This window comes from Phytohabitans flavus, from assembly GCF_011764545.1.
GTDB classification, from domain to species: domain Bacteria; phylum Actinomycetota; class Actinomycetes; order Mycobacteriales; family Micromonosporaceae; genus Phytohabitans; species Phytohabitans flavus.
In genome coordinates, this window is sequence record NZ_AP022870.1 from 627,219 (window position 1) to 684,889 (window position 57,671).

A 57,671-nucleotide genomic window follows, 5' to 3' on the forward strand; every position below is an offset into this window, starting at 1 on the left:
TTCTTCCAGGACGGGCGGCCGGCGCCGGCGTGGCTGGACCGCGTGGCCGAGGTGCGGGACGCGCTGACCTCGGACGGCCGAACCCTGGCCCAGGGCGCCCTGGGCTGGCTCTGGGCCCGCAGCCCCCGCACCATCCCAATCCCCGGCTGCCGCACGGTAGCCCAAGTCGAGGAAAACGCCGCAGCCCTAGCCAAGGGCCCCCTAGCCGCTGACGCGGCCGCGGCGGTGACCGCCCTCTTCTCGCGTGGTTGATCAGGGAGTTGGAGGAGTGGCGCGCCGGCGACACGCCCGACGAACTCCCTGATCAACCGCAAGCCTCGACCGCGAGGGTTGGGGGTCAGGCTGAGGCGTGTTCTTTTTTGGCTTGGTCGGTTAGGTGGGGTGGCATTGGTTCGTGCCTGGCGAAGGTTCTGGTGAAGGTGCCGGCGCCGCTGGTCATCGAGCGGAGTTCTACCGCGTAGCGGACTAGCTCGGTGGCCGGGACTTCGGCGCGGACCAGGGTGCGTTCGGAGCCGTTCTGGTCGGGTTCGGTGCCGAGTACCCGGCCGCGCCTGCCCGACATGTCCGACATGACCGCGCCGACGAACGAGTCGGGTATCCGGATCACGATCTCGTCCACCGGCTCCAGTAGCGTCAGCTGGCCCTTTTCTGCGGCGTCCCGCAGCGCCAGCGCGCCCGCCGTCTGGAATGCCGCGTCCGACGAGTCGACGCTGTGCGCCTTGCCGTCGAAGAGCGTGACCCGCAGGTCGACCACGGGGTAGCCGGCGACGATGCCGCGCTCCATCTGGGCCCGTACGCCCTTTTCCACGGACGGGATGTAGTTGTGCGGGACCACGCCGCCCACGATCTTGTCGACGAACTCGAAGCCGCTGCCGCGGGGCAGCGGCTCGACCTTGATGTCGCAGACCGCGTACTGGCCGTGGCCGCCGGACTGCTTGACGTGCCGGCCGTGCCCGGACGACTCGTTTCCGAACGTCTCGCGCAGCGCCACCCGTACCGGCTCGGTCTCCAGATCGACCCCGCCGGCGCGCAGGCGGTCGAGCACGACGTCGGCGTGCGCCTCGCCCATGCACCAGAGCACGAGCTGGTGGGTCTCCGGATTGCGCTCCAGGCGCATCGTGGGGTCGCCGGCGACGAGCCGGCCGAGGTTCTTCGCGAGGGCGTCCTCGTCGGCGCGGCTCTTGGCCACGATCGCCACCGGCAGCAGCGGCTCGGGCATCTCCCACGGCTCGACGAGCAGCGGCTGCTCCTTGGCCGAGATCGTGTCGCCGGTCTCCGCACTGCCCGACTTGGTGATCGCGCAGATGTCGCCGGCGATCGCCGCGGGAACCTCGCGCAACGTCACGCCCAGCGGCGCGTAGATGTGCGCGATCCGCTCGTCCGCGTCGTGGTCGGGGTGGCCTCGGTCCTCCATGCCGTGCCCGGACACGTGGACGGTCGCCTCCGGGCGCAGGGTGCCGGAGAAGACCCGTACCAGGGAAACACGGCCGACGTGCCGGTCGATGGTGGTCTTGACCACCTCGGCGACCAGCGGGCCGTTGGGGTCGCAGGTCAGCGGCGGCTGCGGTGTCCCGTCGACGCCGGTGACCGTCGGCAGGTCGTGCTCCTCGGGCGTCGGGAAGGCGGCGGTGAGCAGCTCCAGCAGCGCGTCCAGGCCGACCTGGGTCTCCGCGCAGACCGGCACGACCGGGTAGAAGTGGCCGCGCGCGACCGCCTTCTCCAGGTCCGTGATCAGCACCTCGACCTCGATGTCCTCGCCGCCGAGGTACCGGTCCATCAGCGTCTCGTCCTCGGACTCCGCGATGATGCCCTCGATCAGCTCGTTGCGCGCCTCCTCGATGGCCGGCAGGTGCTCCGGGTCCGGCTCGCGGACCTGCGGCGGGTACCCGTCGGTGTAGTCGAAGACCCGCTTGGTGATCAGCCCCATCAGGCCCACCGTCGACTCGCCGTCGTCGCCGAGCATGGGTAGATAAAGCGGCAGCACGTTGTCGCCGAAGACCCGCTGGCACAGCGCGACCGTCTCGTCGAAGTCGGCGCGCTGGTGGTCGAGCCGGGTCACTGCGACCGCGCGGGGCATGCCGACCGAGGCGCACTCCTCCCAGAGCGCTGCCGTGGCGGCGTCCATCCCGTCGACCGCGGAGACCACGAAGAGGGCGGCGTCGGCGGCGCGCAGACCGGCGCGCAGCTCACCGACGAAGTCCGCGTACCCGGGGGAGTCGAGCAGGTTGACCTTGGTGCCGTTGTGCACGAGCGGCGCGCAGGCCAGGGTCACCGACCGCTGCTGCTTGACCGCGGCCGGATCGTGGTCGCAGACCGTGGTGCCCTCGGTGACCGAGCCTGCCCGGGAGATCGTGCCGGTCGCGGCGAGCAGCGCCTCGACCAGAGTCGTCTTCCCGGCGCCCGAGTGCCCGACGAGCACCACGTTGCGTACCCTGCCGGGTGCGTCCACCACCGGCGCGGGGCCGGTGACTCCCTTCTCCTGACTCTTCTGCGCCATCGCCAGAACCTCCCTCAGCGGAGTGCGATCGTATGCGTCCAACGCGAGTGATCTACCTCACGTTCGCCCTTCGATCCCACACCTGCAACACGCTGTACACAACCCCGATGCGCGAAGTAAACCGTTACGGGGCGAGGCCAGGTCAGGGTCGAAAGACCGTTATCGTGAGACCGCCATGGCGAAGATCTTCCGTGTAGACGCTCGGACGGCACTCGGTTCCGCCGTCGAGCCCATTGCCCGTGCCCTGCTCCGGCTGGGCATCACGCCAAACACCGTGACGGTGGCCGGCACGATCGGCGTGCTCATCGGCTCCATCGGGTTCGCCGCGCGCGGACAGTTCCTGATCGCCCTCGTGGTCATCGTGGTGTTCGCATTGACGGACTTCCTCGACGGCACGATGGCGCGGATGAAGGGCGGGTCCACCCGCTTCGGCGCGTTCCTCGACTCGTCGATGGACCGGGTCGCCGACGCCGGCATCTTCGCGTCGGTCGCCTACTACCTGGCCACCCAGGACGATCGCTGGGGCATGGTCGCCGCCCTGCTTTGCCTGACCGTCGGGCAGCTCGTGTCGTACGTCAAGGCGCGCGCCGAGGGCCTCGGCATGACCTGCAACGTCGGCATCGCCGAGCGGCCCGAGCGGCTGATCACGGTCGGCGTGGGCGGGCTGCTCCACATCATCGGGCTGGAGTGGGCGCTGGTGGCGGCGCTGTGGGTCCTCGCGGTGCTCTCCGTGATCACGGTGGGGCAGCGCATCGCACACGTGTACAAGCAAGCGCAAACCAAGGCATGAACGGCGCCGAGCTCGGCTACGCCGCCGGCTGGCGGGTGGTCCGGGCCGTGCCCCGGCCGGTCGCGGCGGCGGTCTTCCGGGCGGGTGCCGACTGGGCGGCACGCAAGCGCGGGAAGGGCACCACCCGCCTCGCCGACAACCTGCGCCGCGTGGTGGGGCCGGACGTCCCGGAGGGCGAGCTCGACGATCTGGTACGGCGAGGGCTGCGCTCGTACGCCCGGTACTGGATGGAGGCGTTCCAGCTGCCGTCCCGTTCGAAGGCGCAGGTCCTCGACGACTTCGCGCTCGACGGCGACGACTGGCTCGGCGCCGACGTCGAGTCCGGGCGGGGTGCGGTGATCGCGCTCCCGCACGCGGGCAACTGGGACGCGGCCGGCGCCTGGGTCGCGGCCAAGGGCTGGCCGATCGCCACGGTCGCCGAGCGGCTCAAGCCGGAAGCGCTCTACCAGCGGTTTCTCGCGTACCGTCGGGGTCTGGGCATGGAGATCATCCCCACCGACGGGGGTGAGCGGCCACCGTTCGACGAGCTTGTCGAGCGCCTCGGCAAGGGGTACGTCGTGCCGCTGCTGGCCGACCGCGACCTCTCCGCCCGCGGGGTGGAGGTGACGTTCTTCGGCGGCCGGGCGCGGATGCCCGCCGGACCCGCGCTGCTCGCGCTCCGCACCGGCGCACCGCTCTATACCGTCACCATGTGGTACGAGGCGGAGCGTGCCCGAGGCGCACTGGCCCGGATCGAGCCGCCTACCGACGACGGCCCGCTCGACAAGCGGGTGCGCGCGCTCACCCAGAAGGTGGCAGACGGGTTGGCCGCGGGTATAGCCAAACATCCGGAAGACTGGCACATGCTGCAACGACTGTGGCTGGACAGCCCGGCGACAGCGCGACTGGCGTGACGGGAGGGGGCACATGCGCGTCGGCATCGTGTGCCCGTACTCCTTGGACGTCCCCGGCGGCGTGCAGAACCACGTCATGGACCTCGCCGAGGCGCTGATCACGCTCGGGCACGAGGTGAGCGTGCTCGCGCCGGCCGACGAGGACGCGCCGCTCCCGCCGTACGTGGTGGCGGCCGGCCGCTCGGTGCCGCTGCCCTACAACGGGTCGGTGGCCCGGATCAGCTTCGGCCCGGTGTCGACCGCGCGGGTGCGGCGGTGGCTGGCCCGCGGCGACTTCGACGTGGTGCACGTCCACGAGCCGTTCACGCTGAGCCTGTCGATGCTCGCGGTGCTGTCCGCGGAGCGCCCGGTCGTGGCCACCTTTCACACGGCGATGACCCGGTCGCGGGCGATGGTCGCCGCCCAGGGCCTGCTCCAGCTCGTCCTGGAGCGCATCACCGCGCGCATCGCGGTCAGCGCGCTCGCCCGCAAGGTACAGGTCGAGCACGTGGGCGGCGGCGCCGTGGAGATCCCGAACGGGGTGGCGGTCGCCAAGTTCGCCGCTGCCGCGCCGCTGCCCGGATGGCCGGGAGAGGGCGGGGCGGTCGGGTTCCTCGGGCGGTTCACCGAGCCGCGGAAGGGTTTCGTGCTGCTCCGGGCCGCGTTCGCGGAGCTAGCCGCCGCCCGCCCCGGGCTGCGGCTGCTGGTGGCCGGGCCGGGGGAGCGGGACGAGCTGCTCGACGGGCTGCCGGCGGGACTGCACGACCGGGTGACGTACCTGGGGAAGGTGTCCGAGGAGGACAAGGCCCGGATGCTGCACAGCGTGGACGTGTACGTGGCGCCGAACACCGGCGGCGAGTCGTTCGGCATGATCCTGACCGAGGCGATGGCGGCCGGTACCGCGATCGTGGCCAGCGACCTCGACGCGTTCCGGCGGGTGCTGGACGGCGGGCGGGCCGGTGCGCTCTTCCCGGTCGGCGACGTAGCCGCGCTCCAGACCCGGGTCGGTGAGCTGCTGGACGACCCCGAGCGGCGGTCCGGGCTGGCCGAGGCGGCCCGCCAGGTGGTCACCGAGTTCGACTGGCCGATGGTCGCGGAGCGGGTGCTGGAGGTCTACGAGACAGCGATCGAGGCCACGGTCGGAAGGGTGATCGACGAGGAGCCGGTCTGACCCCTCTACCATGCGGTCATGTGGTGGGTCGTCGGCGTCGTCACCGTGGTGGTGCTGGCGTCGACGTACCTGACCTGGACCGCCAGCCGCGTCGACCGGCTGCACGCCCGGGCGGCGGCCGCGGCGAGGGCGCTCGACGCGCACCTGCTGCGGCGGGCGGCCGCGGCGGCCGTACTGGCGGAGGAGCGCGCGGCGATCGAGCTGTACGCGGCGGCCCGGATCGCCCTGGACGCCCCGGATCTGGCCACGGGGGCGCCGGACGGCGCCGGACGTGAGGCCGCGGAGAACGACCTCACCCGCCAGCTGCGGGCCATCTCGCTCGGCCCGGACGCCGAGGCGCTGGTGGCGGCCAGCCGGCGGCTCGCGGTGGCCCGGCAGGTCTACACCGACCTGGTACGGGACGCGCTGTCGGTGCGCCGGCGACCCACGGTGCGGCTGTTGCGGATGACGCGGCGGCACCCCGAGCCGGAGTACTTCGATATCGACGACCCTATATTGGCGCCGGTATCTGTGACGCCGGTCTCGCCCCTGTCCTGAGCAGGCCACCTTGGGGGCGATTGGCTGTGGGAGCCGGCCTGAATCGGCACTAAACTGCAGGTCATGGCCGAGATCACTGCCCCGCCAAGCGCGCCCGCCACCGGTACCGCCCGCGTCAAGCGCGGCATGGCCGAGATGCTCAAGGGCGGCGTCATCATGGACGTGGTCACCCCCGAGCAAGCCAAGATAGCTGAGGACGCCGGCGCGGTCGCGGTCATGGCGCTGGAGCGGGTGCCAGCCGACATCCGGGCCCAGGGTGGCGTCTCCCGGATGAGCGACCCCGACATGATCGACGGCATCATCAGCGCCGTCTCGATCCCGGTGATGGCCAAGGCCCGCATCGGGCACTTCGTCGAGGCCCAGGTGCTCCAGGCGCTCGGCGTCGACTACGTCGACGAGTCCGAGGTGCTCACGCCCGCCGACTTCGCCAACCACATCGACAAGTGGGCGTTCACGGTCCCGTTCGTGTGCGGCGCCACCAACCTCGGCGAGGCGCTGCGCCGCATCACCGAGGGCGCCGCGATGATCCGCTCGAAGGGCGAGGCGGGCACCGGTGACGTCTCCAACGCGACCACCCACATGCGCAAGATCCGGGGCGAGATCAAGCGGCTCACGTCGCTGCCCGAGGACGAGCTGTACGTGGCGGCCAAGGAGCTCCAGGCGCCGTACGAGCTGGTCCGCGAGGTGGCGCAGGCGGGCAAGCTGCCGGTCGTGCTCTTCACCGCGGGCGGCATCGCCACCCCCGCCGACGCCGCGATGATGATGCAGCTCGGCGCCGAGGGCGTCTTCGTCGGCTCGGGCATCTTCAAGTCCGGCAACCCGGCCCAGCGCGCCGCCGCGATCGTCAAGGCCACCACCTTCCACGACGACCCCGACGTGATCGCCAAGGTCTCGCGCGGTCTCGGCGAGGCGATGGTCGGCATCAACGTCGACGAGATCCCGCAGCCGCACCGTCTGGCGGAGCGCGGTTGGTGAGTGCGAGGAGTGAGGGAGCGCTAGCGACCGAGCCCCGCAGTCGCGAAGGAAAGGTGGCAGGGTGAAGATCGGCGTCTTCGCGCTACAGGGCGACGTACGTGAGCATGTGCGGGCGTTGTCGTCCTGTGGGGCTGACGCGTCGCCGGTGCGGCGCCCCGAGGAGCTGGAGGCCGTCGACGCGCTGGTCATCCCCGGCGGCGAGTCCACCACGATGAGCAAGCTGGCCGTCGAGTTCGGCCTGCTGGAGCCGATCCGCAAGCGCATCGCCGGCGGCATGCCCGCGTACGGCTCCTGCGCCGGCATGATCATGTTGGCCGAGCACGTGCTCGACGGCCGCCCCGACCAGCAGTCCTTCGGCGGCATCGACATGACTGTGCGGCGCAATGCGTTCGGGCGGCAGGTCGACTCGTTCGAGGGCCCGGTCACGCTCAGCGCGTTCGACGATCCGTTCCACGCGGTCTTCATCCGGGCACCGTGGGTCGAGAGCGTCGGCGAGGGGGTAGAGGTACTTGGGCGCGCCGCCGGTAGGATTGTCGCGGTTCGGCAGGGCACTCTGCTCGCCACCGCCTTCCACCCGGAGCTGACCGGCGACCTCAGGGTCCACCGCGACTTCGTGGAAATGGTGCGCGCGGGGCTTAACGTGACGGAGGGGTAATGTCCGGCCACTCAAAGTGGGCGACAACCAAGCACAAGAAGGCGGTCATCGACGCCAAGCGCGGCAAGCTCTTCGCCCGCCTCATCAAGAACGTCGAGGTGGCAGCGCGCACGGGCGGCGGCGATCCGGCCGGCAACCCCACGCTCTTCGACGCCATCCAGAAGGCGAAGAAGAATTCGGTACCCAACGACAACATCGACCGCGCCGTCAAGCGCGGCTCCGGCCTGGAGGCCGGCGGCGCCGACTGGCAGACGGTGATGTACGAGGGGTACGGGCCGAACGGGGTCGCCATCCTCATCGAGTGCCTGACCGACAACCGCAACCGCGCGGCGACCGAGGTGCGCACCGCCCTGACCCGCAACGGCGGCTCGCTCGCCGACGCCGGCTCGGTGTCGTACATGTTCAGTCGCAAGGGCGTGGTCATCGTGCCGAAGACCCCGGGCGACCTGAGCGAGGACGACGTGCTCGGTGCCGTGCTGGACGCCGGCGCCGAGGAGGTCAACGACCTGGGCGAGGCGTTCGAGGTGGTCAGCGAGCCGAGCGACCTCGTCGGGGTCCGCACGGCCCTCCAGGACGGCGGCATCGAGTACGAGTCGGCCGAGTCCTCCTTCGTCCCGTCGGTAAACGTGCAGCTGGACGAGGAAGGCGCCCGCAAGATCTTCAAGCTGATCGACGTGCTCGAAGACTGCGACGACGTGCAGAACGTGTACGCGAACTTCGACGTATCCGACGAGGTAATGGCCGCCGTCGGCTGAGCCGATTTTTGGGGTCTACCGCCCAACTCGTCCGGCCCTATTTTGGCGAGAGGAGGTGACCATGACCGATACGTCACTCAAGAAGGACACAGAGCCGGAGCTCGACGAGGAGCTTCTCGAAGAGGCGATGCGCCAGGTCGGCGCGACGTCCCGCAACGAAGCTCTGAACATCGCGCTGCGCGACTTGGTGATGGCCAAGCGAGCCATCCGCCGGCAGGCGCTGGAAGAACTTCGCCAGATGTCCAGGGAAGGCGCGTTCAACTACGAGCTCCTTGAGGAGCTCGATCGATGAGGTATCTGGCTGACACGAGCGCTTTGGTCCGCATCGATCGCGAACAGGTCGATCCGGAGTGGGCCGATGTAGTGGGACAGGCTCGGATCGCTGTATGCGAGCCCGTGCTCGCGGAGACGCTGACGTTGGCGGATGCGAAGCAGTATGCCGGCGCGGAGGAGAAGCTCAGTCCACCTATCCCTGGGTTCCGGTGGCCGACAACGTATGGGAACTCGTCGCGGTGATCCGGCGTGATCTTGCTACGCGAAGCGCACACCAGGGTGTATCGGTGGCCGACTATGTGGTGGCTGCCACGGCGATTCGGTTGAAGCTTGTACTTCTGCACGAAGACGGCGACTTCGAGACGATCGCTCGATTCGTTCCCGAGCTCAAGCAGCAGCGGATCAGCACCCTGCCCTGACCCGGCGTCTTTGGCGAACGAGGGCGGGCAAAAGGGGCAAACCAGCTAGGGTCGGGGTCGTGTCGACGATCAGGCCGGTGTTGGCCGGATGCCTCGTGCTTGCCCTCGTCGCCGCCGCCTGCGACGACAGCGGTGAGGCCGCTCCCTCGGGCAGCCCGACCGCCGCCGCACCCTCGGCCCACGGCGGCGTGCCCACCGCCGTCAACGTCTACGCCGCCGCCGGGCCCGGCATGCTCAGCGACGCCGTGCGCGGGCACCGCGAGCTTGTCTACGTCCCCAACACCAACAGCAACGACGTCTACGTGATCGACCCGAAGACGTACAAGGTGGTGAACAAGTTCTACGGCGGGCCGGAGCCGCAGCACGTCGTACCCAGTCACGACCTCCGTACCCTCTACGTCGCCTCCGACGAGGTACCGACGGGCGGGCTGGTGCCGATCGACCCGCGGACCGGGAAGTCCGGCAAGCTGATCAATGTGCAGGACGTGTACAACCTGTACTTCACGCCGGACGGCAAGCAGGCGATCGTGGTCGCCGAGGCGTACAAGCGGCTGGATTTCTACGACCCCACCACGTGGCGGCGTACCAAGTCGCTGAACTTTCCCGAGTGCGCAGGCATCAACCACATGGACTTCTCGGCCGATCTCAAGACGATGCTGGTGAGCTGCGAGTTCGCCAACCGCATGATCGTGCTGGACGGGGCGTCGCACAAGAAGGTGCGGCAGTTCGACCTCGACGTGTCGTCGCACGGCATGCCGCAGGACGTACGGCTCACGCCGAACGGGCAGCACTTCCTGGTCGCCGACATGCACGCGAACGGGGTCTACGTCTTCGACGCCGCCGCCACCAAACGCACCGGCTTCATCCCGACCGGCAACGGGACGCACGGCATCTACTTCAGCCGGGACGGTGCCCGCGCGTTCATCTCCAACCGCGGCGAGGGTTCCATCACCGTGCTCGACACCAACACGCTCAAGCCAATCACCAAGTGGCAGCTTCCGGGCGGAGGTAGTCCGGATATGGGTGGCGTCTCGGCGGATGGCGCGGTGTTGTGGCTTTCCGGGCGGTACGACAACGAGGTCTACGCGATAAGCACAAAGGACGGTCGGCTCCTCGCCCGCATCCCGGTGGGCGACGGGCCGCACGGCCTCACGGTCTGGCCCCAGCCCGGCCGGTACTCGCTCGGCCACACCGGCAACATCCGCTGAGGCTCAGGCGATCACGTACTCCACTTCGGGGCGGCCCGGTCCGCCGTACCGCGAGGCCCGCGCCACCCGGCCGGTCTCCGCGAGATGCTCCAGGTAGCGGCGGGCGGTGACCCGCAGCGCCTCGGTCAGCCCGCGTATCGAGTCCAGTTCGCCGGGGGTTGGGCTTGGACCGCGGGCCCGGCAGCGCGGGTCGGGGATCTCGGCGAGCGCCAGCGAGCCGCCGACCCGCGCGGTGCCCGCGGGAGCAAACGGTCTGTGACTGACGCGGACCGGGGAAAATAGCCACCTCGACCAAATCGGATCTGAACCCGAGCCCGAAGGCTCTCTAGCCTGGACGGTATGGATCTTGTGGAGGCGCAGGGGTTGTGGGATGCCGAGCCGGGCTGGCTCAACACCGCGAGCTACGGGCTCCCGCCCCGCCCGTCGTGGGAGGCGTTGCAGCAGGCGCTGGGCGACTGGCGCGCCGGCCGTACCTCCTGGGAAGGGTGGGGTAACGCGACCGGCCTGGCCCGCGAAGCCATCGCCCGGATCATGGCCGTGCCCGCCACCGACGTGGCCGCGGGCGCGACGGTGTCCCAGGTGCTCGCGCCCGTCGCCGCCGCCCTGCCGGACGGGGCGCGGGTGCTGGTGCCGGAGATCGAGTTCACCTCGAACCTCTTCCCGTGGCTGGCCCAGGAGGCGCGGGGTGTGCGGGTCCGCACCGTGCCCGCCGACAAGCTGGCCGGCGCGGTCGACGCGGACACCGACCTTGTCGCGTTCAGCCTGGTGCAGTCGTCGGACGGCACGGTCGCCGCGTACGACGAGATCGTGGCCGCCGCCCGCGCACACGGTGCCCTCGTCGTGGTGGACGCGACGCAGGGCTGCGGGTGGGTGCCGTTCGACGCCGGGCAGGCGGACGCGGTGGCCGCATCCACGTACAAGTGGCTGATGGGGCCGCGCGGCCTCACCTTCGCCTATCTCGCCCCAGAGCTGCGCAAACGGCTCACGCCTTCGCAGGCCGGGTGGTTCGCGGGGGAGGACGTGCACGCCTCGTACTACGGGCCGCCGCTGCGGCTGGCGTCGGACGCGCGGCGGTTCGACATCTCGCCGGCGTGGTTCAGCTGTGTGGGTGCGGTGCCGTCGCTGGAGCTGATCGAGCGGATCGGCGTGGCCGAGATCGGCGCGCACAACATCGCTCTGGCCAACCGCTTCCTCGCCGGGCTCGGCCGCCCGCCGGGCGCCAGCGCGATCGTGACCGTCGACGTGCCGGGCGCCGAGGAACGCCTGCGTAAGGCAGGTGTCCGCGCGGCGGTTAGGGCTGGCCGGGTGCGGGCATCCTTCCACGTGTATTCCACGGAGGCGGACGTCGACATGGCCCTCGACGCGCTCGTGTGACGGCCCCCACTTTTAGATACGAGACGGTTCCGTATCGCTTTGACGCGGCGTAACGTCTGCTGAGTAGAAATACGAGACCGTTCCGTATCGGGGGGAGCACGTCAAGGTGCAACCGCAAGTCAACACCGGACACCCCAGGCGCTGGGCCATCCTGGGTGTCCTCGTCGTCAGCCTCCTCGTGGTGGTCCTCGACAACACCGTGCTCAATGTCGCGTTGCGTACGCTCGCCGACCCAGTGCACGGTCTCGGGGCCAGCCAGGGAGAGCTGGAGTGGTCGATCAACTCGTACACGCTGGTCTTCGCCGGCCTCCTCTTCACCGCCGGCGTGCTCGGCGACCGGTTCGGTCGCAAGCGCATGCTGAGCATCGGACTCGCGATCTTCGGGGTGGCATCGCTGCTGTCCGCGTACGCGCAGTCCGCCGACCAGCTGATCTGGGCCCGCGCGCTGATGGGGCTCGGCGGCGCGGCGATCATGCCGGTAACACTGTCGATCATCTCGAACGTCTTCGACCCGCGTGAGCGCGCCCGCGCCATCGCGATCTGGTCCGGCTCGGTCGGCCTCGCGATCGCGATCGGCCCGATCCTGGGCGGCGCTCTGCTGGAGAACTTCTGGTGGGGCTCGGTCTTCCTGATCAACGTGCCCGTCGTCGTGGCCGGCCTCATCGCGGTCGCCGTGATGGTGCCCGAGTCGCGCGACCCGCGCCCAGGAAAGATCGACATCGTCGGCGTACTGCTGTCCGTCGTGGGCCTCGTCGCCCTGTCGTACGGCATCATCGACGGTGGCGAGCACGGCTTCGGCCGGCCGATCGTCTGGGCGGGCATCCTGGGTGGCCTCGCGGTCCTCGCGGCCTTCGTGGCGTACGAGCGCCGCATCGAGTTCCCGTCCCTGGACGTTCGCCTCTTCAAGGTGCCGCAGTTCGCGGCTCCGGTGGCGCTGATCGGCCTGGTGTTCTTCGCCGCCATGGGCGTGTTCTTCTTCAGCGCCTTCTACATCCAGCTGGTACGCGGCTTCAGCCCGCTGGAGACCGGCCTGATGATGCTGCCGTTCGCGGTGGCGCAGATGGCCTTCGCACCGCGCAGCGCGACGATGGTCAAGCGGTACGGCGCCAAGACCGTCTCCGCGGTCGGCCTGGCCCTCACCGCGATCGGGATGGGCGGTTTCGCCTTCCTGGGTGTGGACACGCCGATCTGGGTGGTGTTGGGGCTCTTCTTCATCCAGGGCATCGGTATGGCCAACATCATGCCGCCGGCGATGGAGTCGATCATGTCGTCGCTGCCCCGGGAGAAGGCCGGCGTCGGCTCGGCGGTCTCCAACACCGTCCGCCAGGTGGCCGGCGCGCTCGGCGTCGCCATCCTCGGCTCGGTGCTGGCCGGCGTCTACCGCGACCAGGTGGGCAGCGCCGCCGAGGCGCTTCCCGGCCCGGCCGGAGACGCGGTGCGGGAGTCGATCTCCGGGGCGTACGGCGCGGCCGAGCGGCTCGGCCCGGCCGGTGGCGCGGTGATCAACGCGGCCAACGAGGCCTTCGTGACCGCCATGCACTGGACCGCCGGGATCGGTGCGATCGTCGCCGCGCTCGGTGTGCTCATGGTGGTGCGGTGGATGCCGGGCAAGGCGGCGGAGGAGCCGCGGGCGGCCGAGGCACACGCCACCGAGCCGGAATTGGCACCTGCGTCCTAGGATCGGCGAGGATGCATGCTATGAGCACGGAAAGTACTGCCGTCGAGAGTGCTCCGCGGTCGCCTGGGCGGCCGCGGAGCACCCGCGCGGACGAGGCGATCATGGAGGCGGTGCTCGATCTGCTCGCCGAGGGCAGCACGATCGAGTCGCTGTCCATCGAGGCGATCGCGGCCAAGGCGGGCGTGGGCAAGGCCACCATCTACCGGCGGTGGTCGGGCAAGCAGGCGCTGCTGGTCGACGCGATCCGCAGGCTCAAGGGGCAGCCGTCGACGCCCAAGGGGGAGTCGGTCCGCGAGGACCTGCTGATCCTGGCGCGCGGTGTGGGGCGCAACCCCGACCCTCGCGCGTCCAAGATCATGCCGTGCCTGGTGCCGGAGGTGCACCGCAGCCCCGAGCAGTACGCGGTCTACCAGGAGATCGTGCAGCCCCGGCGGGAGCTGACCCGCGAGGTGCTGCGCCGCGGCGTGCAGACCGGCGAGCTCCGGGCCGACCTCGACGTCGAGCTGGCTACGCTGCTGCTCACCGGGCCAGTGCTCCTGCAGAAGATCTTCAAGTGGAACCCCGACATCGACGAGACGGACCTGCCCGAGCGGGTCGTCGACACGGTGCTGGCCGGCCTGGCCCCGCGGCCCTGAGCCTAGGTCGGGCGCAAGGTCGCATACCGGTGTTGTATGCGGCCTTACGCCCGGCGCCGCCGGCGCGGCCCGTGTGTCTTCGCCGGGCCGCGCCGCGCACCCGCTAGTGTGTCGAACACACGTACGTGGTCGGTAGCGGGAGGGGGTCGCGCGTGCGCGTGCTCGGCGTCGACCCGGGGCTGACCCGGTGCGGGGTCGGCGTCGTGGAGGGCGTGCCCGGCCGGCCGTGCACCCTGGTGGCGTACTACGTGATCTACACCGACCCCGGTGACGACCTCGCCCTGCGCCTGCTCCACCTCGACCGCTCGCTGGCCGAGCTCGTCGCCGAGCACCAGCCGCGCAGCGTGGCGGTGGAGCGGGTGTTCAGCCAGCACAACGTACGCACCGTGATGGGCACCGCGCAGGCCAGCGCGGTCGCGGTCCTCGCCGGTGCGCGGGCCGGGCTGCCGGTCAGCACATACACGCCGAGCGAGGTCAAGGCGGCCATCACCGGGTCGGGCCAGGCGGACAAGGCACAGGTCACGTCGATGGTGACCCGCCTGCTCAAGCTGGACGCGCCACCCCGCCCGGCGGACGCCGCCGACGCCCTCGCGCTGGCCATCTGTCACATCTGGCGCGGCGGTACGCGTTCAAAGCTGGCGGCCGCCGCGTCCCGCCACCGGGGAGGAAATAGATGATCGCCAGCGTGCGGGGGAGGGTCGCCGCGGTCTCGCCCGACGGCGCCGTGATCGAGGTGGGCGGGGTCGGCCTCGCCGTGCAGTGTGCGCCCGGCACGCTCGCCGGGCTGCGGCTGGGCGCCGAGGCCCGGCTCGCCACAAGCCTCGTCGTGCGGGAGGACTCGCTCACCCTGTACGGCTTCGCCGACGACGAGGAGAAGCTGCTCTTCGAGCTGCTACAGACCGCCAGCGGCGTCGGGCCCAGGCTGGCGCAGGCGGTGCTGGCCGTGCACTCCCCGGAGACGGTCCGGCGGGCGATCGCCACCGCCGACACCGCGACGCTGACCCGCGTGCCGGGCATCGGCAAGAAGGGCGCCGAGCGGCTGGTCCTGGAGCTGCGCGACCGCATCGGCCCGGTCGCGGTGGGCACCGACGAGACCGCCGGCGTGCTCGTCGGCGCCTGGCAGGAGCAGGTACGGCAGGGCCTTGTCGGGCTCGGCTGGACCGCGTCACAGGCCGACCAGGCGGTGGCCGCGGTGGCGGAGACCGTCGACGGCACCACGCCGCCGGTGCCCGTACTGCTCAAGCAGGCCATCCGCCTGCTCGGTAAGACCCGATGACCTCGTGCGGCCGCGCCGCCGGCCGGGAAGGCTGAGCGCATGGAAGCCGAAGGGATCGTCTCGGCCTACGCCAGCGACGCCGAACACGACGCCGAGGTCAGCGTCCGCCCGAAGCGCCTGGCCGACTTCATCGCCCAGCATCGCGTACGCGACCAGCTCGACCTGCTGCTGCGCGGCGCGATGGGCCGCGGCACCCCGCCCGACCACATCCTGCTGTCCGGGCCGCCCGGCTTGGGTAAGACGACCCTGGCCAACATCGTGGCGGCCGAGCTGGGCGTGGGGATCCGGGTGACGAGCGGGCCGGCGATCGAGCGTTCCGGTGACCTGGCCGCGATCGTGACCAGCCTCGTCGAGGGGGACGTGCTCTTCATCGACGAGATCCACCGGATCGCGAAGCCGGCCGAGGAGCTGCTCTACAGCGCCATGGAGGACTTCCGGGTCGACGTGGTGGTCGGCAAGGGCCCGGGGGCCACCGCAATCCCGCTCGACGTCGAGCCGTTCACGCTGGTCGGCGCCACCACGCGGTCGGGGTTGCTGACCGGGCCGATGCGCGACAGGTTCGGCTTCGTCGCGCACCTCGACTTCTACTCCGCGGACGACCTGCGCACGCTGCTGCACAGGTCGGCGCGCATCCTCGGGGTGCCGATCACCGAGGAGGGTGCCGTCGAGATCGCCGGGCGGTCGCGGGGCACGCCGCGGATCGCCAACCGGCTGCTGCGCCGGGTGCGGGACTTCGCCGAGGTCCGGGCCGACGGCGTGGTCAACCTGGAGACGGCCCGGGCGGCCCTCCAGGTGTACGACGTGGACGGCCTCGGCCTCGACCGGCTCGACCGGGCGGTGCTGACCGCGCTGGTGGAGTCGTTCCGGGGCGGGCCGGTGGGGCTCTCCACGCTCGCGGTCGCGGTCGGGGAGCAGCCCGACACCGTGGAGGAGGTGTGCGAGCCGTTCCTGGTGCGTGCAGGACTGCTAGCGCGTACGCCCCGTGGTCGCGTCGCTACCGAAGCCGCTTGGCGTCACCTAGGAATAAGTCCGCCAAATGGTACGTTCGGCTCAGGTGTCAATCCGACACCCGACCTGTTTTCGGCCGAGCCATAGTCAACCCTGGATATCCCGTGATCTGAACGTGATCTGTGCCAAGTTCGGTGTTCACAGGGACAGGGATTAGACTTCGCCGCGGTCCGTACAGGACGTGAGTTCATGCCTGCGCTCCGGTGCCCCCGCGCCGGGAGTGGGTCCACTTGGAAGGTCATCTATCGTGTATCTGGCGGCAAACTCCGGCGGCGGCGCCGGCAGCTTCATGCCGATCCTCATGATCGTCCTGCTGTTCGGCGTCATGTACTTCATGATGATCCGCCCGCAGCAGAAGCGCCGTCGCGAGGCGGAGCACATGCAGTCGAGCCTGGGCCCCGGTGCCGAGGTGGTGACGATCGGCGGCCTCTACGGCCACGTGGTGAACGTCGACGACGAGACGGTCACGCTCGAGGTCGCGCCCGGCGTGCACAACCGCTACGCCCGCCCCGCCATCGCCCGTGTCGTGAGCGGCGGCGAGCCGCAGGACGTCCCGGCGGCCGAGAAGGTCGTCGACGAGGCCGACGCCAAGGACTGATCCCCCGCTGAGCGGGCGGCGCCCCCACATCGCCCGTTCGACCCTGCCCACAAGCCGCCGGCGCGCCCGGTCGGTACACATCGACACCGCACAGGAGACCCGAAGCCGTGGCACCACCTCAGGGACAGATGCGCCCAGGGCGGCAGCTGGCAGTACTCGGCCTGCTCTTCGTCGTCCTCTACCTCCTGGTCTTCCTCGGCGGTAGCGGCAGTATCAGGGATCGGCTGGAGCCCAAGCTCGGCCTCGACCTCATCGGCGGCAGCCGGGTGACCTACACGGCCACCACGGCGGACGGCCAGGCACCCCAGGCCGACCAGCTCGAAGAGGCCCGCCAGATCATCGAGAGCCGGGCGAACGCCTACGGCGTCTCCGAGGCCGAGGTGGTGACCGAGGGCGACAAGAACATCGTGGTCTCGCTGGCCGGCGAGAGCGATGACGCTCTGGCCAACCTCGGGCAGGCGGCCGAGCTGCGGTTCCGCAAGGTCATCAAGGCCACAGCCGACATGGGGGCGATCCCGCCGGCCCCCACCGCGAGCGCGGCGCCGTCCGGCACCCCGGGGCCACGCCGTCCGCCACGGGCGCGGCGGCCACGCCGACCCCGGGTGCTTCGGCGACCGGCGGCGGTCAGGGTGGCGGCGCGCCGGCTCCCTCGGCGTCCGCCACGGCGACGCCGGCGCCCACGCCGAGTGCCACCGGCACCCCCGCACCGAGCGAGACCGGCAACGCCGCGCCGAGCGGGGACACGACCCGTACCCCGGAGCAGCTCCTGGCCGACGCCAAGGCGAAGGTCGGCGACGCGGCCTGGGCCGCGGCGAGCGCGCTGGAGGCTCCGCCGGACCTGAGCACCAACCCGGCGGCCGCGCAGCAGTTCGAGGGGTTCAGCAAGCTCGACGCGCGCGAGGTGGCGGTCCTCGACCCCAAGATGCAGTACAACGTGCCGTCGATCAGCTGCGCCCAGCTCGACAGCCGCCCGGCGGGCTCGATCCAGGCGGCGGACAAGCAGGCGGTCTCCTGTGAGGTCTCGCAGAAGCTCTTCCTCGACGTGGCGAAGGTGCTCGGTACCGACGTCTCGGACGCCAGCGGCGTGCTCGACCAGCAGGGCGGCGACTGGGTCGTCTCGCTCGACTTCACCGGCGACGGCCAGAAGAAGTGGACCGCGCTGACCCGCGAGGCGTACGAGAACACGGGCGGTGCCTGCGACGCCTCCGCGCTCGGCGACCAGGGCAAGTGCCGCGTCGCCGTGGTGCTCGACAACGAGGTGATCTCCTCGCCGGAGATCCAGGGCGTGCTGACCGGCGACTCGCAGATCACCGGCAGCTTCAACTCCAAGACGGCCAACGAGCTCGCCGGCAAGCTCCGCTACGGCGCGCTGCCGCTGACCTTCACCCAGAACGAGGTGCAGAACGTCTCCGCGACGCTCGGCACCGAGCACCTGAAGGCCGGCCTCCTCGCCGCGGGCATCGGCATGCTGCTGGTCATCATCTACTCGTTCTTCTACTACCGCCTGCTCGGCACGGTGATCTTCCTGAGCCTGGTCCTGTCCGGCCTGCTGGTGTTCGGCGCGCTGATCGTGCTGGGCCGGAACATCGGGTACACGCTCAACCTCGCCGGAATCGCGGGCTTCATCGTGTCGCTCGGTGTGGCGGCGGACTCGTTCGTCATCTACTTCGAGCGCCTCAAGGACGAGATACGCGAGGGTCGAAGTCCGCGCAGCGCGGTGCCGCGCGCGTGGGCCCGTGCCCGCCGCACGATCATCTCGGCCAACGCGATCACGCTCATGGCGGCCGTGGTCCTCTACATCGTGTCGGTCGGCACGGTGAAGGGCTTCGCGTTCGCCCTCGGCCTCGCGACCGTGCTCGACCTCGTGGTCGTGTTCCTCTTCCGGCATCCGATCATGGCGATGTTCGCGTCGACCCGCGCGTTCCTCTCGCCGCGGGTCAGCGGTCTTGGACGGGTTCTGGAGAAGGACCCCACCGACCAGCCGGCCAAGCCCCGCAACCCGCGCGTGAAGGAGGCGTGACGCCATGAGCGGTATCGCTACCCGGCTTTACAAGGGCGAAGCCGACCTCAACATCGTCGCCAAGCGCAAGATCTGGTTCACCGTCGCGGCAGTGGCCGTGCTGATCGCGTTGGCCAGCTTCGTCGTGCGCGGCTTCACGCTGGGCATCGAGTTCTCCGGCGGCAACGAGTTCCAGGTGCCGGCCTCGGTGGGGACGCTCCAGCACGCGGAGGAGACGGTCGAGGAGGCGCTCGCCTCGGCGCCCAACCCGGCCGGCGAGCCGCTGCGTGTGGCCTCCACCCAGCAGGTCGGCGGCGGTGAGGGTACCTACCTCATCCGTACGTCGGAGATGGAGCCGGAGCAGTCCGAGGCGGTCAAGCAGCATCTCGTCGAGGCGTTCGGCATCCCGGCCAGCGAGATCAGCAACAGCCGGGTGAGCGGCGCGTGGGGTGCGCAGGTGACCGAGCGAGCGGTGCTCGGCCTGCTCATCTTCATCGCGGTCGTGATGCTGTACCTGATCGTCCGGTTCGAGTGGCGGATGGCCGCCGCCGCGGTCTCCTCGCTCCTGTTCGACCTGGTGCTCACCGCCGGCGTGTATTCGCTGGTCGGCTTCGAGATCACCCCGTCGACGATCATCGGTTTCCTCACGATCCTCGGCTTCGCGCTGTACGACGTGGTGGTGGTGTTCGACAAGGTCCAGGAGAACACCCGAGGCATCACGGCGAGCAGCACGCAGACGTACGAGGAGGCGGCCAACCTCGCGGTCAACCAGACGCTGATGCGGTCGATCAACACCGGCCTCGTCGCGCTGCTGCCCGTCGGTGGTCTGCTCTTCATCGGTGCCGGTCTGCTCGGCGCGGGTACGCTCCGCGACCTCGGCCTGGTGCTCTTCGTGGGTATGGGCATCGCGGTGTACTCGTCGATCTTCTTCGCGACGCCGGTGCTGACCACGCTGAAGCGCTTCGAGCCGAAGTACCAGGCGCACACCCAGCGGGTGCTGGCCCGCCGCGCGGCGATCGCCCGCGGCGACGTCGCGCCGAAGGCACCGCGTTCGCCGAAGCAGCCGGCGCCGGCCGCCGAGCCGCGCGACGACGCCGAGCTGGCCGCCTTGGCCGGGGCAGCGCCGAAGGTGGGTGCCCGGCCGGCCGCCAAGCGACCGTCCGGCAACCGGGGCGGTCGATCCGGTAGCCGGCCGCGTGGCGGCAAGCGTCACTGACGAACCAGCTGTCCGAGGGGCGTTCCGGAGTCGGGAAGATCGGCTCGCGGGGCGCCCCTCGACCATGACCGAAGGAGCGCGCGTTGTCTGACCTCGCGGAGATCGTGGCGAGCCACATCGTCGATGTCCCGGACTTTCCCAAGCAGGGCATCCTCTTCAAGGACCTGACCCCGCTGTTCTCGGACGGGCCGGCGTTCCGCGAGGTCGTCGACGGGATCGTGGCCCACTACGGGCAAGCTCGTTCGACGTGGTGGCCGGCATCGAGGCGCGCGGTTTCGTGATCGCCGCCGCCATCGCGTACGCCACCGGCGTCGGCGTGGTGCCGGTGCGCAAGGCGGGCAAGCTGCCCCGCGCGACGCACCGCGCCTCGTACGAGCTTGAGTACGGCGAGGCCGCGCTGGAGGTGCACACGGACGCCTTCGCACCGGGGGAGCGGGTGCTGGTGGTCGACGACGTGTTGGCTACAGGCGGTACCGCCGCCACCACGCTCGACCTCGTGGAGCGCGCCGGGGGAACAGTCGCCGGGTTCACCGTGTTGTTGGAGTTGTCTTTCTTGCCAGCCCGAGAGCGGTTGGCACCACGCGAGGTTCATGCGCTCCTGACCGTCTAAGAGGCGGTTTGGCCGGGTGCCTGAATGGGTCTCTTGGCTGGTCTGACGGGTAGGATTGCCTTCCGCGACCGGCCAGGAACGGTGTGGCGTGGGTAGCGGTTGTGGCGCCGGCCGGATACGGTCGGTGTCATTCCCCGGCGAGGGTGAGGAGGCCGGTGTCTCAGGACGTCGCCCATTCAGTGGAGGGCAGCGTGCATCCGACTGGCGAGGCGCAGCCCGCTCAGGAGGAGGCGGCGACAGCTGCCAGCAGCGCACCTACCGCGGCCGTCAATGGCGGCACGGAGGGCGCTGGCGTAGTCGTGCCTTTTCCTCCGGTGGAGGCCGCCACCTATGACGACCACGACGACGAGCCGACCGAGCCGACGACCACGTCGGGTTGGGCCGGCGCGCCGACCGGTCGCCGAGTGCGGGCACGGCTGGCCCGCTTCAACGCGCCCTGGCAGACCCCGCAGGTCAGCGAGGTGCTGGAGCCGCTGATCGCCACGCACCGCGCGTGCCACCCCAAGGCGGACGCGCGGCTGCTGCAGCGCGCCTTCGACGTGGCCGCCCGCTGGCACTCGGGGCAGTACCGCAAGTCCGGCGACCCGTACATCACGCACCCGCTCGCCGTGGCCACGATCCTGGCCAACCTAGGCATGGACACCACCACGCTGGTGGCCGCGCTGCTGCACGACACGATCGAGGACACCGACTACAACCTCGACGACATGCGGGTCGACTTCGGCGGCGAGGTGGCGCTGCTGGTCGACGGCGTGACCAAGCTCGACAAGGTCAAGCTCGGCGACGCGGCCAAGGCCGAGACGATCCGCAAGATGGTCGTCGCGATGGCCAAGGACCCGCGCGTGCTGGTCATCAAGCTCGCCGACCGCCTGCACAACATGCGTACGCTCACCTTCCTCCCGCGCCCCAAGCAGGAGCAGAAGGCCAAGGAGACGCTGGAGATCCTCGCCCCGCTGGCCCACCGCCTGGGCATGAATACGATCAAGTGGGAGCTTGAGGACCTCGCGTTCGGCACGCTGTTCCCGAAGCGGTTCGAGGAGATCAACCGGCTGATCGGCGAGCACCAGCCGCAGCGGGACACGCTGCTGCGCCAGGTGACGCAGAAGGTGCAGCTGGACCTCAAGGCCGCGAAGATCAAGGCTGAGGTGACCGGGCGGCCCAAGCACCTGTACTCGATCTACCAGAAGATGATCGTGCGGGGTCGCGACTTCAACGACATCTACGACCTGATCGGCGTCCGGATCCTGGTCGACACGGTGCGCGACTGCTACGCGGCGTTGGGGGTCATCCACGCCAACTGGCAGCCGGTGCCGGGCCGGTTCAAGGACTACATCGCGATGCCGAAGTTCAACATGTACCAGTCGCTGCACACCACCGTGATCGGCCCGACCGGCAAGCCGGTGGAGATGCAGATCCGCACGCTGGGCATGCACCGCACGGCGGAGTTCGGCATCGCCGCGCACTGGAAGTACAAGGAGCAGAAGGGCGCCACGATCGTCGGGCCGCCGGCCCACATCGACGAGATGACGTGGCTGCGGCAGCTGCTCGACTGGCAGCGGGAGGCGGCCGACCCGAGCGAGTTCCTGGACGCGCTGCGGTTCGACCTCTCCAGCCAGGAGGTGTATGTCTTTACGCCCAAGGGCGACGTGATCCCGCTGCCGACGGGCTCGACGCCGGTCGACTTCGCGTATGCGGTGCACACCGAGGTCGGGCACAAGTGCATCGGCGCTCGGGTCAACGGCAAGCTTGTGCCGCTGGAGTCGACGCTGTCCAACGGCGACGTGATCGAGATCTTCACGTCCAAGTCGGAGACGGCCGGCCCCTCGCAGGACTGGCTCGGCTTCGTCAAGAGCCCCCGCGCGCGGACGAAGATCCGGCAGTACTTCAACAAGGAGCGGCGCGAGGAGGCGATCGAGGCCGGCAAGGAGTCGATCGTCAAGGCGATGCGCCGGCAGGGCCTTCCGCTGACCCGGATGCTCACCACCGAAGCGCTGATGGCGATCGCCCGCGACCTGCACCTGCCCGACGTGGCCTCGCTGTACGCGGCGGTGGGGGAGAGCCAGGTCTCGGCCCAGTCGGTGGTGCAGCGCCTGGTCGCCGGCTACGGCGGCGAGGAGGGCGCGGTCGAGGACATCGCCGAGACCGCCGTCGCCACCCGGCCGCCGAGGGCCCGCCAGACCGTCCAAGACCCGGGCGTGGTGGTCCGTGGCGTGAGCGACGTCTGGATCAAGCTGGCCCGCTGCTGCACGCCGGTACCGGGCGACGCGGTGTTCGGCTTCGTGACCCGCTCTGGCGGCATCAGCGTCCACCGCGACGACTGTGCCAATGCCGAGGACCTCAAGGCGCAGACCGACCGGCTCGTCGAGGTGACCTGGAAGCCGACGTCGGCCTCCACGTTCCTGGTGGCGATCCAGGTCGAGGCCCTCGACCGGCACAAGCTGCTCGCCGACGTCACCAGGGTGCTCTCCGACGAGCGCGTCAACATCCTCTCGGCGACGGTCACCACGACCCGCGACCGGGTGGCGGTGAGCCGCTTCTCGTTCGAGATGGCCGACCCCAAGCACCTCGGCCACCTGCTGGCCGCGGTACGCAAGGTCGACGGCGTCTTCGACGCCTACCGCGTCACATCGGGCGCCTGACGCTCCTTCGCCCTCGGGCGGGTCTATTAAAGGAGATTGAGCTACCGCGACGTCCGCGGTGGTCCAGACCGCTGCTCCCGCGGCCTCACCCTCCGCGTGGTGTTGCGGTTACCCCATGCTGCGCCCAGCACGTCACTACCCGCCCGCCGACCCGCCGGCGGACACGGGCCGCTTCCCGTAGGGAATGGGTGCGCCGCTGATCCCGCAGCGACCGCGCGGACCGGCTGGTGTGCACGAGAGATCGTGGTATCGAACGGCCTCCAGAGGGGCAGTTCGATACCACGATCTGCCAGACGGCGGCCTGTTGTAGCGGTTGGGCCGGGGCGTGGACCTGGCAGTGAAGGTCGCGGTCGGCCGACCACAACCTGGGGGTGGGCTTGCCCAAACGCGGAGGGTGAGGCCGCGGGAGCGACGGTCCGGACCACCACGGGCGTCGCGGTAGCCCGACTTCCTTAGCGACCACAGGGTTCCCCGAAGGCGCGCCAATGGGTCCGTGGGCCGCAGGGGCTCGGGGGCTGGAAAGCGGCGTGGCGGGTGCCCGAAGGCACCCGCCACGTGTGTTGCTTGGACTGGCCGTCAGGAGACGGTCACGGTGTTGAGGTTGATGTCGTTCTTGGGGTGGCCGCCGCCCGGGCTGGGGTCGAAGGCGCCGTCGTGGCCCTTCTCGGTGGCCTTCTTGATGACGTCGAGGCCGGCCTGGTCGACCTTGCCGATCACGGTGTAGTCGGGCGAGAGCTCGACGTCCTGGTAGATGAAGAAGAACTGGCTGCCGTTGGAGTCGGGGCCGCTGTTGGCCAGCGCCACCACGCCGGCGGGGTAGGCCGGGCGCTCGCTGGTCGGCAGGTACTCGTTCGCGTACCGGTACGACGGGCCGCCGCTGCCGTCGCTCTCGCGGTAGCCCTTGCCCTTGGCGCTCGGGTCGCCGCACTGGAGCATGCCGGGGAACATGCGGTGGCACTTGGTGCCGTCGAAGAACTTCTTGCTCGACAGGAACGAGAAGCTCTCGGCCGCGCACGGGGACTTCGACAGGTCCATGTTGATGTTGATCTTGCCGAAGTTGGTGTCGACGGCCATCGTCTTGGTGCCGGTGTTGGGCGGCGTGGTGGTCGGCGGGACCCCCACGTCCTTGGTCGCCGGGGAGCGCTGCTCCTTGGGCACCTCGGTCCACGCGCAGCTCACCGGGGCGCCCGAGCCCTCGGCGGCCGGAGTGGCGGTGTCGTCGTCACCGGTGAGGCTGACCACCAGCACCACGCCGGCGACGAGCACCAGCACCGCGACCCCCGCGCCGATGCTCACCTGCCACTGGCGGCGCTTTTTGGCCGAGGCGGCGCGCTCCGCCATCTCCCTTTCGAGCTTGGCGCGCGCCGCGGCGCGCTGCCGCTCCCTTGTGGACGTCACGGTCTTTCCTCCTGGGGTGGGTGCTCGTACCTAAGCTTCTCAGGACTGGCTGGCCGTCGCCGCGGGGGTCGGCGGCGGCGTGGCCTCGGGCGAACCGGACGGCGCGCCAGAGGCGGGTGCGGACGGCTCGGGCGACACCGGGTCCATCTCGCCGACCGTCAAGCTCTGGATCGTGACGTCCTTTTCCGGCTTGACGATCTGGCCCGAGCCGTTGTCCAGAGTCTTGATCTTGCCGATCGTCTCCACCACGTCCAAGCCCGCCGTGACCCGGCCGACGATCGGGTAGGACGGGGACTCGGTCGGGCTGAAGTCCTTGAAGAAGATCAGGAACTGGCTGCCGTTGGTGCCCGGCGGGCTACCGATCAGCGCCACCGTGCCCTTCGGGTACAGCGGCGGCTGCTGGGTGCCGGGGCTGGGCGAGGGCTCGGGAGCCGACGGGACGTTCTCGTTGTAGAAAGAGTACGTCGGGCCACCCGTGCCGGTGCCGCCCGCGTCGCCGCAGCGGAGCGCGCCGTCCGCGGTGATCTCGGTGCACTTGGTGTTGTCGTAGAAGCCGTTGCCCGCCAGGTGGGCGAAGCTCGTGCTCGCACACGGGGCGCCGGCCACGTCGAGCGAGACGGTGATCGGCGCGCCCTGGTCGGTCGTGATGGTCATCGGCCGCGTGCCGGTGGTCGGCAGGTCCTTGGTGGGCGGCTGGCCGACGTCCTTGAGGTTGGGGTTGTTGGCGGCGTCCTGGGTGGTCCAGGTGCAGATGTCGGGGGCGGCGGTGTCGGCCGGGTCGGAGTCGAATCCGCCCAGGACCCACACGGTGCCGACCACGATCAGGGCGAGCGCTACCGCCGCGCCGACGCCGGCCTGGACGCGCCGCTTGCGACGGGTATGCGCCGCCTTGCGCGCCATCTGCCGGTCGTACTTGGCCCGGGCCAGCTTGCGCTGCCGAGTCTTGCTGGAAGCCACCCGCGCTCCCCTTCCTCACTCTGTCAACGCCGCCCATTCGCGACGCACGGCACCGCGACACGCCCAGTGCCCGAAACTGTGTAGCGCACGCCACACAACGCCCGCCAGAGTGTACGGGTATCACCTGGGAAAGTGTTGGGTGAGGTCGCCCGTTCCCAATCGGTTTCCGTCAACACCGATAGGCTTGTGAACATGTTGGTGAAGGGTTTCCCGGCGGACGTGTTCGGCACCAACTGTTACGTTGTCGCAACCGGGCCGGGTGAGCAGTGTGTGGTGGTCGATCCCGGCATCGGGGTGATCGACCGGCTCAACGCGCTGATCGAGGAGCACCGGCTGCATCCGGCGGCGGTCCTGCTGACGCATGGGCACCTCGACCACACGTTCTCGGTGACCCCGGTGTGCGGCGCGCGGGGCATCCCGGCGTACATCCATCCAGACGACCGCGAGCTGCTCGAGGACCCGAGCAAGGCGATCAACTCGGTCGACCCGCGCATGCTGCTGGGCGGCCTCGAGTGGAGCGAGCCGGACGACGTCGCCGAGCTGACCGACGGCGCGGTGGTCAGCGTCGCGGGCCTGGAGTTCACGATCGACCACGCGCCGGGCCACACCCGCGGGTCCGTGCTCTTCCGGGTGCCGGGTCCGGAGTCGGTCGAGGTCTGCCTCTCCGGCGACGTGCTCTTCGCCGGCTCGGTCGGCCGTGTCGACCTGCCCGGCGGCAGCATGGACGCGATGATCGCGAGCCTGCGTGACAAGATCCTGCCGCTCGCCGACGAGACCGTCGTGCTGCCCGGCCACGGGCCGGCGACCACGATCGGGCGCGAGCGCGCCACCAACCCGTACCTTCTACAAGTCGCTGAGGCTGGAACCGTTTCATGAGCAAGCCCACGCCGATCTCCGGCTTCCCCGAGTGGCTCCCGTCGCAGCGGATGATCGAGCAGTACGTGATCGACCACATCCGCCGCACCTTCGAGCTGTACGGGTTCGCCCCGCTCGAGACGCGCGCCGTCGAGCCGCTCGACCAGCTGCTGCGCAAGGGCGAGACCTCGAAGGAGGTGTACGTCCTGCGGCGGCTCCAGGCGGCCGAGGACGGCACCGAGGACGACGCGCTGGGGCTGCACTTCGACCTGACCGTGCCGTTCGCCCGGTTCGTCCTTGAGAACGCCGGGAAGCTGGTCTTCCCCTTCCGGCGGTACCAGATCCAGAAGGTGTGGCGGGGGAGCGGCCGCAGGAAGGGCGCTACCGGGAGTTCCTCCAGGCGGACATAGACATCGTTGACCGCGACACGCTGCCGCCGCACTACGAGGCCGAGATCCCGCTGGTCATCGGTGACGCGCTCGGGTCGCTTCCGATCCCGCCCGTCCGGATCCAGGTCAACAACCGCAAGGTGTGCGAGGGCTTCTACCGGGGCATCGGCCTGACCGACCCCGAGGCCGCGCTGCGGGCCGTCGACAAGCTGGACAAGATCGGTCCGGAAAAGGTCGCCGCGCTGCTGATGGAGACCGCCGGCGCGGACGACAAGCAGGCCGCCGCCTGCCTGCGCCTCGCCGAGATCTCCGCCCCGGACGCGTCCTTCGCGGACCAGGTCCGGGCGCTGGGCGTCACGGACCCGCTGCTCGACGAGGGCCTCGACGAGCTGGTGCGGGTGGTCGAGGTCGCCGCCGAGTACGCGCCCGGGCTCTGCGTCGCCGACCTCAAGATCGCGCGCGGGCTGGACTACTACACCGGCACCGTCTACGAGACGCAGATGGTCGGGTACGAGAAGTTCGGCTCGATCTGCTCCGGCGGCCGGTACGACAATCTGGCCAGCGCCGGCAGCGACCGCTTTCCGGGCGTCGGCATCTCGATCGGCGTCACCCGGATGCTCGGGCTGCTCTTCGGTGCGGGCGCGCTCTCCGCGAGCCGGTCGGTCCCCACCTGCGTGCTCGTGGCGCTGCCCGCCGAGGAGCGGCGCGGCGAGTGCGACCGGATCGCGGCGGCGCTGCGCCGGCGGGGGATCGCGACCGAGGTGGCGCCGAGCGCGGCCAAGTACGGCAAGCAGATCCGCTTCGCCGAGCGGCGTGGCATCCCGTTCGTGTGGTTCCCCGGCGGGCAGGGGGAGGCCGACACGGTCAAGGACATCCGCTCCGGTGACCAGGTCGAGGCCGACGCCGCCGCGTGGAGCCCGCCGGAGGCGGACCTGCGGTCAACGGTGCTGAAGGGCCCCGACCAGCAGTCGCAGTAGGTCGGTCAGGCGGCCACTGTCCTCGTACCCGATGGCAAGCTCGCCCCAAACGGCGCGCACGGCGCGGGTGAGGCGCTCGTGGGTCGTGCGGCCGCGCGGGGTTATGTAGGCGCGGATGCGCCGCCGGTCCATAGCGTCGATGCGGCGGTAGACGAGGTTTTCGTCGGCGAGGTGGTCGACGAGCTTGGTGAGCGAGCCCGGCGGGAGGAACGCGAGCTCCGACACCTCGGTCATCGGGTGGCCGGCGCCGTCGGCGAGGATCGAGAGCACGCGCCACTCGTCGAGGGACCGGCCGTGCGCGTCGAGCACCTCGCGCAGCCGGCGGGAAAGCAGCCGCTCGGCGCGGGTGACGAGGAGCACGACATCTTCCGAGGCGAGAGCTTCCGGCCGCACCGGGAGACCTTGCATCGGCCCATGCTACAGATCGGCCGCAGCTCCCGTCAGGCTCTGGTTTCGGGGCCTCGTGCCGGGAATCATGCGGACCATGTCGATTGTCGACAGTGCGGCGGTGAACGTCGCGCTGGTCTACCCGATGCGCGGACCCGCCGGCATCTTCGGGCCGACCTGCGAGCTGTGCGCGCGGCTGGCGGCCGAGGAGATCAACGAGGCGGGCGGCGTGCTCGGCCGCGAGCTGCGGCTGGTGCCGGTCGACGGCGGCGCGCCGCCGGAGCGGGTCGCCGCCGAGGTCGAGTCGCTGGTGCGGATGGGCGCGGTCGACGGGGTCACCGGCTGGCACATCTCGTCGGTGCGGCAGGCGCTCGCGCCCCGGATCGCGCAGCTGGTGCCCTATGTGTACACCGCGCTGTACGAGGGCGGCGAGCGCACCGAGGGCGTCTTCATGACCAGCGAGACCCCGGCCGACCAGCTGCTTCCGGCCATGCGCCTGCTCGCGCGGGAGCGCCGGGTGCGCCGGTGGTACGTGGTGGGCAACGACTACGTGTGGCCGCGCCGCACCGCCCGCAAGGCCCAGCGGTACGCGGTCGACTGTGGCGGGTGGGTGACCGGCGAGACGTACCTGCCGCTCGGCACCCACGAGTACCGCGACGTGCTGCGGCGCATCGAGCAGACCGGTGCGGACGCGGTCGTGATGCTGCTGGTGGGCAGCGACGCGGTGCGGTTCAACCGCGCCTTCGCCCGGTCCAACCTGGACGCCCGCTGCCTGCGCCTGTCCACGCTCATGGACGAGAACATGCTGATCGCCAGCGGACCCCGCGCCACCACCGGCCTGTACAGCACCGCCGGGTTCTTCGCCGGGCTGGTAACGCGGGAAAACATCGACTTCCACGGGCGGTACGCGCGGCGGTTCGGCGTGGAGGCACCGCCGCTGGGCAGCCTCGGTGAGTCCTGCTACGAGGGGGTGCGGCTGCTCGCCGCGCTGATCGGGCAGGCCGGCACGCTCGACGTGCGGGCGATCGGGGCGAACGCCGAGTCGGTGTCCTATGAGGGGCCGCGCGGTCGGGTGTGGCTGCGCGACCGCCACCTGCGGCAGCGGATCTACCTGGCGGAGGCGGACGCGCTCGACTTCAACGTGGTCGCCGAGCTCACCTCTTGACGCTGTGGACGGACGTACGTGATACTTCCTGTGGGAAGTATCGCCAATAGTTAATCGCCTGTGCAAAGGTCGGGGAGACCTTTGTGCGGGCATTTTTTTATGCAGGGGAAGTGCTATCTCAGAAACAGGCTCTTAAGGGCCGGGAAATATCTCCGCAATGATGCGAGCAGACGCTGACCCTGCCATTCCGGCCCCCGGTGTCGTGGCGCCGAATCCCCTGGTGCGGAGGTTCTGATGTTGGATATTCGTGGGCGCTGGAAAGGTGCCCTGTTGCCCCTCGCGGCGATACTCGCGCTGAGCGCCTGTGGCAGCAAGACCGGTGAGAACGAGTCGGTGGGCGGCGCGGTCGCGGACACGTCCGGCGACACCGTCAAGGTCGGCCTGCTCAACTCCCTTTCCGGCACGATGGCGATCAGTGAGGTCACCGTGCGCGACTCCATCAAGCTCGCGGTGGAGGAGATCAACGCGTCCGGCGGTGTGCTCGGCAAGAAGATCGAGCCGATCAGCGAGGACGGCGCCTCGGACTGGCCCACGTTCGCGGAGAAGGCCGAGAAGCTCATCAGGGAGGACAAGGTCGCCGCGGTCTTCGGCTGCTGGACCTCGGCGAGCCGCAAGGCGGTCAAGCCGGTCTTCGAGGAGAACAAGGCGCTGCTCTTCTACCCGGTGCAGTACGAGGGCCTCGAACAGTCGCCGTACATCTTCTACACCGGCGCCACCACCAACCAGCAGATCGTGCCGGGCCTGGAGTACCTCAAGTCGCAGGGCAAGACCTCCGTCTACCTGGTGGGCAGCGACTACGTCTTCCCGCGTACGGCCAACAAGATCATCAAAGCCTATGTCCAGGCGAACGGGATGACCGTGCTGGGCGAGGAGTACGCACCGCTCGGCTCGACCGAGTTCGGCACGATCGTCAACAAGGTCAAGGCGTCCAAGGCTTCGGCGGTCTTCAATACGCTCAACGGTGACAGCAACGTGGCCTTCTTCAAGGAGTACAAGTCGGCCGGGCTCACCGCCGCCTCGATGCCGGTGGTGTCCGTGTCGATCGCCGAGGAAGAGGTCAAGAGCATCGGCACGCAGTACCTCGACGGCCAGCTCACCGCCTGGAACTACTACCAGACCACCCCCGGCGCGGCGAACGACAAGTTCGTGAAGGCGTACAAGGCGAAGTACGGGCAGGACAAGCCGACCAGCGACCCGATGGAGGCCGCGTACGTGTCGGTGTACCTGTGGAAGGCCATGGTCGAGAAGGCCGGCGGCTTCGAGGTCGACAAGGTCAAGGCGGCCTCCGACGGGGTGACCTTCGACGCGCCCGAGGGCCTGGTCACGGTCGACGGCGCGACGCAGCACATCTACAAGACCGCGCGGATCGGCAAGGTCGGCCCCGACGGCCTGATCACCGAGGTGTGGAACTCCGGCCAGCCTGTGAAGCCGGACCCGTACCTCAAGGGCTACCCGTGGGCTGCCGGGCTCAGCTGACGTCGGGCGCCCGCCTCCGGGCGGGCGCCCCCACCGCGGAGGTCCGCCATGACCGTCATCGTCAGCCAGCTCTTCACCGGCGTCAGCATCGGTGCGGTGCTGCTGCTCATCGCGCTCGGCCTGTCGCTCACGTTCGGCCAGATGGGCGTCATCAACATGGCGCACGGCGAGTTCATCATGGCCGGCGCCTACACCGTGTACGTCCTCCAGAAGGTGATCACCGACGCCGGGTGGTCGCTGTTCGTCGCGTTGCCGCTCGCGTTCGCGGTGGCCGGGCTGATGGGCGTGCTGCTGGAGGTGCTGCTCATCCGGCGGCTCTACGCGCGGCCGCTGGACACGCTGCTCGTCACGTGGGGCGTGTCGCTGATCCTCCAGCAGCTGGCCCGGGACATCTTCGGCGCGCCGAACGTGCAGACCCGCGCGCCCGACTTCCTCACCGGCAACATCAAGATCACAGACGATCTGGTACTCAGCAACAACCGGCTCTTCATCCTCACGCTCGCCCTGGCAGCCGTCGTGGCGCTCACCGTCGCCCTCCGGTACACGTCTCTGGGCCGGCGGATCCGGGCCGTCGTGCAAAACCGTGACCTCGCCGCCGTCTCCGGCATCGCGACCGGGCGGGTCGACCGGCTCACGTTCTTCATCGGCTCGGGGCTGGCCGGCGTGGCCGGCGTCGCGCTCACCCTGCTCGGGCCGATCGGCCCGACCATGGGTACCAACGTCATCGTCGACGCGTTCCTGGTCGTGGTGGCCGGCGGCATCGGACACCTCAAGGGCAGCGTGATCGTGGCGTTCGCGCTGGGCACGCTCCAGTCGCTCGTCGAGTACTCCACCACGGTCAGCGTCGCGAAGGTGCTCGTCTTCGTGGCGATCGTGGCCTTCCTCCAGTGGCGGCCGCAGGGGCTGTTCACGCTGCGCACGCGGAGCTTGGCATGACTGCTCGTTACTCGTGGCGGGCCGGCGTCGGGTTCGCCGTCGGGGCCGTCCTCCTCTTCGCGGTGGCGCCGGTCGCGCTCTCCGACTTCCGGCTGAGCCTGCTCGCCAAGTACCTGTGCCTGGCGATGGTCGCCGTCGGCATCGGCCTGGCCTGGGGCCGGGGCGGGCTGCTCACGCTCGGCCAGGGCGTGTTCTTCGGGCTGGGTGGCTACGCGATGGCCATGCACATGAAGCTCGCGGACGCGGGTCCCGGTGAGATGCCCGACTTCATGCAGCTGTACGGGCAGCTCGACGCGCTGCCGTGGTGGTGGCGGCCGTTCGCCAGCCCGTGGTTTGCTCTGCCGGCCACCGTGCTGCTGCCGATGCTCGTCGCGTTCCTGCTCGGGTCGCTCGTCTTCCGGCGGCGGGTGCGCGGCGCGTACTTCGCGATCCTCAGCCAGGCGCTCGCCGCCGCGATGGTGATCCTCCTGATCGGACAGCAGGGCACCACCGGCGGGACCAACGGGCTCACCGACTTCCAGGGCTTCTTCGGGTACGACCTGGACGACCCGGTCAACCAGCGGATGGTGTACTTCATCGTCGCGGGCGTACTGCTCCTGCTGCTGGCGATCGCGCGGCAGCTGATGCTGTCGCGGTACGGCGAGCTGCTGGTGGCGGTACGGGACAGCGAGGAGCGGGTGCGCTTCCTCGGGTACAACCCGGCGAACGTCAAGCTCGTCGCGTACGTGGCCGCCGCCGGCATGGCCGGGCTCGCGGGCGCGCTGTTCGTACCGGCGGTCGGCATCATCAACCCGGCGCTGATCGGGATCGTGCCGTCGATCGAGTTCGTGATCGGGGTCGCGGTCGGCGGCCGGGCCACGCTGCTCGGACCGGTACTCGGCGCGGTCGCCGTGGCCTGGGCCAAGACGGCGCTGTCCGAGGAGTTCCCGGCCGCGTGGACGTACCTCCAAGGGTTGTTGTTCGTGCTGGTCGTGGCGTTCCTGCCGGGCGGCCTCGCGTCGCTGGTGCGGATGGTCCGCCGGCGACGTCCGCCACCTGATCCGGCGCCGGTGTCGCCGGCGCCGGTGGTCTCACCCCAGGAGGTGCGGGCATGAGTGGCCTGGTGGTGCGTGACCTGCGGGTGGTGTTCGACGGGTTCGCCGCCGTGGACGGCGTGGACCTCGAGGTGGCGCCGGGGGACATCCGGTTCCTGATCGGGCCCAACGGCGCCGGCAAGACCACGCTCGTCGACGCGGTGACCGGGCTCGTGAAGGCCACCGGCTCGGTGCGCTTCGGCGACGACGAGCTGCTGGGGCGGCCGGTGCACCGGATCGCGCGGATGGGCGTGGGACGCACCTTCCAGACCGCGACGGTGTTCGAGGAGCTGACCGTCCTGCAAAACCTCGACATCGCGGCCGGTGCGGGCCGGGGCGCGCTGACCTTGTTGCGCCGCCGCCGTTCCGTGCCGGTGTCCGTCGAGGAGGCGCTGGAGACGATCGGGTTGGCCGGCCTGCGCGACAAGCCGGCGGGCGCGCTCGCGCACGGGCAGAAGCAGTGGCTGGAGATCGGCATGCTGCTCGTCCAGGACGTGAAGCTCCTGCTGCTCGACGAGCCGGTCGCCGGCATGAGCCACGACGAGCGGGACGCGACCGGCGCGCTGCTGCGGGTGGTGAGCGCCGACCGCACGGTGGTGGTGATCGAGCACGACATGGACTTCATGCGCAGCTTCGCCAACACGGTGACGGTGCTGCACGCCGGCAAGGTGCTCAGTGAGGGCTCGGTCGCGCAGGTACAGGCGGATCCGGCGGTACAGCAGGTGTACCTGGGGGTGTCGTGATGTTGGAGATCGACGGGGTCCAGGTCGGCTACGGCCGCAGCCTGGTGCTGCACGGCGTCTCGCTCTCCGTGCCCGAGGACGGCGTGGCCGCGGTGATGGGGCACAACGGCGCCGGCAAGAGCACGCTGCTGCGGGCGGCGATCGGGCTGCTCAAGCCGCGTACCGGCCGGGTGCTCCTGTCCGGCGAGGACGTGACCCGGCTGGCGCCGCACGAGCGGGTGGCGCGCGGCATGGCATACGTGCCGCAGGGCCAGCAGTCCTTCCCGCACCTCACCACCGCGGAAAACCTCCAGCTCATCGCCGACTCCCGGCCCAACGGGAAGGCGGCGATGGCCGAGGCGCTGGAGCTCTTCCCGGCGCTGCGCGGCCTGATGGGGCGGCGGGCCGGGCTGCTCTCCGGCGGGCAGCGGCAGCAGCTGGCGATCGCGCGGGCGCTGATCACCGCACCCCGGCTGCTGCTGCTCGACGAGCCGACCGAGGGCATCCAGCCGTCGGTGGTCGCGGAGATCCAGGAGACCATCCTGTCGCTGACCCGGCGGGGCGGGCTGTCGGTGCTGCTGGTGGAGCAGCATGTGGGGTTCGCGCTGCGGGCCGCGGAGCGTTACTACGTGCTGGAGTCCGGCCGCGTCACGTCGTCCGGCTCGGGCGGGCAGGAAGCCGAACGGGACGTACGGCAGGCGCTGGCGGTCTAGGCACGGCGCGGGCGCGCCGAAAGATACGGCGCGCCCGCGTGAGTGGAGCGGCTATGTGGTCGTCGACCCTGGCAGGTCGGACTGGCTGAGAGTCGGGCGGGGGTCGTCGCCGGACGGCGTGTTCTGCTCGGCCGGTGGGACCGGGTCGGGCTTGTCGGACGGGATGGTCGGGGAGCAGGACGCCGGCAGCTCGCCGCCGCCGCGCTGGCTGACCGCCGTCGGCGCGAGTACCTCGACCTCGACCCAGACGTGGCCGGCGCCGTGCGGTACTGACGTCGGCACGTCCAGCGTGCCGCCGCCGGGTGACGTGAAGTCGGTGCTCGCCGTGCCGCTCGCCCCGTCCGACCAGGTCACGCGGTAGGTGACCGTCGTCGGCGCGGAGACGGTGACCAGCGCCGAGGCCGAGTACGTACACGCGTCCGGGTCGACCGAGACCGCGACCGTCAGCCCGGTGACCGCCGGGGGTTCGGGCGGGGGCGTCGTGCCGCCGGTCTCCCCGCCGCCACCGCCGCTCGGCTCGGTCGCCGGGGCGGTGCCGGGCGTGCTCGCACCGCCGCCGGCCGGGCGGGTGGTGCCGGAGACGGGCTGTGTGACCACGCCGCCGCCGCCCGCGGGCCGGTCGGTGGCCAGTGGCGACAGCGGGCCGTCCGAGGAGGTGGGCGGGAGCAGCACCCCGGGGATGCCGAGCGCCCGCGCGCCGGCCTGCGGGACGGCGGAGGGATCGGCGCCGGGTGGCGCCGGTCGTACCGCGGCGTCCGCACGCCCGGCCAGGCCGCCGCTGTTCGGGCCGCCGGCCGCGCTGGCGAGCGTGGCCGCCACGGGCACGAGCAGCGCGGCGCTCGCCGTGAGGATGGTGACCCGGCGCCGGCGGGCCGGGCGGCTGCGCCGGCCATCCCGGCCGGCCGGGGGAGTGGTCGACTCCGGCGAGCTCGCCACGGCCGTACCGACCAGGCGCGCATCTGGCCGATCAGCCAGGACCGCCACGTCCCGGTGGCCCGTGTAGGCGCGCCGGGATGTGAGCGGCACCCGGTACACCCCTCGGGTCCTCGGGCGAGCGGCCGCGAGCAGCGCGGTACGGACGGCGGACGAGTCCATGCGGTCGGCCACGTCCTTGGTCAGCAGGCCGTCGATCACCGCGGCGAGCGCCATGCCCCGCACCGGGCGGGGGTGCGGGTCGCAGACCGTGGCGATGAGGCAGGCCATCGCGTCCTCGCGGGCGAACGGCCCGTAGCCCTCCACCGCGTAGAAGAGCGTCGCGCCCAGCCCGAACAGGTCGGCCGGCACCCCGCCCTCGTCCCCCTGTAGCCGCTCCGGCGCCACATACCCCGGGCTGCCCATCACCGCCGCACCGCGCAGCGGGACCGGCGCGCCGACCACCGTGGCGATGGAGAAGTCGGTGAGCAGCGGGCGACCGTTGGCGATCAGCACATTGGACGGCTTGACGTCCCGGTGCACCACCCCGGCCCCGTGCGCCGCGTCCAGCGCGTCGAGCAGCCCCAGCCCGAGCTGGGCGGCCGCCACGGCGTCCAGCGGCCCGTCTTGCGCCACCATCTCCCGCAGCGAACGACCCTCGACCAGCCGCATAACCACCCACGGCTGGCCGCCGTCATCCACCGCGTCGTAGATCGCGACGACGTTCGGATGGACGAGGCGGCCGGCGCTCAGCGCCTCCACCATCGCCCGGTATTTGACCTCTTCACGTTCCGCCGGTGTCATGGGCTGTGCGAAGCGGATCTCCTTGACCGCCACCCACCGTGCGAGGCGCTCGTCGAACGCGCGCCACACCACTCCCATGCCACCAGCGCCCAGCACCGAGTCGAGCCGGTACCGTCCCCCAACGACGTGCCCCGACGACGCCACGCGTGATCCTCCCGTGCTACCGCAGCATGAACACTTCAGCACTTGATAGGGAGGCGAGCCATCCCAGATCCGTACGGCACGACATCGGCCGATGCTCCGATTTCCAGCGGCCGCACGGGAAGTCTTGCCTGGTCGGGGCCATGATAGGGGCGGACGGGGCGGGACACCCCGTCCGCATCGCGGGAGAAATCGGGCAGTCGACTAACCGACAGTTCTCGTCCGGCGGAAAGGTTGACGGACGTGACTGGCCCTCACGCCGCCGCCACGGGCTCCGGCGTGCCGGCCCGGGCGCGCCGCCGGGACAGTGCCGCGTCGACCGACCAGCGACCCGGCCCCAGCGCCGCGATCAGCAGGAACGACCAGCAGAAGAGCGCCGCCTTCTCGCCGCCGTTGTTGAGCGGGAGCAGCGCGTCGGGCTGGTGGACGACGAAGTACGCGTAGGCCATCGAGCCGGAGCAGATGATCGCGGCGGCGCGGGTGGCCAGCCCGGCCAGGACGAGCAGGCCGCCGGCGAACTGGATCAGCGCCGCGTACCACCCCGGCCAGGTGCCGATCGGGACCGCCTCGCCGGAGCCGCCGGAGCCACTGCCGAAGCCGCCGAAGAGGGACGCCGCGCCGTGGAGGGCGAACAGCAGGCCGAGCACGAGCCGGAAGAGCGTGCTGACGAGGTCGGGAATGCGTACGGGATTCATACAAGAGCTCCTGTCGAGACCGGTCCCCACGGCCAGGAGATGGTATCCCGTCACATCTACGACTGTCTATGTAGCGTGGGTGGGCTCAGGCGAAGGCGCGGTCGAGGGCCGCCCGCACCTCGCGCAGGTCACCGCCGACGGCCTGCGCGATCGCCGCCGGCCCGCCGGCGAGCGGCATCCGCGCCGCGCCCGGCCCCAGGACCGCCGCCTCCGGCGGTTTTTCCGTCCACAGAGGATCCACCACCAGCAGCGTCCCGGTCGCGCGGCCGCCGCCCAACACCGCGGGCCCGGCCCATCCGGCGGCGCGCGGTCCGACCGACACGTCCTGGCGCATGATGGTACGTCCGGCGAGGCGCACGGTGCTCTCCAGTGACGCGTCTCCGGGGTCCTCTCCGTGGCGCCCGCATACGACCTCCTCCCGCCAGGTGAGGGAGGCGTCGCTCTCCAGGTCCACAAGGGACCTGGAGACGTGGTCACAACCCTTCGCGGCGATGAGTGGCTCGGGTAGCCACCGCAGCGAGCCGCCGGCCGCCACGGTCGCGTGGATGTCCAGCGTGGACTGTGCGTCGCCTGGGCTCTGTCGGCTTGCTCGCTCCGCTCGCCGCGGCCCCGGCAGGGCGAGCGAGGCCGCGACGGTACGGACGCACAGGCGCGCGCCGGGCCCGACGGCCACCTCGATGCGCAGCCGGTCGCCGCCGAGCGGGCCGGCGGCCCCGCCGACCAGGTGCACCTCGACCTCGCCGTCCGCTCGGCTGGGGCCCGTCTTCCGTACCAGAAGGGGTGTTTCCGACCGGAGGGTGACCAGCCGCGTGCGCCCGGCCTCCGCGACCGCGGTGATCCGGGCGGTGGCCTTCATTCTTTGGTCAGGCCGCGCACCCAGTCGGCGACCGGTGTCGCGGCCGGGTCCTCCACCAGGGAGAGGAAGACGGTCGGCAGGTCGCCGCGGCGGGCGCGCGCGTCGCGGGCCATGACGGACAGGTCGGCGCCGACCAGCGGGGCGAGGTCGGTCTTGTTGACGACGAGCAGGTCGGCGGTGGTGACGCCGGGCCCGCCCTTGCGCGGCACCTTGTCGCCGCCGGCCACGTCGACCACGAAGATCTGCCGGTCTACCAGGCCCTTGCTGAACGTGGCGGTCAGGTTGTCGCCGCCGCTCTCCACCAGCACCAGGTCGAGCGGGCCGAGGTCGGCCTCCAGGTCCTCGCAGGCGTCGAGGTTGGCGGAGATGTCGTCGCGGATCGCGGTGTGCGGGCAGCAGCCGGTCTCGACGGCGCGGATGCGGTCGGCCGGCAGCACCCCGTTGCGGAGCAGGAAGTCGGCGTCCTCGGTGGTGTAGATGTCGTTGGTGACGACCGCGAGCCGCAGGTCGGCGGCGAGCGTGCGGCAGAGCGCGGCGACGAGCGCGGTCTTACCCGAGCCGACCGGGCCGCCGATGCCGATCCGCAGCGCCCGCGCGCCGGTGGCGTTTCGTGCCGGGTGCGGGTCCGGATGGGTGTGTGCTTCAGGATGCAAAGAGACGCACCTCCCAGGTGGCGTGTGTTTCGGCCCCGATGTCCAGCAGCGGTGCGGAACAGGCGGGCAGGTCGTCCACTGTGGCGGCTCGGGCCGCGACCGCGTCGCAGTCCGGGGCGAGCCGGGCGACGAGCGCGTGCGTGGCGTACGGGTCCAACCCCAGTAGCCGTACGGCGGCGCTGGCCGGGCCGGTGACCGTGCCGTACGCGGCGGTGAGCGCGGCTTCCGCCGGCGTGAGCCCCGCGGCGGCGGCCACCACGCCGAGCGCGACCGGGTGGTGCAGCTCGCGTTCCGCGGTGGGGAGCGTCCACAGTGTACGGCCGGCGCGCAGCAGCGCCCGCCCCTGCGCCCGGGACGCCTTACGCAGCGCGGGAGACAGGGTGCGCGCGTCGAGCCCCGCTTCGAGGGTGTGGATGTCGCCGCCCGCGCAGGCCGCCGCCGCGAACGCCGCGCTCACCAGCCCCACCGTCGCCAGGCGGCCGCGGAGGAAGGCGTCGAGGTCGTCGAGGTCGCGTACCCGGCCCGCGGTCACCGCCGCCTCCAGCCCGCCCGAGTGCGCGTGGCCGCCGGCCGGGAAGCGTCCGTCGGCGAGCAGCAGCAGGGTGGTGGACATCGGCGCCGTCAGAAGAGGAAGTAGCGCTGGGCCATCGGCAGCTCGCTCACCGGCTGCGGCTCGACCACCTCGCCGTCGATCCGCACCGTGAACGTGTCCGGCTCCACCTCGATCCGCGGGGTGGCGTCGTTGAGTGGGAGGTTGGCCTTGCCCCGGCCGCGTACGCCGGCGACCGGTTTGAGCTGGCGGGCCACGGCGAGCCGATCCGCCAGACCGTCCTCGATCGCGGCCGGCGCCACGAACGCGAGGCTCGTCGCGGCCGGCGCGGCACCGTACGCACCGAACATCGGGCGGGGCAGGACCGGCTGGGGAGTGGGGATCGAGGCGTTCGCGTCGCCCATCTGCGCCCACGCGATCATGCCGCCCTTGATCACCAGGTGCGGCCGTACGCCGAAGAACGCCGGGTCCCACAGCACGAGGTCGGCGAGCTTGCCGGCCTCGACCGAGCCCACGTCGCCCTCGATGCCGTGCGTGACGGCGGGGCAGATCGTGTACTTCGCGACGTACCGGCGGGCGCGGTGGTTGTCGGCCGCCCCGTCGCCGGGGAGCGCGCCGCGGCGGTCCTTCATGACGTGCGCGGTCTGCCAGGTACGGAGCACGACCTCGCCGACCCGCCCCATCGCCTGCGCGTCCGAGCCGATGATCGAGATCGCGCCGAGGTCGTGCAGCACGTCCTCGGCGGCCATCGTGCTCGGCCGGATGCGGCTCTCCGCGAATGCGAGGTCCTCGGGCACCGCCGGGTTGAGGTGGTGGCAGACCATCAGCATGTCGAGGTGCTCGTCCAGCGTGTTGCGCGTGTACGGCCGGGTCGGGTTTGTCGACGACGGCAGCACGTTGGGGTGGGACGCGACCGTGATGATGTCCGGTGCGTGGCCGCCGCCCGCGCCCTCGGTGTGGTACGCGTGGATCGATCGCCCGCCGATCGCCCGCAGCGTGTCCTCGACGAAGCCGGCCTCGTTCAGCGTGTCGGTGTGGATGTTGACCTGCACCCCGGCCGCGTCCGCGACGGTGAGGCAGGCGTCGATCGCGGCGGGCGTGGTGCCCCAGTCCTCGTGCAGCTTCAAGCCGCCCGCGCCGCCGCGCAGCTGCTCCCACATCGACTCGGCGCTGACCGTATTGCCCTTGCCGAGCAGCAGCACGTTGACCGGCCAGGGGTCGATCGCCTCGAACATGCGGGCCAGGTGCCAGGCGTTCGGCGTGACGGTGGTGGCCTTGGTGCCCTCGGCCGGGCCGGTACCGCCGCCGATCACCGTGGTGATGCCGCTGGCGAGGGCCTCTTCGAGGATCTGCGGGCAGATGAAGTGGACGTGCGAGTCGATCGCGCCGGCCGTGAGGATCTTGCCGTTGCCGGCGATCACCTCGGTGCCCGGCCCGATGACCAGGTCCGGGTGTACGCCGTCCATGGTGTCCGGGTTGCCGGCCTTGCCGAGCGCCACGATCCGCCCGTCCCGGATGCCGACGTCGGCCTTGACCACGCCCCAGTGGTCGAGCACGACAGCGCCGGTGATGATCGTGTCCGGCGTACCTTCGGCGCGGGTGGCCCGGGACTGGCCCATCGACTCGCGGATCACCTTGCCGCCGCCGAAGACCGCCTCGTCGCCGCCGGCGCAGCGGTCCTCCTCGACCTCGATCAGCAGGTTGGTGTCGGCCAGCCGGATGCGGTCGCCGGTCGTCGGCCCGTAGAGGCTGATGTACCGCCGGCGGTCGATCCTCATCGCCGCACCAGGCCCGGTACGACGCGGTGGCCGGCCAGGGGTACCAGCTCGACGTCGCGCGGGATGCCGGGCTCGAACCGCACGGACGTGCCGGCCGGCACGGCCAAGCGGTGCCCCTGGGCGGCCGCGCGGTCGAAGTCGAGCGCCGGGTTGGCGTCCGCGAAGTGGTAGTGCGAGCCGACCTGCACCGGCCGGTCGCCCGTGTTGCTCACGGCGAGGGTCAGCACCGGCCGCCCGGCGTTGATCTCCACGTCGCCCTCGCCGGGGACGATCTCGCCCGGAACGATGCCGCTCACGGGATCGGCTCGTGGACGGTGACGAGCTTGGTGCCGTCCGGGAACGTCGCCTCGACCTGCACCTCGGGCAGCATCTCCGGCACGCCGTCGAGCACGTCCTCCCGGGTGAGCACCTGCCGGCCGGCCTCCATCAGCTCCGCGACGGTGCGGCCGTCCCGGGCCGCCTCCAGCAGGAACGCGGTGATCACCGCGGTCGCCTCGGGATGGTTGAGCCGTAGGCCGCGCTCGCGCCGCCGCCAGGCCACGTCGGCCGCCACGTGGATCAGCAGCCGGTCCTGCTCGTGCCGGGTCAGGAACAAAGCGTCACCTCCAGCGGGATGCTGACACCTCAACATTTCCGGCACGTTTCCGCTGTGCGGGCGCCAGACCGGCCGCCGCGTGCTGAAACCTCCCGCGCTGACGGGCGGGTGGCGTCGGGTCACTTCGGGTATCCCTGACAGAATGTCCGCGGATACCCATGTGAAGGAGATGCACCCGTGATCCGTACCCATGACGCCGGAAGCCTGCGTGCCGCGGACGCCGGCACGACGGTGACGCTCGCCGGTTGGGTGGCCCGCCGGCGCGACCACGGGGGTGTCATCTTCGTCGACCTGCGCGACGCGTCGGGCGTGGTGCAGGTGGTGTTCCGGGAGGAGATGGAGCTCGCGCACGCGCTGCGCAACGAGTTCTGCGTGAAGGTCACCGGTGCCGTCGAGCGCCGCCCGGAGGGCAACGACAACCCCGAGCTGCCGACCGGTGACATCGAGGTCAACGTCTCCGCGCTGGAGATCCTCTCCGAGGCGGCCCCGCTGCCGCTGCCGGTCGACGACCACGTCGACGCGGGCGACGACATCCGGCTCAAGTACCGGTACCTCGACCTGCGCCGCAGCGGGCCGGCGCGCGCGATCCGGCTCCGCTCGCGGGCCAGCCAGATCGCCCGGACGGTGCTGCACGACCGCGACTTCGTGGAGATCGAGACCCCCACGCTGACCCGCTCGACGCCCGAGGGTGCCCGCGACTTCCTGGTGCCGGTGCGGCTCCAGCCCGGCACCTGGTACGCGCTGCCGCAGTCGCCGCAGCTCTTCAAGCAGCTGCTGATGGTCGGCGGGATGGAGCGGTACTACCAGATCGCCCGCTGCTACCGCGACGAGGACTTCCGGGCCGACCGGCAGCCGGAGTTCACCCAGCTGGACATCGAGATGTCGTTCGTCACCGAGGACGACGTGATCGAGCTGGGCGAGGCGATCGTCGGCGCGCTGTGGCGGGAGCTGGCCGGCCACGAGATCACCGGGCCGATCCCGCGGATCACCTGGCACGACGCGATGGCGCGGTACGGCTCGGACAAGCCCGACCTGCGCTACGGCCTCGAGCTGACCGAGCTGACCGACTACCTGCGCGGCACGGAGTTCCGGGTGTTCGCCGGCGCGATCGACGCGGGCGGGTACGTCGGCGCGGTCGTCATGCCCAGCGGCGCGGCCCAGACCCGCAAGGAGTTGGACGGCTGGCAGGACTGGGCCAAGGCGCGCGGCGCCCGCGGCCTGGCGTACGTGGTGCTCGACGCCGAGACCGGCGAGGCCCGCGGCCCGGTCGCCAAGAACCTCAGCGAGGCCCACCTCGCCGGCCTCGCCGACGCGGTTGGTGCGAAGCCGGGCGACGCCGTCTTCTTCGCCGCGGCCGGCAACCGCCGCGAGGCCCAAGAGCTGCTCGGCGCCGCACGCATCGAGATCGCCCGCCGCGCCGGGCTCGTCGACGAGGACGCGTGGGCGTTCTGCTGGGTGGTCGACGCCCCGATGTTCGAGCCGCTGGAGGAGGGCGGCTGGACCGCGGTCCACCACCCCTTCACCTCGCCCAACGATGAGTGGCTGGGCCGCTTCGAGGAGGCGCCGGACCGCGCGCTGGCGTACGCGTACGACATCGTCTGCAACGGCAACGAGATCGGCGGCGGCTCCGTCCGTATCCACCGGGGCGACGTGCAGCGCCGCGTCTTCGACCTGCTCGGCATCACGCCGGAGGAGGCCAACGACAAGTTCGGCTTCCTGCTGGAGGCGTTCAAGTACGGCCCGCCGCCGCACGCCGGCATCGCGTTCGGCTGGGACCGCGTCTGCATGCTGCTCTCCGGCGCCGACTCGATCCGCGAGGTCATCGCCTTCCCGAAGACGAGGGGCGGCTACGACCCGCTGACCGGCGCGCCCACGCCGATCACCGCGCAGCAGCGCACCGAGGCCGGCGTCGACGCCAAGCCCAAGGCCCCGACCCAGGCCGCCGCGGAAAAGCCCGGCACCGCCGGCATGGCAGCCCCCGTGGAGCACAGCAACTAAAGATCCATTCCGATCAGAGGCCTGGGCTACCGCGACGCCCGCGGTGGTCCAGACCGCTGCTCCCGCAGCCTCACCCTCCGCGCTTGGCAAGGCAGCAGAAACCTGGTTTTTGCGCGGATCTTGATGGTTTGCGCGAGCGCCGGGCGCGGTCCGCGCGCGTTCGCTCTGCTGCCGCCTCGCCGGCAGACTCGGGCCGTTTCCTGGGGGGAGCAGGAGCGGACGCGCGTCGTCCCGTGGGTCGACGCGGTCGGTGGTGATTGGTCACCCGATAGCCGCGCGACACGCGGGCGATGCCGCGGGTTTGGGTGAACGATCACCGGGTCCCGGTGCGAGGAGAGCGGGCTTGTCGGGCTTTGGGGAGAGTTGTCGCTGCCAGGGCGACCACAGGTTTCCCCAAAGGGGCGCCGTCGGGTCTTGCGTGCCGACGGCGGCGCTCTGTTGGTTGTGGATCGCGGGGGTTTGTGAACGTTTTCCGTTGCCGGGGCAGCAGGAAACGTTCACAAAGGCCGGGCCCCGCGCAGTCGGCCGGAAGGGTGCCGGCTTGCGGGTGCATCGGTGCGCCCAGCTCCAGAGCCCGCGGGGCCGCCGGCCCGGCGGTCGGGGTTGTGAAGCGCGGAGGGTGAGGCCGCGGGAGCAGCGGTCCGGACCACCGCGGACATCGCGGTAGCCCATGTCCTTCTCTTGGAATAGGTCGTCCCGGGCCTGTCTCCTGGACCTCGCCGCAGCCTGTCGATGATCCGGGAGACGGGCCCCAGGGCTCTTAGCGTCCGGGCCAGCTGTAGTCGTAGGTCAGGGAGAAGGTGCGGGAGATCCAGTCCCGGGAGGCTTCCCCGGCCGGCGGGCGTGCGGCCGTTTCGGCGAAGTCGGCACGCACCGCGGCGAGTTCCGCGGAGCGGTCGGCGGCGTCGACAAGCGTGCCGGCCTGGAAGGTGAGGTCGCGGACCTCCGCGTACATCCAGGCGGGCAGGAAGCCCATGTTCAGGTACGGCCCGTCGGTGTCGCCGTCGCCGACCAGCAGGCGCCCGGTGAATGCCACCGGAACGTCCAACTCCTGGTAGCGCCACCCCAGCCAGTCGTCATCACGCCCCGGCTCGACGCCAGCGAGCCTGGGCGGCTCATCCTGCGAGCCCAACTCGAGCTCCCGGAGCGCCAGCCGACCGTCGACCAGGGCGTACCGGCAGACGTAGCCGCGGTAGCAGGCGGTGCCCTTCGGCCGCGGGTCGAGGCCATGCGCGGTCGGGTCGAAGAGGCCCGCGCCGTCAACCGCGGTCACCGCCCACCAGCTTGCCTCGAAGAGCACCTCGTCGGGTGCTTGCCCGCTCATCGGGCTACGCGATCCGGACCGTCGTGCGGTGCAGGACGCTCGTGAAGCCGAGACCGCGGTAGAGGCGGAGCGCGGGGTCATTGCCGGCCATCACGCCCAGGGACGATATCCCGTACTCGTCCAAATGGTGACGGACGATGGCCGCGGTGAGCGCGGCGCCCAGCCCGCGACCGCGCTGGTCGGGGCTGACCGCGAGGCCGGCGAGAAAGCCCACGCCGCCCCGGCTGCGGTCGGCGCCGCAGGCGACGAGCCGGCCCTCGGCGCGGATGCCGAACCACGAGCGCACCCTCGAGTCGCCCGGCCGGGTCGCGGTCTTCGGAAAGGCGACGGTGAGTAGCGCTTCGATGTCGGCGTCGTCGGCGGAAGTGAGCTGTGTCACCGCTTCCTCGCCGGCGCGCGGCGGTGGGGGCGTGACCGTCCACAAGTACTCCCAGTCGTCCCGGTGCGCGACCGGCAGTTGGGCCAGCTCCTCGGTGGTGGCGCGGGGGAGGTGCAGCCACTGTGCGCCGCTGCCGGCCAGCAGCTCCGCCGCCCGCGTGGGGTCGCCCACCGCGCAGGCCACCGGGCCCGTCGGTCCTTGATCGACCCAAGCGGTGGTACCGGGGATGAGATAGCCGGTCACCTCACCGCTGGTGTGCAGCCGTGCGTACGGAGAGTCGCCGGCCGCCGCCACCACCGCGTCCCGCCCCGTGACCATATTCACGGCCGGCAGCCTAGGTGCCGCCATAGATGTCCACGGTGGACGCTTGGCCGGATGTGGCGCGGGGTACATGGGGCGTGCACCAAACCCCCTCAAGGAGGATTCATGTTCGCCATAGCTGCCGCCGGTGTGTTCGGCTTCGCGCTGCTGCTCGACCTGCTCGACTCCGATCTGGGCGCGCCGGATCTCTTCAACTGGAACACCCTGGTCCTGATCGGTCTGTTCCTGCTGGCTCTGTACTTCGCCGGCGTCGGCCGCGGCTCCGCCGGGGGCGGCGGACGGTGGTACCGAGGGCGGCGTCCCGGCCGCGGCTGAGCATCGGCCGGTACTGTCTGTGGGTGATGGAGACCGACGGCCTGTTCCCTCTCGCGGCCACCGGCGTGCGCACCGCACCGCCGGGGGGCGGCGCGGCGGGTGGGTTCACCCCGCCCGGCGCCGACTCCCCGCTCCCCGTGCGGATGCGGCCGGCGTCGCTCGACGAGCTGGTCGGTCAGGATCACCTGCTGGCGCCCGGCGCGCCCCTGCGGCAGCTGGTCGGCGGTTCGACGCCGATGTCGGTGATCCTGTGGGGGCCGCCGGGCAGCGGCAAGACCACGATCGCGCACCTGGTGGCCGCGGCCACTGATCGGCGGTTCGTGGCGATGTCGGCGCTGTCGGCCGGCGTCAAGGATGTACGCGCGGTGATCGACACGGCCCGGCGCGAGCGGCGCACCGGTGGGCCGCCCACCGTGCTCTTCATCGACGAGGTGCACCGCTTCAGCAAGACTCAGCAGGACTCGCTGCTCGCGGCGGTTGAGGACCGTACGGTCACGCTGCTCGCGGCCACCACGGAAAACCCGTATTTTTCCGTCATCTCCCCGCTCCTGTCCCGATGTGTGCTGCTCACCCTCCAGCCGCTCGACGAGGACGCCGTGCGCGGGCTCATCCGCCGCGCGACCACCGACGAGCGCGGGCTGGGCGGCGCGGTCACGCTTGATCAGGAGGCCGAGGACCATCTGGTACGGCTCGCGGGCGGCGATGTGCGCAAGGCCCTCACCGCCCTCGAAGCGGCCGCCTCGTCCGCGTCGGCGCGCGGAGCTTCCGTGATCGACCTCGCCACCGCCGAGCAGGCGGTCGACGTGGCCGCGGTCCGGTACGACCGGGATGGCGACGCGCATTACGACGTGACGAGTGCGTTCATCAAGAGCATGCGTGGCTCCGACCCCGATGCGGCGCTGCACTGGCTGGCCCGGATGTTGGTGGCCGGGGAGGACGCGCGGTTCATCGCCCGCCGCATCGTGATCTTCGCGAGCGAGGACGTGGGCATGGCCGACCCCACCGCCCTTTCGGTGGCGACCGCCGCGGCCCACGCCGTCGAGTACGTGGGGCTGCCCGAGGCCCAGCTCAACCTCGCCCACGCCGTGATCCACCTCGCCACCGCGCCGAAGTCCAACTCGGCCACGGTGGCGATCGGCAAGGCGATGGCCGATGTGCGCGCGGGTCGGGGCGGCGCCGTCCCCCGCCACCTGCGCGACGCGCACTACCAGGGCTCGCGGGGGCTCGGCCACGGCCTGGGATACCGGTACCCGCACGACGACCCACGCGGTGTGGTCACCCAGCAGTACGCGCCGGACGACCTGGCGCGCACCGATTACTACATGCCCGGCGAGCACGGTTCGGAGCGCGCGGTGGCGGCCCGCCTTCCCGCGCTCCGCCGGATCGTGCGAGGTGACGATGCGTAGGGGGGCTCCCGTCGCTGTTCGGTGGGGCATGAACGCCCAGCTCGATGAGGGTGTGGGCGCATGGTGAAGCGCTGGGGGCGTGGGAAGGGCGAGGAGCCTGTCGACGAGCCGGTGAGCGGCGAGGAGACCGGCTGGCTCGACGACCTGCGCACGGCCAAGGAGGAAGGCGCCGCGATCGGCCCGGGTGCCGCGGGCGCCTCCGCCTACGCGAAGCTCCCCACCGGCGAGGACGAGAACGCCGGCGAGGACGGCTGGCCCGCCCCCGGCGCTCCGGGCCCTGGCCCGGGCATGCCGCCACACCCGGCGGACCGGCCCGCGGCACGGCCGCCGAGCGGTCCGGGTGGCCGCGCGGTCCCACCGCCCGCCGGCCCTCCGGTCATGGCCGGCCCCGGACCTGAGCCGCCGCGCTCCCGCCACCCCGAGCCGATGCCCCGGCCGGCTATGGCGACCAGGGGCGCTACGACGAGCCAGTGCCCGGCCGCCGCTTCGACGGAGCGCCCCCGCCCGGCCGCTTCGACGAGCCGCCGAACGGCGCCCGTGCCGGCGGCCCACCCCGGCGCGGCGACGCCCCCGGGTTCGAGCAAGTCATGCCGGTGGCCGGCCCCGATGGCCCTCGGTTCGACGGGGCGGTTCCGCCCGGCCGCTTTGACGGCGGCGGCGCTCCGGGCCGGTACGGCGACACCGGCGACATCGCCGGCGCGGGCCGCGGCGGCCGCCACGGCGACACGGGCGAGATCACCGGCCCAGGACGCGGTGGTCGGCACGGCGACACGGGCGACGTCATGGCGCCCGGCCCGCGCGGCCCTGGCCGGCACGGCGACACCGGGGACGTGATGGGCCCGGGCCGGCACGGCACCGGCGGCAGCGCCGGCCGGCACGGCGACGCAGGCGACCCGATGGGCGCCAGCCGGCCCGGCGACACCGGCGACGTGATGGGCGCTGGCCGGCACGGCGACACCGGGGATGTGGGTGGCGCTGGCCGGCACGGCACCGGCGACGGCGCTGGCCGGCACGGTGGCACGGGCGATGTGATGGGCGCTGGCCGGCACGGCGACGCGGCTGGCGCTGGCCGCCGTGGCGACACGGGCGACATCACCGGCTCGGGCCGGCGTGGTGGCCGGCACGGCGACACCGGCGACGTGATGGGCGGCGGCCGGCACGGTGGCCCGGACGACATGGGCTCGGGCCGGCACGGTGGCGTTCCCGCCCCAGGGCGCCCGGGTGACACCGGGGGTTCCCGGCGGTACCTCCCGCCGCCCGCCACGGCGAGCCGGACCCGCGGCGTCCCGACGGCGGCCCCCGCAACCGCTTCGACACGGCGGCCCCGCCCGACCAGGCGTTCCCGCCCCGTCACGGCGAGCCGGCGGCGCCCCGCCACGGTGCGGCCCCCGCAGCCGGCAGGCATGGCGAGCCGGCGCCTCCCGGCCGCTTCGCGGATGGCCCTCGGCACGGCGAGCCCGTTCAGGTCCGGCCCGGGGAACCCGACACCGGCGGCTTCCAGGCCATAGCGGCGTTCGGCCAGGGGCGCCCCTCGGAGACCGCGATCCCGGCGTCCGGCAACGCGCCCGACCTGCCGCCGCCCTCCGACCCAGCGCGCGACGGCGGCCGGGGCGACGGCCCGCTGCCCGGCACTCGCGCTTCCCGCCACGCCGACGCCCAGTCCGCGGCACCGCCCGGCACCGCACCGGACGACCTCGACGGACCAGCCATGCCGCCGCGTCCCCGCTCCCGCACCGGCGGACGTGGGGACGCGCGGGGTGAGCGGGCCGGAGGCGGGGCGCGTTCCCGCTGGGGCGACCAGGACGGCACCGGTGGTGGCCAGCGCCTCCCGGACCCGGCGGCAGGCCCCGACGGCTGGGTCGAACCGGACGGCCGCGGCTCGGCACACGCGGCCCAGTCCGGCCCGCCGACCTCCCGCCCACCGATGCCGGACCTGCCGCCCCGGGCTTCGCCGACGGGCCGGAGGGGTCGCGCCGGCGTGCGCCGGGCGGACCGGCCGGCCACGACACCGGCGACCTGGCCGGCGGACGCCGTCGCGGCGCGCCGGATTACGACACGGGCGAGGTGGCAGGCCCGGATGGTGGTCGCCGCCGCGGGGCGCCTGGCCATGACACGGGCGAGATTGCAGGCCCGGATGGTGGGCGTCGCCGTGGGGCGCCCGGCTATGACACGGGCGAGGTCGCGGGGCCGGATGGCGGTCGGCGCCGCGGGGCGCCCGGCCACGACACAGGCGAGGTGCCAGGCCCGGATGGTGGTCGCCGCCGCGGGGCGCCTGGCCATGACACGGGCGAGATTGCAGGCCCGGATGGTGGGCGTCGCCGAGGTCGCGGCCCGGGTGGGCCGGGCGGCTACGACACCGGAGACATCGCCGACACCGACGGCGGGCGCCGACGGGCCGGCAACCAGGGCACGGGTGAGCCTGGTCCGCGCCCCCGATGGACGACGACATCGAGGGCTTCGCCGGACCTGGCGGCCGCCCGCGCGGCAGCCGTGGGGTCGGGCGCCCACGCCCGCCTGTCGGCCAGGCCGGACCTGACGCGGGCCCCGGTCCCCGTCGCGGTCCTGGCGCCGCACCCGTCTCGGACGGCGGTCCGGGCGCACCCGCCGGGCGCGCCGCACCCGTCGCTCCGCCGGTGGTGCCGGGGCGGCAGGGAGCGACACCGCCGTCCGGTCCGCGCCCCGGTGGTGGTCGCCCGCCGATGGACCAGGCCGGACCGGGCGCGGGCTTCGGGCCGCAGGCGCAGTCCGGCCCGCGTCCACCCTTCGGGCAGGACGGACCACCTGGGCCACGTGGACCGCTGGGCCCCAACGGCCGCCCAGGTGCGCAAGACGGCCCGGGGATGGCCGACGGCCCCGGCATGGCGGCCGGGCCACGCGTTCCCAGCGGGCCGGGACGGCCAGCCGGCCCACGTGCCGGCGGCGGTCCGAATGGCCCAGGAGCGGGTGGCGGACCGGGTGGCCCCGGAGCCAGCGGGCCCGCGGTGCCGGGTGGACCAGGCGTTCCGGGCGGACCCGGCATGCCCGGCGGACCCGGCATGAGTGGACCCGGAGTGCCCGGTGGACCCGGCGTTCCGGGCGGACGGGGCATGGGCGGACCCGGAGTGCCCGGTGGACCCGGCGTTCCGGGCGGACCGGGCATGGGTGGACCAGGCGTGCCGGGTGGACCCGGTGTTCCCGGTGGACCTGGCGTGCCGGGCGGACCTGGCGTGCCGAGCGGACCCGGTGTTCCGGGTGGACCTGGCGGCCCGGGTGGACCGCGAGTGCCGGGCGGCCCACGCGCCGGCCGGGCTGGTGGTCGCTCGGGGCCAGCGGGCCAGGCATTCCCCGACGGCGCGGACATGGCGGACGGGCCCGGAATGCCGGCCGGTCCGGCGGGACGGGCCAGGACACCGGGCGGCGGACCACTTACCGACGGCCCCGCCGGGCGTGGCGGGATACCCGACGACCTGCGTCCGGGCGGCCGTGCCGCGGGACCAGACGACTTGCACCCGGGCTCCCGCGGCGCCGGACCGGACGACTTCCGTCCGGACGGGCGTGGCGGAGCACCGGATGACCTGCGCCCGGGTGGGCGCGGGGGAGCACCCGACGGGCCCGGCGGGCGTCCGGGCGGCGTCGACGGCCCCAACGGCGGACCGCACCGACCGGCCGGCCCGCGCGGCCCAGCCGGTGGCCCGGGTCCGAACGGCGGCGCCGGCATGGCGAGCGTCCCCGGCCCTGGCGGTCCGGGACGCGGTCCGGGCGGGCGTGGCCCCGGCGGCCTCGGCCCAGACGGGCGAGGCCCGGGCGGTCCAGGCCCGAACGAGCGCGGCGCCGGCGGCCTCGGCCCAGAGGGGCGCGGGTTCGGCGACCTCGGGCCGGACGGCGGCGGATTCGGCGGGCCTGGCCCGGACGGGCGTGGCCCCGGCGGTCCAGGCGGGCGTGGCCCAAGGGGACCGGAGTCGGACGGGCGCGGAGCCGGGCCTGACGGGCGTGGACCTGGCGGCCCCGGCGGTCTTGGTCCAAGTGGGCTGGGAGCGGGTGGTCGTGGACCAGGCGGCCCTGGCGCGGATGGTCGCGGCCTGGGGCCTGACGGGCGTGGGCCTGGCGGGCCGGGCAGCCTTGGGCCGGGCGGCCTTGGCTCTGATGGGCCGGGTGCGGACGGGCGTGGACCCGGCGGGCCGGGCGGGCCCGGCGGAGGGCGTGGGCCGGCAGGGGCGCGCGGGCGGGGTCCCGCAGGTGGCCCACCCGGCCCTGACCAGCCGGGAGACGGCCCGGGAGCGCGGGGAGCCGTACGGGTACCAGGCGGCGTGGACGGGCCGGGACCGGTACGGGCGGCCGCGGCGGCACCTGTCGCGCCGCCGGGGGTTGCCGGAGCGGCGGCTGTGGCGGCGGTGCCGGGAACCGCGCCCGGGCGGGCTGGCGTGCCCATGCCGGGCGGCGCACCGGCGGGGCCGCGGGCCGGCCGTGCCGCGGCGCCCGTCGAGGGGCAGGTCGCGCCGCCGGGGAGTCCGGTCGGGTTCCTGGGCAGCCCCGGTGGGCCGCCTGGAAGTCCGGCCGGTGACGCCGAGCCGGTCGCCGTCGCGCGCGCTTCGGTCGCGCCGCCCGCCGAGCCGGGGGTACGCGCGACCCGTCCGGCGGTGCCGGTCAATGGGGCGGGGGACGGACCTGATTCCGTACCAGATGAATCGCTGGACCGCGATGGTGGTCCTGGGCCGGCGGAGGCCCGGGAGCAGCGGACCTGGCGCGTCGTCGCCCTTGTCGTCGCGAGCCTGATCGTGCTGGGGGCGCTGCCGCTGTACTTCGGCATCCGCACCGCCACCCGCGACCCGGTCCTCAACTCCCTCGACGCCCTCAACCTCCCTGGTTGGGCGGCCGTCGGCGTGCAGGACGCGGTCAGCGGCAGCCGGTGGTGCCTTGTGGACTGCCGCTTCCGCGAGCGGACCGCGCAGTCGCAGCAGGGGCCGGACGAGACCACGCAGGTGTACGAGGCGGCGCTGAGCGAGGCCGGCTGGCAGCGCTGGGAGGCCGCGAAGCTCTGCCCCGAGCAGCCCATGCCCGGGCACTACACGTGCTGGACGCGGGATGAGCTCACCCTCGACCTGTGGGTGCGGCCGCCCTCGTGCGCGGCGGCACAGCAGCCGACCGACGGCCCGCCACCGGCGACCCCGCCACCGGCCGGGCCGGATGGGAAGTGCGAGGGTTCCGTGGTGTCCGTGAAGGTGCGCAACGCCATCGACGACGACCGGGTCAAGACGGGACCGAGCACCGACCCCTCGTTGACTGGTGAGGACCCCGATCCGGTGTTCACCGATGATCCGCTTCTGGACGATCCGACGCCAGCCGCCTCCTGACCCGGCGGGCGCCCGTCACTGACGGTAGGGTCTGCACGTTGGCGGATTGGGTGACTCCGGGCCGAGGAGGACGGGCGTGACAGGTGGAGAGATCGCTGCGCTGGTGGCGGCTGGTGCGTTCCTGATGCTCGTGCTGGTGCTGGCGGTGCCCATCCTGCGCCTGCGGCACACAGTGGACGCGGCGACCCGCGCCATCAACGACATCAACGACCGTACGGCGCCGTTGCTCGGCAACGTGAACACCACGATCGAGGGCGTCAACACCGCGTTGGGGCAGGTTCACACCACGTTGGACGGTGTAAACCTTCAGCTGGCCAAGGTGGACAACATCACCGGCCACGCGCAGAGCGTCACGGCCAATGTGGCCAACCTCGCCACCGTCGTGTCCTCCGCCGCGGCCAATCCGCTGGTCAAGGTGGCCGCGTTCGGGTACGGGGTGCGCCGCGCCGCCGCCGCCCGCCGCCACGCGGAGGAGGAGCGTGAGGTGCGTACCACCCTCAAGGAGCGGCGTAAGGCGGCCCGCACGGCACGCAAGGCAGGACAGGCTATCGGCTGACCCCGGGGCGGGCGCGGTCGGCGGTACGGGGAAGGATGAGGGCCATGAGGCGGTTGCTCTGGTTGGGTATCGGACTGGCGGTTGGCGCGCTCGTGGTGCGCAAGGTCTCGCAAAAAGCCCAGTCGTACACACCGGGTGGCATCGCCACCTCGCTCTCGGAAACCGCTGGCGGGCTCGTGGAGTCCGTGCGTAGCTTCGTGGATGACGTCCGCGACGGCATGGCCGAGCGCGAGCAGCAGATCCACGAGGCGATCGAGGCGGGCGTCCACTTCGAGGACGACGGATTCAACGCGGACGACGAACTGATGACACGGGAAGGCAATCGATGAAGACGGCGGAGATCAAGCGGCGGTTCCTGGCCCATTTCGCGGCCAATGGGCACACGGTTGTGCCCTCCGCTCCGCTGCCCGCCATCGAGGACCCCAACCTGCTGTTCATCAACGCGGGCATGGTGCAGTTCGTGCCCTACTTCCTGGGTCAGCGCACGCCGCCCTACGACCGCGCGGCGAGTGTGCAGAAGTGCATCCGTACGCCGGATATCGACGAGGTCGGCAAGACCAGCCGGCATGGCACGTTCTTCCAGATGAACGGCAACTTCTCGTTCGGTGACTACTTCAAGGCGGGTGCGATCCCGCTGGCGTGGGAGCTGGCGACCAAGCCGGTGTCCGAGGGCGGGTTCGGGCTGGATGCGGAGAAGATCTGGGCGACCGTCTATCTGGACGACGACGAGGCGATCGAGCTGTGGCACAAGACGGTGGGCCTGCCGTTGGATCGGATCGTGCGTCGGGGCAAGCGGGACAACTACTGGTCGATGGGTATCCCCGGGCCGGCGGGCCCGTGTTCGGAGCTGTACTACGACCGCGGCCCGAACTACGGTCCCGACGGTGGGCCGGATGTGGACGAGGACCGGTTCCTGGAGTTCTGGAACCTGGTGTTCATGCAGTACGAGATCGCGGATGTGAAGTCCAAGGAGGACTTCCGGGTCGTCAGCGAGCTGCCGCAGAAGAACATCGACACCGGCATGGGCCTGGAGCGGATGGCGTCGATCCTGCAGGGTGTCGACAACCTGTACGAGATCGACGAGGTGCGCCCGATCCTGGCGCTGGCGGCGGAGCTGACCGGCCGGGAGTACGGCGCGAAGTCCGGCCACGTGGCGGGCGAGTCGCACCCCGACGACGTACGGCTGCGGGTGATCGCCGACCACGTGCGCACCTCGCTGATGCTGATCGGTGACGGCGTGACCCCCTCCAACGAGGGGCGCGGCTACGTGCTGCGCCGCATCATGCGCCGGGCGATCCGGTCGATCCGGCTGCTCGGGTGGCAGGAGCCGGCGCTACCGCTGCTGCTGCCGGTGGCGCGGGACTGCATGTCGCCGTCCTACCCCGAGCTGGCGAGCGACTTCGACCGGATCTCGCAGTACGCGTACGCGGAGGAGGACGCCTTCCTGTCCACGCTGCGCGCGGGCACGACGATCCTCGACACCGCGATCTCCACCGCCAAGCAGCAGGGCAGCCCGACGCTGAGCGGTGACCAGGCGTTCCAGCTGCACGACACGTACGGCTTCCCGATCGACCTCACCCTGGAGATCGCGGCGGAGCAGGGGCTCTCGGTCGACCATGAGGGCTTCCGCCAGCTGATGACGGACCAGCGGGCGCGGGCGAAGGCGGACGCGCAGGCGCGCAAGACTGGCCACGCCGACCTCTCCTCGTACCGGGCGGCGCTCGACGGCGGCGGGCCGGTGGAGTTCACCGGGTACCACGAGGTGGCGCGCGAGTCGCGGGTGCGCTCGGTGCTCAGCGCGGGCGGCGCGGCGCTGCTCGCGGCCGGCGAGGGGGAGCAGATCGAGCTGGTGCTCGACACGACCCCGTTCTACGCGGAGGGCGGCGGCCAGCAGGCCGACCAGGGCCTGATCACGGTCGGAAACGGCCAGGTCGAAGTCATCGACGTCCAGCAGCCGCTGCCCGGCCTGATCGTCCACAAGGCCCGCGTCGTGCGCGGCGAGGTCCGGCCGGGCGACACGGGGTACGCCGAGATCGACGTCACCCGGCGCAAGGCGATCTCGCGGTCGCACACCGCCACCCACCTGGTCCACCAGACGATGCGCAACTTCCTCGGCGAGTCGGCGACCCAGGCGGGCTCGCTAAACGCCCCGGGCCGGCTGCGCTTCGACTTCAACACCCCCGGCGCGGTCCCGCCCAGCGTGCTGCACGACGTGGAGCAGCAGGTCAACGAGGTGCTGCTCGGCGACCTGGAGGTGCACGCGTTCATCACCTCGCAGGAGGAGGCGCGGCGGCTGGGTGCGATGGCGCTGTTCGGCGAGAAGTACGGCGACGAGGTGCGGGTCGTAGAGGTCGGCGACTACGCGCGCGAGCTGTGCGGCGGTACCCACGTGGCCCGCTCCGGCCAGCTCGGCCTGGTGAAGATCCTCTCGGAGGCGTCGATCGGCTCCGGGGTACGCCGCGTCGAGGCGCTGGTCGGCATCGACGCGTTTGGCTACCTCGCGCGCGAGCACCTGCTGGTGTCCCGGCTGGCGGACCTCTACCGAGTGCCCAACGAGCAGGTCGCCGAGCGGGTCGAGCAGACCGTGACCCAGCTGCGCGACGCGGAGAAGGAGCTGGAGAAGCTCCGCGCCCAGCTCGTGCTCGGCGGTGCGGCGTCACTGGCGTCGTCGGCGCGCGAGGTGGGCGGCGGCATCGCGTACGTGGGCACCGAGGCGCCGGAGGGCGCGGGCGGCAACGACGTGCGCACGCTGGCCCAGGAGATCCGCGGCAAAATCGACCCGGCCCGCCCCGCGGTGGTCGCGGTGACCGCCCGAGCCGGCGGCAAGGCGTCGCTGGTGGTCGCGGTCAACCAGGCCGCGCGCGGCCGCGGAGTCTCGGCGTCCGACCTGGTCAAGGGCGCGCTGTCCGGTCGCGGCGGCGGCAGCCCCGACCTGGCCCAGGGCGGCGGCCTGCCAGCCGATGAGGCGCCGCGCCTGCTCGCGTCGGTCGAGCAGGCGCTCACGACGGCCTAAGGCCGCATACCGGACCTCTTGACGACTCTCTGTCGCCCCGGCGGCAGAGAGTCGCCTAGACCCGTCGGGGTCGGTCTGTCCACAAGCGCTTCTGCGGACCTTCAATAGAGATTGAGCTACCGCGATGTCCGTTGTGGTCCGGACCCAATGCCACTCACCTTAGTTTGATCTTGGTGGTGGGTGGGTTGGTGTGGCGGGTGCCGGTGTCGTGGGGTTGTTTGACTCGGTAGCTGTTGTGGCGCATGCGTTTGACGACGCGGGGGTAGCTGCGGTGGCGGTGTTGGTTGAGGTGTCGGTGGTGGGTGATGTCGGCGCCGATGGCGGCGATGAGGTGGTGGCGGTGGTCAGGGGGAAAATGCCGTCGGGTCTTGGACCCGACGGCGCAGGATACGCACGGTGCGGTGGAATTTGACCTGGTCGGGATCGATGTCGGCTTCGGTGGCGGCCTGGCAGATCAGGGCGCTGATCGCGTAGTGGGTCAGCAGGTAGCCGTAGATTTCTTGGGTCACCATGGCCGGGCTTTTCGAGCGTAGGACCCGTCCGGGGCCGCGCAGGTGGGTTTTGAGTTGGCCGTTGCTGGTTTCGTGGTCCCACCGTTGGTGGTATGCCTCGGCCAGCACGGCGGCCGGGGCGTCGGCCGGGTCCAGGATGCTGGTGAGCAGGCTGATCGGTTCGTCGTTGTCCGCGCGGTCGGTGACCTGGTAGGACACGACCCGGGCGATGCGGGCGCGGTGCGGGTCGATGTCGGCGCGGGGTGGCCGGGTCACGGGCCAGCGCGAGGATCCGGTCACGTTCGCTTGGGGCGTGTCAGATGTCTTGTGTATGAGATCAACTTCAAGGTTGAGGGAGTACACGTATGGACATGGCGAACGGGAAGCATCTGGTTGACGGCTCTGGCTTGGCGGGGGTTTCGGCGCGGGAGACGGTCAATGAGATGGTCGCGGCGGGGTTGCTGGATGATCTGATGGACCGGGTCGACGCGGGCGGGTTGGCGTTGACCGGTGAGGGTGGTCTGCTTCCGGAGCTGGTCAAGGCGGTCCTGGAGCGAGGCTTGGCGGCGGAGCTGACCGGTCATCTGGGCTACGAGAAAGGCGATCCGGCCGGTCGGGGCAGCCCGAACTCGCGTAACGGCCACAGCGCGAAGACGATCGCAACCGAGGCCGGAGACGTCACTTTGGCGGTGCCGCGGGATCGGGCCGGGACGTTCGAGCCGCGGCTGGTTCCGAAAGGCGCCCGGCGCGCCGGCGGTCTCGACGAGATGATTATCTCGTTGTATGCGGGTGGGATGACGGTGCGTGACATCGGCCATCATCTGCACCGGACGCTGGGCACGGAGTTGTCGCACGAGACGATCTCGAAGATCACTGACAGTGTGTTGGACGAGGTCAAGGCCTGGCAGTCACGTCCGCTCGAGGAGATCTACCCGATCATCTACCTCGACGCCCTCGTGGTGAAGGTCCGTGACGGGCACACGGTGAAGAACCGGGCCGCGCACATCGCCGTCGGCGTCGATCTGGACGGGGTCAAGCACGTGCTCGGTATCTGGGTCCAGGCCGCCGAGGGAGCGAAGTTCTGGGCCGGTGTCTGCGCCGAGCTGCGTAACCGCGGCGTCAGGGACACGCTGATCGTCTGCTGCGACGGGCTGACCGGTTTCCCCGAGGCGATCGAGGCGACCTGGCCGCAGACGACGGTGCAGACCTGCACCGTGCATCTGATCCGGGCCGCGATGCGGTTCGTGTCCTATCAGGACCGCAAGAAGGTCACCGCCGCGCTGAAGCTCATCTACACCGCCCCGACCGCTGAGGCCGCCGA

At 71.6% G+C, this 57,671-nt stretch carries 51 protein-coding genes and 3 pseudogenes (2 of these 54 cut by a window edge); 38 read left to right on the forward strand and 16 right to left on the reverse strand.

The features are described from left to right. Positions 1-252, forward strand: the final stretch of a protein-coding gene (locus tag Pflav_RS02795; RefSeq protein ID WP_173033513.1) for an aldo/keto reductase. It extends 729 nt beyond the left edge of the window; only the last 252 of its 981 coding nucleotides appear in the window; its start codon lies beyond the left edge, outside the window; the stop codon is at positions 250-252. Positions 253-337: 85 nt separating this feature from the next. On the opposite strand, the gene Pflav_RS02800 is transcribed toward Pflav_RS02795, so the two are convergent. Continuing rightward, entirely contained in the window at positions 338-2,497 is a 2,160-nt protein-coding gene (locus Pflav_RS02800) for an elongation factor G-like protein EF-G2 (protein WP_173033515.1), read from the reverse strand. Between the two features lie 175 nt (positions 2,498-2,672). On the opposite strand from Pflav_RS02800, the gene pgsA reads away from it, so the two are divergent. The 21 genes and pseudogenes from pgsA to Pflav_RS02905 all read left to right on the forward strand — a co-directional run bounded on the left by pgsA (position 2,673) and on the right by Pflav_RS02905 (position 23,185). Then, on the forward strand, positions 2,673-3,287 hold the full coding sequence (gene pgsA, locus Pflav_RS02805) for a phosphatidylinositol phosphate synthase (RefSeq protein WP_173033517.1): 615 nt from the start codon (positions 2,673-2,675) through the stop codon (positions 3,285-3,287). Then, a complete protein-coding gene (locus Pflav_RS02810; RefSeq protein ID WP_173033519.1) occupies positions 3,284-4,180 on the forward strand; it encodes a phosphatidylinositol mannoside acyltransferase in 897 nt (298 codons plus the stop codon). Before pgsA ends, Pflav_RS02810 begins: the two co-directional genes overlap by 4 nt. Positions 4,181-4,193: 13 nt before the next feature. Further along, the gene (locus Pflav_RS02815) at positions 4,194-5,330 is read left to right on the forward strand and encodes a glycosyltransferase family 4 protein (protein WP_173033521.1); all 1,137 of its coding nucleotides are present in this window, start codon (positions 4,194-4,196) and stop codon (positions 5,328-5,330) included. A gap of 18 nt (positions 5,331-5,348) precedes the next feature. Beyond that, positions 5,349-5,867: a hypothetical protein gene (locus Pflav_RS02820; protein ID WP_173033523.1), complete on the forward strand. Its 519-nt coding sequence runs from the start codon at positions 5,349-5,351 to the stop codon at positions 5,865-5,867. Between the two features lie 63 nt (positions 5,868-5,930). Further along, positions 5,931-6,842: a pyridoxal 5'-phosphate synthase lyase subunit PdxS gene (pdxS, locus tag Pflav_RS02825; RefSeq protein ID WP_173033525.1), complete on the forward strand. Its 912-nt coding sequence runs from the start codon at positions 5,931-5,933 to the stop codon at positions 6,840-6,842. Between the two features lie 61 nt (positions 6,843-6,903). Beyond that, positions 6,904-7,497, forward strand: a complete 594-nt coding sequence (gene pdxT / locus Pflav_RS02830; RefSeq protein WP_173033527.1) for a pyridoxal 5'-phosphate synthase glutaminase subunit PdxT — start codon at positions 6,904-6,906, stop codon at positions 7,495-7,497. Next, entirely contained in the window at positions 7,497-8,252 is a 756-nt protein-coding gene (locus tag Pflav_RS02835; protein ID WP_173033529.1) for a YebC/PmpR family DNA-binding transcriptional regulator, read from the forward strand. The genes pdxT and Pflav_RS02835 overlap by 1 nt, the downstream gene beginning before the upstream one ends. A 61-nt stretch (positions 8,253-8,313) precedes the next feature. Beyond that, positions 8,314-8,544 (forward strand): type II toxin-antitoxin system VapB family antitoxin, encoded by a 231-nt coding sequence (locus Pflav_RS02840; RefSeq protein ID WP_173033532.1) that lies wholly within the window; start codon positions 8,314-8,316, stop codon positions 8,542-8,544. A gap of 190 nt (positions 8,545-8,734) precedes the next feature. After that, on the forward strand, positions 8,735-8,944 hold the full coding sequence (locus tag Pflav_RS02845; RefSeq protein ID WP_173033534.1) for a PIN domain-containing protein: 210 nt from the start codon (positions 8,735-8,737) through the stop codon (positions 8,942-8,944). Between the two features lie 59 nt (positions 8,945-9,003). Further along, positions 9,004-10,152 carry a YncE family protein gene (locus Pflav_RS02850; RefSeq protein WP_232070951.1) on the forward strand — a complete coding sequence of 383 codons (1,149 nt, stop codon included), beginning with the start codon at positions 9,004-9,006 and terminating at the stop codon, positions 10,150-10,152. Positions 10,153-10,491: 339 nt separating this feature from the next. Then, on the forward strand, positions 10,492-11,526 hold the full coding sequence (locus Pflav_RS02855) for an aminotransferase class V-fold PLP-dependent enzyme (protein WP_173033536.1): 1,035 nt from the start codon (positions 10,492-10,494) through the stop codon (positions 11,524-11,526). A 106-nt stretch (positions 11,527-11,632) separates the two neighbouring features. Continuing rightward, positions 11,633-13,204: an MFS transporter gene (locus Pflav_RS02860; protein WP_173033538.1), complete on the forward strand. Its 1,572-nt coding sequence runs from the start codon at positions 11,633-11,635 to the stop codon at positions 13,202-13,204. Positions 13,205-13,224: 20 nt separating this feature from the next. Beyond that, complete coding sequence (locus Pflav_RS02865) at positions 13,225-13,839, forward strand: TetR/AcrR family transcriptional regulator (protein WP_173033540.1); 615 nt, start codon at positions 13,225-13,227, stop codon at positions 13,837-13,839. 152 nt (positions 13,840-13,991) lie between these two features. Continuing rightward, a complete protein-coding gene (gene ruvC, locus Pflav_RS02870; protein WP_173033542.1) occupies positions 13,992-14,516 on the forward strand; it encodes a crossover junction endodeoxyribonuclease RuvC in 525 nt (174 codons plus the stop codon). After that, the gene (gene ruvA, locus Pflav_RS02875) at positions 14,513-15,115 is read left to right on the forward strand and encodes a Holliday junction branch migration protein RuvA (protein WP_173033544.1); all 603 of its coding nucleotides are present in this window, start codon (positions 14,513-14,515) and stop codon (positions 15,113-15,115) included. Before ruvC ends, ruvA begins: the two co-directional genes overlap by 4 nt. Positions 15,116-15,154: 39 nt before the next feature. After that, positions 15,155-16,210, forward strand: a complete 1,056-nt coding sequence (gene ruvB, locus Pflav_RS02880; RefSeq protein ID WP_173033546.1) for a Holliday junction branch migration DNA helicase RuvB — start codon at positions 15,155-15,157, stop codon at positions 16,208-16,210. A gap of 202 nt (positions 16,211-16,412) precedes the next feature. Next, a complete protein-coding gene (yajC, locus tag Pflav_RS02885; protein ID WP_232072604.1) occupies positions 16,413-16,721 on the forward strand; it encodes a preprotein translocase subunit YajC in 309 nt (102 codons plus the stop codon). Positions 16,722-16,828: 107 nt separating this feature from the next. Further along, a pseudogene (secD, locus tag Pflav_RS02890) lies at positions 16,829-18,741 on the forward strand (protein translocase subunit SecD). A 4-nt stretch (positions 18,742-18,745) separates the two neighbouring features. Beyond that, positions 18,746-19,936 (forward strand): protein translocase subunit SecF, encoded by a 1,191-nt coding sequence (secF, locus tag Pflav_RS02895; protein WP_173033548.1) that lies wholly within the window; start codon positions 18,746-18,748, stop codon positions 19,934-19,936. An 83-nt stretch (positions 19,937-20,019) separates the two neighbouring features. After that, a pseudogene (locus tag Pflav_RS02900) lies at positions 20,020-20,546 on the forward strand (adenine phosphoribosyltransferase). 191 nt (positions 20,547-20,737) lie between these two features. Beyond that, positions 20,738-23,185, forward strand: coding sequence for a RelA/SpoT family protein (locus Pflav_RS02905; RefSeq protein WP_415624303.1), 2,448 nt, complete (start codon positions 20,738-20,740; stop codon positions 23,183-23,185). 576 nt (positions 23,186-23,761) lie between these two features. Here Pflav_RS02905 and Pflav_RS02910 read toward each other — a convergent pair. Then, positions 23,762-24,583 carry a peptidylprolyl isomerase gene (locus Pflav_RS02910; RefSeq protein WP_173033552.1) on the reverse strand — a complete coding sequence of 274 codons (822 nt, stop codon included), beginning with the start codon at positions 24,581-24,583 and terminating at the stop codon, positions 23,762-23,764. Positions 24,584-24,622: 39 nt separating this feature from the next. Then, positions 24,623-25,540 carry a peptidylprolyl isomerase gene (locus Pflav_RS02915; RefSeq protein ID WP_173033554.1) on the reverse strand — a complete coding sequence of 306 codons (918 nt, stop codon included), beginning with the start codon at positions 25,538-25,540 and terminating at the stop codon, positions 24,623-24,625. A gap of 192 nt (positions 25,541-25,732) precedes the next feature. Here Pflav_RS02915 and Pflav_RS02920 point away from each other — a divergent pair, with 192 nt between their 5' ends. Both Pflav_RS02920 and hisS read left to right on the forward strand, forming a co-directional pair. Next, entirely contained in the window at positions 25,733-26,416 is a 684-nt protein-coding gene (locus Pflav_RS02920) for an MBL fold metallo-hydrolase (protein ID WP_173033557.1), read from the forward strand. Next, positions 26,413-27,761 (forward strand): annotated as a pseudogene (gene hisS, locus Pflav_RS02925) (histidine--tRNA ligase). Before Pflav_RS02920 ends, hisS begins: the two are co-directional and overlap by 4 nt. On the opposite strand, the gene Pflav_RS02930 reads toward hisS, so the two are convergent. Next, on the reverse strand, positions 27,723-28,169 hold the full coding sequence (locus Pflav_RS02930) for a MarR family winged helix-turn-helix transcriptional regulator (RefSeq protein WP_173033559.1): 447 nt from the start codon (positions 28,167-28,169) through the stop codon (positions 27,723-27,725). The pseudogene hisS and the gene Pflav_RS02930 sit on opposite strands and share 39 nt — an antisense overlap. Positions 28,170-28,245: 76 nt before the next feature. Here Pflav_RS02930 and Pflav_RS02935 point away from each other — a divergent pair, with 76 nt between their 5' ends. The 6 genes from Pflav_RS02935 (at position 28,246) to urtE (ending at position 34,233) form a co-directional block, all read left to right on the forward strand. After that, positions 28,246-29,313, forward strand: a complete 1,068-nt coding sequence (locus Pflav_RS02935) for a substrate-binding domain-containing protein (RefSeq protein WP_232070952.1) — start codon at positions 28,246-28,248, stop codon at positions 29,311-29,313. A gap of 270 nt (positions 29,314-29,583) precedes the next feature. Continuing rightward, positions 29,584-30,789, forward strand: a complete 1,206-nt coding sequence (gene urtA / locus Pflav_RS02940; protein ID WP_232070953.1) for an urea ABC transporter substrate-binding protein — start codon at positions 29,584-29,586, stop codon at positions 30,787-30,789. Between the two features lie 48 nt (positions 30,790-30,837). Beyond that, entirely contained in the window at positions 30,838-31,725 is an 888-nt protein-coding gene (urtB, locus tag Pflav_RS02945) for an urea ABC transporter permease subunit UrtB (RefSeq protein ID WP_173033565.1), read from the forward strand. After that, entirely contained in the window at positions 31,722-32,819 is a 1,098-nt protein-coding gene (gene urtC / locus Pflav_RS02950) for an urea ABC transporter permease subunit UrtC (protein ID WP_173033567.1), read from the forward strand. The genes urtB and urtC overlap by 4 nt, the downstream gene beginning before the upstream one ends. Beyond that, positions 32,816-33,541 (forward strand): urea ABC transporter ATP-binding protein UrtD, encoded by a 726-nt coding sequence (gene urtD, locus Pflav_RS02955; RefSeq protein WP_173033569.1) that lies wholly within the window; start codon positions 32,816-32,818, stop codon positions 33,539-33,541. Before urtC ends, urtD begins: the two co-directional genes overlap by 4 nt. Continuing rightward, positions 33,541-34,233: an urea ABC transporter ATP-binding subunit UrtE gene (gene urtE / locus Pflav_RS02960; protein ID WP_173033571.1), complete on the forward strand. Its 693-nt coding sequence runs from the start codon at positions 33,541-33,543 to the stop codon at positions 34,231-34,233. Before urtD ends, urtE begins: the two co-directional genes overlap by 1 nt. Before the next feature lie 51 nt (positions 34,234-34,284). On the opposite strand, the gene Pflav_RS02965 is transcribed toward urtE, so the two are convergent. From Pflav_RS02965 to Pflav_RS03000, 8 genes are all read right to left on the reverse strand, one after another. Continuing rightward, positions 34,285-36,093 (reverse strand): serine/threonine-protein kinase, encoded by a 1,809-nt coding sequence (locus Pflav_RS02965; RefSeq protein ID WP_173033573.1) that lies wholly within the window; start codon positions 36,091-36,093, stop codon positions 34,285-34,287. Positions 36,094-36,344: 251 nt separating this feature from the next. Then, entirely contained in the window at positions 36,345-36,785 is a 441-nt protein-coding gene (locus Pflav_RS02970; protein WP_173033575.1) for a DoxX family protein, read from the reverse strand. Positions 36,786-36,870: 85 nt separating this feature from the next. Beyond that, a complete protein-coding gene (locus tag Pflav_RS02975; protein ID WP_173033577.1) occupies positions 36,871-37,641 on the reverse strand; it encodes an urease accessory protein UreD in 771 nt (256 codons plus the stop codon). Next, on the reverse strand, positions 37,638-38,294 hold the full coding sequence (ureG, locus tag Pflav_RS02980) for an urease accessory protein UreG (protein WP_173033578.1): 657 nt from the start codon (positions 38,292-38,294) through the stop codon (positions 37,638-37,640). Before ureG ends, Pflav_RS02975 begins: the two co-directional genes overlap by 4 nt. Further along, a complete protein-coding gene (locus Pflav_RS02985) occupies positions 38,284-38,907 on the reverse strand; it encodes an urease accessory protein UreF (protein ID WP_173033579.1) in 624 nt (207 codons plus the stop codon). Before Pflav_RS02985 ends, ureG begins: the two co-directional genes overlap by 11 nt. Positions 38,908-38,915: 8 nt before the next feature. Next, positions 38,916-40,622 (reverse strand): urease subunit alpha, encoded by a 1,707-nt coding sequence (locus Pflav_RS02990; protein ID WP_173033580.1) that lies wholly within the window; start codon positions 40,620-40,622, stop codon positions 38,916-38,918. Continuing rightward, positions 40,619-40,918 (reverse strand): urease subunit beta, encoded by a 300-nt coding sequence (locus Pflav_RS02995; RefSeq protein ID WP_332107729.1) that lies wholly within the window; start codon positions 40,916-40,918, stop codon positions 40,619-40,621. Before Pflav_RS02995 ends, Pflav_RS02990 begins: the two co-directional genes overlap by 4 nt. Further along, positions 40,915-41,217 carry an urease subunit gamma gene (locus Pflav_RS03000; RefSeq protein WP_173033581.1) on the reverse strand — a complete coding sequence of 101 codons (303 nt, stop codon included), beginning with the start codon at positions 41,215-41,217 and terminating at the stop codon, positions 40,915-40,917. The genes Pflav_RS02995 and Pflav_RS03000 overlap by 4 nt, the downstream gene beginning before the upstream one ends. Positions 41,218-41,394: 177 nt before the next feature. Here Pflav_RS03000 and aspS point away from each other — a divergent pair, with 177 nt between their 5' ends. Then, on the forward strand, positions 41,395-43,215 hold the full coding sequence (gene aspS, locus Pflav_RS03005; protein WP_173033582.1) for an aspartate--tRNA ligase: 1,821 nt from the start codon (positions 41,395-41,397) through the stop codon (positions 43,213-43,215). Positions 43,216-43,975: 760 nt separating this feature from the next. Here aspS and Pflav_RS03010 read toward each other — a convergent pair. Together Pflav_RS03010 and Pflav_RS03015 are read right to left on the reverse strand one after the other, a co-directional pair. Continuing rightward, positions 43,976-44,539: a subtilase-type protease inhibitor gene (locus Pflav_RS03010; RefSeq protein ID WP_173033583.1), complete on the reverse strand. Its 564-nt coding sequence runs from the start codon at positions 44,537-44,539 to the stop codon at positions 43,976-43,978. Positions 44,540-44,543: 4 nt separating this feature from the next. Then, on the reverse strand, positions 44,544-45,236 hold the full coding sequence (locus Pflav_RS03015) for a GNAT family N-acetyltransferase (protein WP_173042200.1): 693 nt from the start codon (positions 45,234-45,236) through the stop codon (positions 44,544-44,546). Positions 45,237-45,344: 108 nt separating this feature from the next. Here Pflav_RS03015 and Pflav_RS03020 point away from each other — a divergent pair, with 108 nt between their 5' ends. Together Pflav_RS03020 and Pflav_RS03025 are read left to right on the forward strand one after the other, a co-directional pair. Beyond that, positions 45,345-45,554, forward strand: coding sequence for a hypothetical protein (locus Pflav_RS03020; RefSeq protein ID WP_173033584.1), 210 nt, complete (start codon positions 45,345-45,347; stop codon positions 45,552-45,554). A gap of 26 nt (positions 45,555-45,580) precedes the next feature. Further along, positions 45,581-46,960, forward strand: a complete 1,380-nt coding sequence (locus tag Pflav_RS03025; protein ID WP_173042201.1) for a replication-associated recombination protein A — start codon at positions 45,581-45,583, stop codon at positions 46,958-46,960. A gap of 203 nt (positions 46,961-47,163) precedes the next feature. Here Pflav_RS03025 and Pflav_RS03030 read toward each other — a convergent pair whose 3' ends face one another. Further along, the gene (locus tag Pflav_RS03030) at positions 47,164-48,153 is read right to left on the reverse strand and encodes a hypothetical protein (RefSeq protein ID WP_173033585.1); all 990 of its coding nucleotides are present in this window, start codon (positions 48,151-48,153) and stop codon (positions 47,164-47,166) included. Between the two features lie 3,423 nt (positions 48,154-51,576). Here Pflav_RS03030 and Pflav_RS44685 point away from each other — a divergent pair. The 4 genes from Pflav_RS44685 (at position 51,577) to alaS (ending at position 55,859) form a co-directional block, all read left to right on the forward strand. Next, positions 51,577-52,290 (forward strand): hypothetical protein, encoded by a 714-nt coding sequence (locus Pflav_RS44685; protein ID WP_415624371.1) that lies wholly within the window; start codon positions 51,577-51,579, stop codon positions 52,288-52,290. Positions 52,291-52,366: 76 nt separating this feature from the next. After that, a complete protein-coding gene (locus Pflav_RS03040) occupies positions 52,367-52,846 on the forward strand; it encodes a DUF948 domain-containing protein (RefSeq protein ID WP_173033586.1) in 480 nt (159 codons plus the stop codon). A gap of 44 nt (positions 52,847-52,890) precedes the next feature. Next, the gene (locus Pflav_RS03045; RefSeq protein ID WP_173033587.1) at positions 52,891-53,175 is read left to right on the forward strand and encodes a hypothetical protein; all 285 of its coding nucleotides are present in this window, start codon (positions 52,891-52,893) and stop codon (positions 53,173-53,175) included. Then, positions 53,172-55,859, forward strand: coding sequence for an alanine--tRNA ligase (gene alaS, locus Pflav_RS03050; RefSeq protein ID WP_173033588.1), 2,688 nt, complete (start codon positions 53,172-53,174; stop codon positions 55,857-55,859). Before Pflav_RS03045 ends, alaS begins: the two co-directional genes overlap by 4 nt. Positions 55,860-56,203: 344 nt before the next feature. On the opposite strand, the gene Pflav_RS03055 is transcribed toward alaS, so the two are convergent. Continuing rightward, complete coding sequence (locus Pflav_RS03055; RefSeq protein ID WP_232070954.1) at positions 56,204-56,626, reverse strand: transposase; 423 nt, start codon at positions 56,624-56,626, stop codon at positions 56,204-56,206. Positions 56,627-56,793: 167 nt separating this feature from the next. Between Pflav_RS03055 and Pflav_RS03060 the strand changes: the two genes are divergently transcribed. Then, positions 56,794-57,671: the 5' portion of an IS256 family transposase gene (locus tag Pflav_RS03060; RefSeq protein ID WP_232070955.1), read on the forward strand. Its footprint extends 415 nt past the window's final position; 878 of the gene's 1,293 nt are visible here — the first part of the coding sequence; the start codon lies at positions 56,794-56,796; its stop codon lies beyond the right edge, outside the window.

Bases quoted from the DNA above. Each gene is read 5' to 3' on its own strand.
- Pflav_RS02800 (WP_173033515.1), bottom strand. From the start codon at position 2,497: ATGGCGCAGAAGAGTCAGGAGAAGGGAGTCACCGGCCCCGCGCCGGTG.
- pgsA (WP_173033517.1), top strand. From the start codon at position 2,673: ATGGCGAAGATCTTCCGTGTAGACGCTCGGACGGCACTCGGTTCCGCC.
- Pflav_RS02810 (WP_173033519.1), top strand. From the start codon at position 3,284: ATGAACGGCGCCGAGCTCGGCTACGCCGCCGGCTGGCGGGTGGTCCGG.
- Pflav_RS02815 (WP_173033521.1), top strand. From the start codon at position 4,194: ATGCGCGTCGGCATCGTGTGCCCGTACTCCTTGGACGTCCCCGGCGGC.
- Pflav_RS02820 (WP_173033523.1), top strand. From the start codon at position 5,349: ATGTGGTGGGTCGTCGGCGTCGTCACCGTGGTGGTGCTGGCGTCGACG.
- pdxS (WP_173033525.1), top strand. From the start codon at position 5,931: ATGGCCGAGATCACTGCCCCGCCAAGCGCGCCCGCCACCGGTACCGCC.
- Pflav_RS02835 (WP_173033529.1), top strand. From the start codon at position 7,497: ATGTCCGGCCACTCAAAGTGGGCGACAACCAAGCACAAGAAGGCGGTC.
- Pflav_RS02840 (WP_173033532.1), top strand. From the start codon at position 8,314: ATGACCGATACGTCACTCAAGAAGGACACAGAGCCGGAGCTCGACGAG.
- Pflav_RS02855 (WP_173033536.1), top strand. From the start codon at position 10,492: ATGGATCTTGTGGAGGCGCAGGGGTTGTGGGATGCCGAGCCGGGCTGG.
- Pflav_RS02865 (WP_173033540.1), top strand. From the start codon at position 13,225: ATGAGCACGGAAAGTACTGCCGTCGAGAGTGCTCCGCGGTCGCCTGGG.
- ruvA (WP_173033544.1), top strand. From the start codon at position 14,513: ATGATCGCCAGCGTGCGGGGGAGGGTCGCCGCGGTCTCGCCCGACGGC.
- ruvB (WP_173033546.1), top strand. From the start codon at position 15,155: ATGGAAGCCGAAGGGATCGTCTCGGCCTACGCCAGCGACGCCGAACAC.
- yajC (WP_232072604.1), top strand. From the start codon at position 16,413: ATGCCGATCCTCATGATCGTCCTGCTGTTCGGCGTCATGTACTTCATG.
- secF (WP_173033548.1), top strand. From the start codon at position 18,746: ATGAGCGGTATCGCTACCCGGCTTTACAAGGGCGAAGCCGACCTCAAC.
- Pflav_RS02920 (WP_173033557.1), top strand. From the start codon at position 25,733: ATGTTGGTGAAGGGTTTCCCGGCGGACGTGTTCGGCACCAACTGTTAC.
- Pflav_RS02930 (WP_173033559.1), bottom strand. From the start codon at position 28,169: ATGCAAGGTCTCCCGGTGCGGCCGGAAGCTCTCGCCTCGGAAGATGTC.
- Pflav_RS02935 (WP_232070952.1), top strand. From the start codon at position 28,246: ATGTCGATTGTCGACAGTGCGGCGGTGAACGTCGCGCTGGTCTACCCG.
- urtB (WP_173033565.1), top strand. From the start codon at position 30,838: ATGACCGTCATCGTCAGCCAGCTCTTCACCGGCGTCAGCATCGGTGCG.
- urtC (WP_173033567.1), top strand. From the start codon at position 31,722: ATGACTGCTCGTTACTCGTGGCGGGCCGGCGTCGGGTTCGCCGTCGGG.
- urtD (WP_173033569.1), top strand. From the start codon at position 32,816: ATGAGTGGCCTGGTGGTGCGTGACCTGCGGGTGGTGTTCGACGGGTTC.
- urtE (WP_173033571.1), top strand. From the start codon at position 33,541: ATGTTGGAGATCGACGGGGTCCAGGTCGGCTACGGCCGCAGCCTGGTG.
- Pflav_RS02970 (WP_173033575.1), bottom strand. From the start codon at position 36,785: ATGAATCCCGTACGCATTCCCGACCTCGTCAGCACGCTCTTCCGGCTC.
- Pflav_RS02975 (WP_173033577.1), bottom strand. From the start codon at position 37,641: ATGAAGGCCACCGCCCGGATCACCGCGGTCGCGGAGGCCGGGCGCACG.
- Pflav_RS02985 (WP_173033579.1), bottom strand. From the start codon at position 38,907: ATGTCCACCACCCTGCTGCTGCTCGCCGACGGACGCTTCCCGGCCGGC.
- Pflav_RS02990 (WP_173033580.1), bottom strand. From the start codon at position 40,622: ATGAGGATCGACCGCCGGCGGTACATCAGCCTCTACGGGCCGACGACC.
- Pflav_RS03010 (WP_173033583.1), bottom strand. From the start codon at position 44,539: ATGAGCGGGCAAGCACCCGACGAGGTGCTCTTCGAGGCAAGCTGGTGG.
- Pflav_RS03015 (WP_173042200.1), bottom strand. From the start codon at position 45,236: ATGGTCACGGGGCGGGACGCGGTGGTGGCGGCGGCCGGCGACTCTCCG.
- Pflav_RS03020 (WP_173033584.1), top strand. From the start codon at position 45,345: ATGTTCGCCATAGCTGCCGCCGGTGTGTTCGGCTTCGCGCTGCTGCTC.
- Pflav_RS03025 (WP_173042201.1), top strand. From the start codon at position 45,581: ATGGAGACCGACGGCCTGTTCCCTCTCGCGGCCACCGGCGTGCGCACC.
- Pflav_RS03045 (WP_173033587.1), top strand. From the start codon at position 52,891: ATGAGGCGGTTGCTCTGGTTGGGTATCGGACTGGCGGTTGGCGCGCTC.
- alaS (WP_173033588.1), top strand. From the start codon at position 53,172: ATGAAGACGGCGGAGATCAAGCGGCGGTTCCTGGCCCATTTCGCGGCC.